Consider the following 55426-nt stretch of genomic DNA (forward strand, 5'->3'; position numbering starts at 1 on the left):
AGCACCTCCAGCGCCTGGCGCACGGTCTCCCGGCTGACACCGTAGTACGCGGCCAAGTACCGTTCGCTGGGCAGCCGTTCGCCCGGCGGGACGGTCCCGCCGGTCAGTTCGGACACCAGAAGTGCCGCGACGCGCTGGTACAGAGGCTCGTCCGCGTCGGCGGTGTGCGGGTGGTCGAGCGGGGTGGTGCGGGCCATGCCGCGCCCTCCTGTGGGTGACGTACGTGTCGTTCGCGCTCAGTCACCACAGGATTACCATTGGTCTACACCAGCAGGGAAGCGGGGGCCGCCGGTTCGGCCGAAACGAGACCACCCGCACCCGTTGGTCACAGCGTGTCGTACAGGGCGCCCACCAGCGCCCTCTTACGGGGATCGTCGGCGATGTGCGGGCCCATGCGGTTCATCACGTAGCCCAGCGAGACGCCCGCGTCCGGGTCCGCGAGGCCGCACGAGCCGCCGAAGCCGTCGTGTCCGAAAGCCTTCGGATCCGGACCGTAGGAGCCGTTCGGACCGCTGAGCCACAGCCCGAGCCCGACCTCCGTCTCGTGCGCGAAACCCGCACCGAGCACCAGGTCGCGGCAGGCGCCCTGGCCCTCGCGCACCCGCTCGGCCGCCTCGGCCGACAGTAGCCGGCGGCCGCCGAACGCGCCCCGCCCGGCGAAGACGCCGTACAGCGAGGCGACCGCCCGCGCGGTGCCGTGTCCGTTCGCGGCCGGGATCTCGGCGGCCCGCCAGCGCGCCGAGTTGGCCTGTGCCGCGCCCACCGCCGGGTTGGTCAGTGCGGCCAGCGCCGCCGGGTCCAACTGGGCGAAGACCGCGGCCCGTTCGCCGCTCGCCGGGGCCGGTGCATGCACCAGTTCGGCCGCCCTGTGCGCCTCGGCTTCCGGCAGGCCGATGGTGAAGTCGATCCCCAGCGGGCCGGTCACCTCCTGCCGCAGGAACGCCCCCGGCAGCAGTCCCGTCACCCGGCGCACGACCTCGCCGACCAGGAAGCCGTACGTCAGCGCGTGGTACCCGGACACCGTCCCCGGCTCCCACCAGGGCTCGGTCGCGGCGAGCCGGCGGGTCGTCAGCTCCCAGTCGCACAGCTCCTCGAAGGAGTGCGGCTCGCGCAGCCCCGCGAGCCCCGCCCGGTGCGACAGCAGGTGCCGCACCAGCACCTTCTCCTTGCCGGCCGCCGCGAACTCGGGCCAGTACGCGGCCACCGGCGCGTCCAGGTCCAACAGCCCCCGATCGGCGAGGATGTGGGCGGCGAGCGCCACCGGGCCCTTCGTCGTCGACCACACGTTCACCACGGTGTCGCGCTCCCAGGCCCGGGTGCGCGCCGCGTCCGCCCAGCCGCCCCACAGGTCCACCACCGTTCGGCCGTCGACGGTGACGGCCACCGCGGCGCCGAGTTCCCCGCGCTGCCGGAAGTTCTCCTCGAAGGCCTCCCGCACCGCCGTGAACCGGGGGTCGCAGTGGCCGTGCACCTGTGGCTCGTCGTGGGACATGGGCCCTCCTCAGTCAGGTACGCCGGGAGCCCGGGCCGCACTGTGCGGCGCCGGGCCCCCCGAACGTACCGACTGGTCGGACCGGAAGGAAGGGGGTCAGGCGTAGGAGCGCATCCAGCGCATGCGGGCCGCGTCCTGATAGGGACCGCCGCCCTCATGGTCGTTGAACTCGTAGACCTCGATGGCCTTGTCGTCGTGGGCCCAGGCGTTGAAGGCGGCGAACACCGTGGACGGCGGGCAGGTCTCGTCCTCCAGCGCCGCCGAGAACAGGGCGGGCGCCCGGCCGCGCGCGGCGAAGTGCACGCCGTCGAAGTACGACAGGGTGCGCAGCGTGTCCTCGGTGCGGCCGCGGTGCGTCTTGAGGTAGAGGCCGATCTCCCGGTAGGGGTGGCGGTCGGTGAGGGTCGTCGCGCGCGGGAAGTCGCACAGGAACGGCACGTCCGGGGCGACGGCCACCAGGTCGGTCACCAGACCGCCCACCGCGATCGCGATGCCGCCGCCCTGGCTGGCGCCGAGCGCCACGGTGCGCGAGGCGTCGGTGCGCGGGTGCGAGCGGGCCGCCTCGACGGCCCGTACGGCGTCGGTGAACACACGCCGGTAGTAGTAGTTCTCCGGAGCGTCGATGCCGCGGGTCATGAACCCCGGGTAGGCCGGGGCACCGCCCACCGGGTCCGCGGTGCCGCCCCCGCCGCCCCAGGCGCTGCCTTGCCCGCGGGTGTCCATCACGAAGTGCGCCCGGCCGCTGGAGGCCCACAGCAGGTGCTCGTGCGGCAGCCCGCGCCCGCCGCCGTAGCCGACGAACTCCACGATCAGGGGGAGCGGCTCGCCGGCCCCGGCGGGGAGCATCAGCCAGCCCTTGACCGGGTGGCCGCCGTACCCGGCGAAGGTCACGTCGTACACCTCGACGGTGGACAGGCCCGTCTCGACCGGCTCGAAGCGGGCGTCGAGGTCGTGCTCGCGGGCCTGCTGCAGGGTCTTCGACCAGAAGGCGTCGAAGTCCTCGGGTTCGATGGACGCGCTGCGGTGGTCGCGCAGATCGTCGAGGGGCAGGTCGAACAGGGCCATACGGGACCGCCTCAGGGTGTGTGGGCCATGCGGAACGATCACACCGTACGGGGCGGTGACAGCGCTTGCTAGGGGTGCTCTCGCCGCGGACGGCCGCTAAGGGCCAGGTGCTGCGGACGGGCGTCACGCCGGCCGGCGCCGGGTCCACAGGGGTTCCGTGAGGGCCCAGTCCCGGTCCCACTCGTCGAGCCGGTGGCGCAAGGCCACCCGGCGCACCACGCCGTGCGCGAGGAGCACCACGGCGACCGTGCCGCCCGTGGCGGCGACCCCCATGGACAGGGTGTGCTGCCAGACGGCGGACTCCGTCGGCGGTGCGGCCAGGTTGTGGCCGTGGGCGTCGAACCAGACGTCGACGCTGTCGCCGGTGTGCGTGCCCGCGGGCACCCGGGCCATCGCCGTGTGCGTGGCGCCGCCCGGATCGCTCCAGCGCACAGCCACCGGGGTGGTGTGCCGGCTGCCGCCCTCCACGCTCGGCGGTGTGTCCGGCGTCCTGCCCACGACCTTGGCGTGCACCTCGTGCCGGTCCGCGCGCTGCCGCGTCGCGATCGCCCGTGCCTCGCCGTGCGCCCACCAGCCGGTCAGTATCCCGGCCAGAGGCGCGCCGACGAGCAGGAGCGCCGCGACGACCAGCGCCGTCCACGCCTCCACCACGTCGCACCGGCGCCGCAGCGGATTGCGCCGCCAGCGCCAATTGCGCACCCGGGTTCGCATGTCGATCTCCTCGCCGTCACGCGTGCGAGTGCCCACATGGATCTCCTACCCCGTCCAGCAGACATCCTTCACCGGTTCCGCGCAAACGGGAAGTCCCGGACGCCCCGGACATCCGGCCTCCGGTCAGCCGAAGCGTTCGATCCGGATCCGGTCCACCGGCTGGCCGGCCGCCACCAGCAGCCGCGAGGCGTGCTCGGCGAAGGCGTTCGAACCGCACACATACGCCTCCCAGCCGCCCGGCGGCGCCGTGTCCACCAGCGGCGCCACCTGTCCGGCGTGCAGCCGTCCCACGGGCATCCCCGCGGGGGCGCGCCGGGTGAACACCGGGGTGGTCTCGGGGCCGTACTCACGCGCGTAGATCAGGTCCTCGGGGCTGCGCGCCGACACCAGCAGCCGCACCGGCGGGGTCAGTCCGCGCGCCCGCCGGTACCTCACCATCGACATCAGCGGTACGACCCCGGAGCCCGCGCCGATCAGCAGCGCCGGCCGGTCGCCGGGCCAGGCGAAGAAGCCGCTGACCGGGCCGCGCACCTCGACCGTGTCACCGGGCCGGGCCACGGTGTGGAACCAGCCGGACACCTCGCCGCCCTCGACGTGGTCCAGGGTCAGCTCGACGTGCCCGCTGTCGTCCGGCGCGGACGCGATCGAGTAGTGCCGCTGGGCGACATAGCCGTCGGGTGCGGTGAGCCGCAGCAGCAGGTGCTGGCCGGGCAGATGGCCGGGCCAGCCGGGTACCGCCAGCCGGAACGTGGCGGCGCGCGCGGTCTCGCGGCGGATCGCGGCGATCGTGGCGGTCTGCCACACGGAGGCCGCCTGCTCGCTCACGGCGATCCGGCCGGGCACCGCGAAGCGGGTCGGGGGAGTGAAGGTCTCAGTCACCGGAGTACCGCTGCTCCTGCCAGGGGTTGCCGCGCGGGTGGTAGCCGTTGCGTTCCCAGAAGCCCGGCTCGTCGTGGTCGAGCAGACGCAGACCCGCGATCCACTTGGCGCTCTTCCAGAAGTACAGATGCGGCACCAGCAACCGCGCCGGTCCGCCGTGCTCGGCGGGCAGCGGGCGGCCGTCGTGGGTGAACGCGATCCAGGCCCGGCCGCCGGTCAGGTCCGCCAGCGGCAGGTTCGTGGTGTACCCGGTGTGCGCGTAGGCGACGGCGTGCGTGGCGGAGGCGTGCGGTCGTACCGCGTCGAGGAAGACGTCCAGGGACACACCCGAGAACCGCGTCCCGAACCGCGACCAGCCGGTGACGCAGTGGATGGCGCCCTCGTAGGTGGAGGCGGGCAGTTCCTGGGCCTGCGCCCAGTCCCAGCCGCGGGGCCGCTCGACCAGCCCGTCGATCCGGAAGGTCCACTGCTCCGGAGCGATGTCCGGGGTGACCTCGGCGGACAGTACGGGCCAGTCGTCGCCCGCGTCGTACTGACCCGGCGGCAGGCCCGGGTCCTGGACGCGGGGGCGTCCGGTGAAGCCTCGGGTGACGTTCATGATTCAACCGTAAGGGGTCGCGCCGCGTGCCTCGTCCCCGCCGATCGTTGCGGCCGTATGAACATCCCGCAGGTCGGGGAATACGCCCCCCGATCCCTCGCTTGCCGCCGGTGAACAGCGAAGGAGAGTGAGGAAGCCCATGCCCAAGGCGTACGTCTTCACCCGGTACGGCGGCCCCGAGACCGAGGCGCTCGTCGACGTGGACCGCCCCCGGCCGGGGCCCGGCCAGGTGCTGATCGCGGTGCGGGCGGCCGGGGTGAACCCGGTGGACTTCAAGCTGCGCACCGGCTACCGGCGCCCCGGCGAGAGCGGCGAGCGGGAGTTCCCCGCGTACTTCGGCAGCGAGGTGGCCGGTGTCGTGGAGGAGACCGGGCCGGGCGTCGACGGCTTCGCGGCCGGCGACGAGGTCTTCGGGCGTCCGGTCGTCGGCGGCTGGTCGCAGTACGCGCTGCTGTCGGTGGACCTGATCGCCCGCAAGCCGGCCGGGGTGACCTTCGCCGACGCGGCCACGCTGCCCGTGGCCGCGTCGACCGCCTACGCCGGGGTACGGCAGCTCGGCCTGGCGCCCGGTGCGACCGTGCTGGTCACCGGGGCGGGCGGCGGGGTCGGCGTGGCCGCGGTGCAGATCGCACGGGCCCTCGGGCTGCGGACCGTGGGTGTGGCGAGCGACGGCAAGAAGGACCTCGTCGAGTCGCTCGGCGCCGTCCATGTGCCCTCCGGCCCGGGCTGGACCGAGCGGGCGCGGATCGCGGCGCCCGACGGCATCGACGGGATCTACGACCTGGTCGGCGGCGACGTGCTCGCCGAGGCGGCGACCCTGCGCGCCGCAAGCGCCGGGCTCGTCACGGCCGCGGCACCCCCGGAGGACGCCGCACGGCTGGGCAGCTCCCGCGTGGCCCGGGTGCGCGACAACGCCGTCCTCGAGGCGGTGGCCGAGCTGGTGGCGGACGGCGATCTGGACCCGCTCGTCACCCGGACGTTCCCGCTGGAGCGGGCCGGTGAGGCGCTGCGCGTCGTCGAGGCGGGCCACGCCCGCGGCAAGACGGTGATCGAGGTGGCCGCATGAGCGCCGCGCACGTCCTCGACAACCCCGCCCTCGCTTCGCTCACCGGCCCGCACGCCCCCTTCGCCGAGCGGCGCGGCCGCGTGCTGCGCTACCCGCTCGGCGTGTCGCCCTGGCTGGCCCTGCCCGACGAGCCGGACGCCCAGGACTGGGCCGACCTCGCGGCGCTCGCGGGTCCCGGCGCCGAGGTCCCGCTGCCGGGCTTTCGGGGACAGGTCCCGGACGGCTGGGAGATCACCTTCCACATCGAGGGCGTCCAGCTGGTGGACCACGGCCTGGCCGCCGCACCCGACCCGGAGGCGGTCCGGCTCACCCCCGCCGACGTGCCCGAGATGCTCGACCTGGTCGCGCGCACCCGCCCCGGCCCCTTCCTGCCCCGGACCATCGAGCTCGGTACCTATCTGGGCATCCGGCGTGGCGGCACGCTCGTCGCCATGGCGGGGGAGCGGCTGCACCCGCCGGGCTGGACCGAGATCAGCGCGGTCTGCACCGATCCGGCCTTCCGCGGCCAGGGCCTGGCCACCCGGTTGATCCGCGCCGTCGCGCACGGCATCCGGGCGCGCGGGGAGACGCCGTTCCTGCACACCGGCGCGCACAACGCGGGCGCCATCCGGCTGTACGAGTCCCTGGGCTTCCGGCTGCGCCGCCGTACGGCGTTCCTCGAGGTGCGGGTGCCGGAGACGCTGGGGGAGGGGCGGGCCGTGCCGGTGGCGTGACCGAGAGGCCCGTCAGGCTCCCTTCTCCTGCGCCGGCGTCCAGGCGTTGTAGCGCACGAGATAGTCGGCGAAGCGGGCCAGGTCCTCCTCGGGCCAGTCCGCGAGACGCTCGCGGAAGGCGGCCCGGCGGCTGACGGTGACCTGGGCGAGGATGCTGCGGCCGGCCTCGGTCAGGTGCAGGACCTGGACGCGGTGGTCCTCCGGGTCCTGCCGCCGCTCGATGAGGCCGGCCCGCTCCAGCGCCGCGACCTGGCGGCTGACCGTGGACTTGTCCAGGGCGTAATGCGCCGCCAGGTCGGTGGCGCGGCAGCCGCCCCGCTCCTCCAGGTGCCCGAGCAGCGTGTAGGAGACCAGCGACAGCTCCGGATGCATGCGCCCGGCCGACGCACGGGCACGGCGCGCGAAGATCGTCATCTCGCGCTGGATGGCCTCGACGGCCTCGGCTGCGTTCACTTGCCCTCCTTCGGGGTTCTGGTTGTATAGTACAACTGTAGAAAGAGTTGTATAAGCCAACCATAGGAGGAGTGAGCGATGAGGTCGCCCGCCGTGCGCCATGTGCTCACGCACCTGATCACCCCGTTGCTGATGTGCCTGGGCATGGGGCTCGCGTACATGGGGGCGTTCGTCACCCCGGAGCCGAACCACCTCCCGGTCGCCGTCGTCGGCTCCGGACCCGAGGCCAAGGTGCTCGCCCAGTCGGTCAAGGACGCCGCCGGCGACAAGCTCGACGTCCGCACGGTCGCCACCCGCGACGCCGCCGTCGACCTGCTGAAGCACCGCGACATCACCGGCGCCTACGTGCCGGGCGCGGGCGGCCCCGAACTGGTCGTCGCCACCGCCTCGTCCGACATGGGCGCCACCGCCGTGGAGAAGGTCTTCACCCCGGTCGCCGAGAAGCAGGGCGCCCCGCTGAAGGTCACCGACGTGGCCCGGCCCGTCTCCGACGACCCCACGGGACAGGGCCTGTTCTTCCTGCTCATCGCCGTCTCCATCGGCTCCTACGCCTCCGTCGCCGCGATCGGCGCCGCCGGCGGCGCGCTGGCGATGCGGGTACGCGCCCTGCTGGCGCTCGGCGTCTCGGCCGTCGTCGGCGGCATCGGCACGCTGCTCGCCGGACCGGTCTTCCACCTCGCCCACCACGACCTCGCCGGGATCTTCGGCATGGCGTGGCTGTACTCCGCGGGCATCCTGTTCATCGGCGTCGGTCTGCACACCTTCCTCAAGCGGTGGACCACGCTCGCGATGATGGTGCTGTTCGTGATGCTCAACTTCACCAGCTCCGGCGGCCTGTTCCGGCCCGAGCTGCAGAACGGCTTCTTCGGTTCCCTGCACGCCTTCTGGAACGGCGCAGGCTTCGTGGAGGGCACCCGCAGCCTGCTGTACTTCGGCGATGAGGGCCTCGGCCGCACGCTGTGGACGCTGGCGGCCTGGCTGCTGGCCGGCCTCGCGGTGGCCGGCCTGGCCGCCCTGTACGAGCGCTCCAGGACGCCCGTCCCCGCCCCCGCCCCGCAGGCGGAGGAACTGGCGGCGGAGGAAGAGGCCGAGGAGACCGTCGGAGTGTGATCACCAGGCGGCGGCGCTGGGGTAGGGTGGCGGTCCGGCTGCGGACCGCCCCAGCCGTGCGTCACCGAGGGAGGTGGGACCCATCACCGCAAGGACAGGTCGGGTGCTCTCCCCTCGCCGCGCGCGGACCGCCGGCGGCAGGTGACCCAAGGGAGCGCCCTTCGGCTACCGAAAGGCCCTCGGCTTCCATGCCCACACCTTCCCCGTCCGTTCCCTTCTCTTCCGTCGTCGCCCGACTGCGCGCCGCCGGCTGTGTCTTCGCCGAGGACGAGGCGCGGCTGATCCTGGACACCGCGCGCGGCGACGACGAGGCCGCCGCCATGGTGGAGCGCCGCGTCGCCGGGCTCCCGCTCGAACTGGTCCTCGGCTGGGCCGAGTTCCACGGCCTGCGCGTCACCGTCGAGCCGGGCGTGTTCGTCCCGCGCCGGCGCACCGAGTTCCTCGTCGACCAGGCCCTCGCCCAACTCCCGCACGCCTCGGTCGTGGTGGACCTGTGCTGCGGCTCCGGCGCGGTCGGCGCGGCCCTGGCCGCCGCGCTGCCCGGCGTCGAACTGCACGCCGCCGACATCGACCCGGCCGCCGTGCGCTGCGCCGGAGGCAACGTCGCCGCGTACGGCGGCCAGGTCCACCGCGGCGACCTGTTCGCGGCGCTGCCGGACCGACTGCGCGGCCGTGTCGACATCCTCGCCGCCAACGTGCCGTACGTCCCCACCGCCGAGGTCGGCCTGCTGCCGGCGGAGGCACGTGACCACGAGCCGCTGACCGCGCTGGACGGCGGCACGGACGGCCTGGACGTGCTGCGGCGGGTGGCCGCGCAGGCGCCGCACTGGCTGGCCCCCGGCGGCTGCCTGCTGGTGGAGACGAGCGAGCACCAGGCACCCGCGGCCGTCGAGGCGTTCACCCGGGCCGGGCTCGTCCCGCGACGGGCGGTGGCGGAGGAGGGCTACGCCCACGTGGTCATCGGGACGCGGGCGCAGGCCTGAGAGCGCGTCAGGGCGGGGGCCGCGCACGGAACGTGGCGGCCCTGCGATCCAGCGCGAGCGGCTTCTTCCGGGGCGCCGGCGTCAGGTCGTGGCCCCGCCCCCGGACGCGCCCGGCGACGGCTCGCCGTCCCACCGGTGGTCGCGGAAGCCGTCGCGGCGGTGGCCCTGGCCCCGGCCGAAGAAGTCGCCGCCGAGGGAGAGGACGGCCGTGCGCTTGCCGTCGTCGCCCCGGGTGCCGACCAGGACGACCGAGTCGCCCTTCTTCGGCGTACCGATGCGGACGGTGGCGTCCGGGCCCACGGTCCACGTCCACGACGCACCGTCGGCGCTCTTGACGGTGACCTGGTCGCCGGAGACCGACTCGACGGTGCCGCGCTGCCAGATCCGTTCCACCCACTTGCCGGTGTCGGTGTCCTTCACGGTGGCCTCGCCGTGCACGGCCTCATCGAAGCCGAACCAGGGGCCGCCGCGTTCGTGACTCCCGTCCGGCCCGCCCGGAGACGGTGACGACGACGTGGAGGCCCCGCGCGGCGTCGGAGAGCTGTCCGAGGTGGCCGCGTAGGCGACCGTTCCACCCAGGGCGAGCACCGCGACGGCCGTGGCCGCGATCACCGTACGGCCCCGGGCCGGCCGGCGCCGCCACCGCTCCGTCACTGACGCGCGCTTCCCCGAGTGCTCCTGGTCCGGCTCGTGCATGTGGATCACTCTCCTCGGCCGCCTTCATGGCACCCCTGCCTGTGATTGTCCGAGGGGGCCGGTAAGGACGGGGTAACGGTTTCCTGTGAATCATTCGTCCTGCCGGACCCGGGCGATGAGCAGGGCGACGTCGTCGTGGTTGTCGGGTTGGTGCAGCGTGCGCAGCAGCAGGTCGCAGACCTCCTCCAGCGGGCGTTCCGGGTCGTCCAGGAGGGTGAGCAGCATGTCGAGGCGCTCGTCGAGGGAGTGCCGGCGCGTCTCCACCAGGCCGTCGGTGTAGAAGACCAGCTGGTCGCCGGGGCACACCTCGACGGTCGTGGTGGAGAAGGCGACCCCGCCCACGCCGAGCGGTGCGCCGGTCGGCAGGTCGAGCAGCTCAGGCGGCCGCCCGGCGCGTACCCGGACCGGCGGCAGGTGCCCGGCGTTGGCGATCCGGCACTGGCCGAACCGCGGGTCGTGCACGGCGTACACACAGGTCGCGATGGCCTCGTCGAGGCCGGAGGTGATCTTGTCGAGGTGTTCCAGGAGCAGCGCGGGATCGAGGTCCAGCGAGGCGAGGGTGTTGGTGGCGGTGCGCAGCCGGCCCATCGTCGCGGCGGCGCTGATGCCGCTGCCCATCACATCGCCCACGACCAGCGCCGTCTTGCCGTCCTCCAGCGGGATCACGTCGAACCAGTCGCCGCCGACCTCGCTCGTGGCGCCCGCCGGCTGGTAGCGCGAGGCCACCTCGAGACCGCCGGTGAGCCGTGGATGGCTCGGCAGCAGGCTGCGCTGCAGGGTCAGGGCGGTGTTGCGGGCGTTCTGGTACCAGCGGGCGTTGTCGATCTGCACGGCGGCCCGGGCCGCCAGCTCCCGGGCCAGCAGCAGGTCGTCCCGGCTGAAGGGCAGCGGGTTGTTGGTGCGCTTGAGGTCGAGGGCGCCGAGCACCTCGCCGCGCGCGATCAGCGGGACGGCCAGATAGGAGTGCACGCCGGCCGCCTCCAGCAGTTCAGCGGCCTCGGCGGAGCGGGCGATGCGCGGCAGGTTCTCCGGCCGCACATGCGCCATCATCACCGGCCGGCCGGTGCGCACGCACTCGGTGACCAGCCGGTCCGGGCCGTACCGGGCGATCTGTCCCGGCGGGTCGGCCGCCCGCAGCGCCTCCGGGGCGTCACGCGCCTGTACGGCGAGCGCGCGGATCACCGCCGCCTCGGCCGGGCCCAGGCTGCTGCGCCGGCCCTCCACGACCGCCTCCAACAGGTCGACGGCGGCGATGTCGGCGAGTTCCGGCACGGCCACGTCGGCCAGTTCGTGCGCGGTGCGGTCCAGCTCCAGCGTCGTACCGATCCGGGCGGAGGCGTCGGCGATCACGGCCAGCCTGCGGCGGGCGGCCTCCGCCTCCACGCTCGCCTGGTACTGGTCGGTGATGTCCACGACGGAGGCGGCCACACCGAGCACGTTGCCGACGGTGTCCTCCAGCCGGTACAGGGAGATCGTCCAGGCGTGCTCCTCGTCGAGGTCGGCCGGCGTGCGGCCCACGATGGCCTGGTCGACCACCGGTTGCCCCGTCGCCAGCACCCGGCGCGCCGCCGACTCCATCGCGTCCGCGTCCAGGTCCGGCAGCACCTCGCGCAGCCGGCGGCCCAGGTGCTCGTCGGCGGGCAGGCCGTTGATGCGCTCCAGGGCCGGGTTGACCGACACGAACCGCAGGTCGATGTCCAGCACGGCCAGGCCGATCGGCGACTGGGTGACCATCCGCGTCGACAGCGCCACGTCCCGCTCCAGGCGGCGCACGGTCGACCGGTCGGCGCACAGCCCGAGCGCGTACACGTCGCCCCGGTCGTCCAGCAGGCGCATGTTGCGGAACTCCACCAGCCGCGCGGTGCCGTCCTTACGCCGGACGGGGAAGGCGCCGGCCCAGCTCTGCCCGGTCTGCATGACGTCCGCGAACAGCTTCACGACGAGGTCGACGTGCTGCTCGTGCACCATGATGTGCGCCGCGTACCGGCCGAGCGCCTCCTGCGCGGAGTACCCGAACAGCTCCTCGGCCTGCGGGCTCCACAGCACCACCCGCCCCTGCGCGTCCAGCACCACGGAGGCGACGTTCAGCACGTCGAGGAGCCCGCTGGGCTGCACCGGTCCGCCCGGCGGCTGGTCGCCGTCGGTCACGGGAGATCTGGCTGACGTCATCCAGGTACCGCCTCCGCCCGTCCGTGCGGCACGCGTTCCCCCGTGCCGACTCCCCATGTTGTACCGCGCACAATCCTTTCTCCTACGCCTTGCGCCCTCACTTCCACCATCCCCCAACACGGCCGGAAACGTCCGGCCGACGCAGCGGGGCGCGGCGCGTTCCCGCGCGGGCGCGGCGCCGCCGGGCCGACGGAACGCGTTCACGTTGTTGGTCTGTACATGACCAACGTGCCCCGCCAGACTGTGCGCGACCACCCCCTGACCGAGGAGTCGGCCCATGCCCCCACGCACCGTCCGGCAACGCTGTCGCACCGTCCTGACCGCCCTGGTGGCCCTCACCTTCGTGCTGTGCGGCGCCCCGCACGCCACGGCCGCGGACACCTGGAACGAGGTCGGCTCCGACCGCGCCGACCCGCTCACGGAGAGCCAGGGCCTGGCCTCGATCGAGGTCCCGGCCGGCAGTCCCCATCGCTACACCGGCATCGGCACGGTCCCGCTGAGCGTCTCCAGCCGGGGCTGGAACCATGTGGGCGACCCCGACGCCACCTACGACGGCCACTACGTCGAGCCGTACCAGCGGGACTCGGGCGACGCGAAGATGTTCCGGGTGCAGGCGCCGGGCGGCGGCTGGTCGGAGTACGTCCACACGCTGAGCCCGGGGGAGGCCCTGAACAACTCCTGGGTGGCGATCAGCCCGGACGGCCAGTGGATGCTCACCGGGGAGTGGGGCACGATGACCCGGCTGCTGGTCCTCCCCACGCCCGGCGTCAACCCGGCCACCTCGCCCTCGGCGAACCTGCCGCAGGCCGCGACCGTCCGCCTCGACCACGCCGTCCGTGACGTCCAGGGCTGCGACTTCGTCACCTCCACCCGGCTGCTGTGCGCCTCCGACGACCCCGAGGGAACGCTGTTCGGCGTGACCAAGCCGCTGCTGCAGATCGACCTGTCCGCCGCGCCGAACGGCACCGCCGACGTGAACGGCCAGGTCAGCGCCCTGCGCCAGCTGCCCCTGCGCAGCGCCTGCTCCGGTGGCTTCGAGGCCGAGGGCGTCGACTACGACCGGCGCACCGGCACCCTGCGCGTCATCGTCGTCTCGCCCGGCTTCTGCGTGCTGACCGACAGCAAGACCTACCGCCTGGTGCGCGGCTGAGTCCGCGGGCCCGTTCCGGCCGCCGGTGGCCCTTTGGTGGCCCGCACCGGCGGCCGGTGCTTTTCTTGGGTGTGGGGGAGCGGCACCGCGGGGACCCGTCCTGCCGCAGCGCGGTCATGGAAGGAGCAACGCATGCACCAGCACATGGACAACGAGCAACCGCACCCGCACTCGGTCACGGTGGAGATCAGTGACTGCCCCAAGGAGGACGCCCGGATCGTCTTCGATGCGCTGTGCGGGTACTTCGAGTCCGACCGGTGCAGTGAGGACGTACCGGAGCAGTTCTCGCAGGTCCGTCCCATGGTGTGGCTCGGCACGTTCGACGTCCACGACGCCCACGAGGGGGCCGGCGGGGTCCGCCCCGGACGGCTGAACGGCGCCGTCACCGCCGACGTCCAGGGCGGCTACTGGGCGATCGACCGCTTCCGCAAGACGCTGGACGACCTGTTCACCGTCAACGACCTGAGTCACGCCTCGGGCGACCAGGAGCGGGAGCTGCACGTCCGGCTGGAGAACAGGTGATACCGGCCACCTCGTTGTGCAACTAGTTGCATAAAGGCTCGCGGGTCCTCTAGAACAGTGCGCAAGACACCGCGCACGGAGGGCCCGATGAGCCGTTACCCGCACCTGCTGAGCCCGCTCGACCTGGGATTCACCACACTGCCCAACCGCGTCCTGATGGGCTCGATGCACGTAGGCCTGGAGGAGGCCGAGCGGGGCTTCGAACGCATGGCGGCCTTCTACGCCGAGCGTGCCCGCGGCGGCGTGGGCCTGATCGTCACCGGCGGCATCGCCCCCAACGACGAGGGGCGGCCGTACGAGGGCGGCGCCAAGCTGACCACCGACGCCGAGGCCGACCAGCACCGCCAGGTCACTGAGGCCGTGCACCGCGAGGGCGGCAGGATCGCCCTGCAGATCCTGCACTTCGGCCGCTACGCCTACCACCGCGACCTGGTCGCCCCGAGCCCGGTCCAGGCCCCCATCAGCCCGTTCCCGCCGCGCGAGCTGACCGACGCCGACATCGAGCGCACCATCGACGACTACGCCCGCACGGCTCGTCTGGCGCAGCAGGCCGGCTACGACGGCGTCGAGATCATGGGCTCCGAGGGCTACCTCATCAACGAGTTCATCGCCGCGCAGACCAACCAGCGCACCGACCGCTGGGGCGGCTCCTACGAGAACCGCATGCGCTTCCCGGTCGAGATCGTGCGCCGGGTGCGCGAGGCCGTCGGCGAGGACTTCATCGTCATCTACCGGCTCTCCATGCTCGACCTCGTCCCCGGCGGCTCCACCCTCGACGAGGTGATCACCCTCGCCAAGGCCGTCGAGGCGGCCGGCGCCACGATCATCAACACCGGCATCGGCTGGCACGAGGCCCGCATCCCCACCATCGCCACCTCCGTGCCCCGCGGCGCCTACACCTTCGTCACCAAGAAGCTCATGGGCGAGGTGTCGATCCCGCTCGTCACCACCAACCGCATCAACACCCCCGAACTGGCCGAGCAGCTGCTCGCCGACGGCGTCGCCGACATGGTCTCCATGGCCCGCCCGATGCTCGCCGACCCGGAGTTCGTCAAGAAGGCCGCCGAGGACCGCGCCGATGCCATCAACACCTGCATCGGCTGCAACCAGGCCTGCCTCGACCACACCTTCGGCGGGCTGATCACCTCCTGCCTGGTCAACCCGCGCGCCTGCCACGAGACCGAGCTGGTGCTGTCCCCGACCCGGCTGGCCAAGCGCGTCGCGGTCGTCGGCGCCGGCCCCGCGGGCCTGGCCTGCGCCGTCTCCGCCGCCGAACGCGGCCACACCGTCACCCTCTTCGACGCCGCCGAGGAGATCGGCGGCCAGCTCAACGTGGCCCGCAAGGTCCCCGGCAAGCAGGAGTTCGACGAGACCCTGCGCTACTTCCGCCACCAGCTCGACGCCCGCGGCGTGGACGTACGCCTCGCCACCTGGGTGGACGCGGAGGACCTCGCGGACTACGACGAGGTCGTCGTCGCCACCGGTGTCACCCCGCGCACCCCGGACATCCCCGGCGTGGACCACCCCCGCGTCGTCGGCTACCTCGACGTGCTGCACGGCGGCGCCCCCGTCGGCGACCGCGTCGCGATCCTCGGTGCGGGCGGCATCGGCTTCGACGTCGCCGAGTACCTCACCGACAGCGGCGACCGGGCCAGCGAGGACCCGGCGACGTACTTCCGGCATTGGGGCGTCGACCTGGACTACCGGGCCCCCGGAGGCCTCGCCGCACCGCAGCGGCCCGCCCCGCCGCGCAGTGTGCACCTGCTCCAGCGCAAGACCAGCAAGGTCGGCGCCGGCCTCGGCAAGACCACCGGCTGGATCCACCGCACCGAGCTCAAGCACCGCGGCGTCACCATGGTCCCGGGCGTGGCGTACGACCGGATCGACGACGCCGGGCTGCACCTGACCGTCGACGGCGAGAGCACGGTCCTCGAGGTCGACACCATCGTCCTGTGCACCGGCCAGGACCCGCGCCGGGACCTGTACGACGCGCTGGTGGCGGCGGGCCGCAAGGCGCACCTGATCGGGGGCGCCGACGTGGCCGCCGAACTGGACGCCAAGCGGGCCATCAAGCAGGGCACGGAGGTCGCCGCCGCCCTGTAGGCGCGCGGCGCGTCCCTAGGATGGCCCCATGTCCCTGCCGCACGCGATCCTCACCGCCCTGCTGGAGAAGCCGTCCTCCGGGCTGGAGCTGACCCGCCGCTTCGACAGGTCGATCGGCTACTTCTGGTCCGCGACGCACCAGCAGATCTACCGCGAGCTGGGACGCCTGGAGTCCGAGGGGTACATCCGCGCGCTGCCGAGCGAACAGCCGGCCCGCGGGCAGAAGAAGGCCTACGAGGTCCTGCCCGCGGGCCGCGCCGAGCTTCAGCGCTGGACGGCCGCGGCACAGGACCCGAGGCCGCTGCGCGACGTCATGCTGCTGCGGCTGCGCGCCGCCGCCGTGGTCGGCACCGCCGGCCTGGAGGACGACCTGCGGCGCCATCTCCAGCTGCACGAGCGTCAGTTGGCGGAGTATCTGGAGATCGAGCAGCGCGACTTCCCGCCCGGCAAGGACGGGCCTGAGGACCGGCTGCGCCACCTCGTGCTGCGGGCCGGGATCGATCTGGAGACCTTCTGGACGCGATGGCTCGCGCACGCGCTGGCGGAGTTCGACGCCCTGGACAAGGCCGGTGAGCCGATCACGGACGACACGTCGGTCACGGACGGTACGTCGACGACCGACGGCGGCGCGTCGGTCACAGACGATGCGGCCTCGAGCGACGGCGCAGGAACCACGCCGCCCCGATGACACCGCCGCCCACCAGGGCCGCGCCCACGCCCATCGTGACCGGGCCGTAGTCCCGGACCGCGCCGCCGAGGCCGCCCATCACCCCGCGGGACGGCGAGGACGACGGCGTGGGGCGGAGGGTGGGCGCGACGGGCGTGGAGACGATCACCGACTGGGTGCCGGCGGTGGTGTTGTTCGCGCACATCACGATGACCGTGTAGGTGCCTGGAGAAACGTTGGACCAGGCGGCGGACTGGCTGACGCCGGTCCCCGAGAGCGCCACCTGGCGGCCCTGGGCGAAGTTCGCCTGGCTGCTGTTGAGCAGCGCCGCCGTGCCCCAGCTGCCGTTGATCTGGGTGCAGGCGCTGGTCAGCACGGACACGGTGGACCCGGTCGTGCTGACGGAGATCCCCGTGCCCCGGGCGGTGGCCGGTCCCGCGGCGGTCAGGGCGAGCGGCAGGGCGGCGGCGGCCGCCACGGTCAGGCCGTGGCGTCTGAAGAAGTGAGAATTGCGCATAGGGGTGTCCTCCGGCGGCGGCACGGTTGGCGGTACATCCCTTGCGCCGCCGAGGATCGGGAACGCCCGTGCTGCCTCAACGGGCAGCCAACGTTCCGCGGCGCGCACGCGCATGCGGACGGCACCCGGTCAGGTGACGGATTCCCACCGACGGCCCAGGTCCGCCCGCCGGTCACCGGCCGGCGCCGGTCGTAACCACCCGCTCCGCCGACCAGCCGCCCCAGGTGCCGTCGGGCAGCCGGGCCCGCAGCCGCAGCCGGTGGCGCACCCCGGGCTCGGCGCCGGCGTAGAAGCTGTAGTCCGCCCTCTCCCGCGGCGCGTCGGCGCCCCACACCAGGGAGGTCGCCGTCCGCCCGTCGAGCTGCAGCTGGTACTCGCCGACCGTCCCGTCCGTCCGCGGCGGAACCCAGGACAGGTCCAGGTAGTACGCGCCGCCCGCCTGATGGCTCGCCACGCGGAAGGCGGCGGGCGCGGTGTCCCGGCCGTCGTCCGTGCCGGGGGCCGTGGTGAGCCGGAGCGGGCCGGCGGCGGGGGAGAGGTTGTCGGCCGCGTCCCGCGCCCGCACGGTGAAGGCGTACCGGGTACCCGGCCGCAGCCCGGTCACGACCGTCGCCGTCTGCGCCCCGCCCACGCTGTGGATCTTCACACCGCCCTGGTAGACGTCGTACGACACCACCATCCGGTCGTCGCGGGCGGCCGTCCAGGACAGCTGGACCGCCGTGCTCCCGGCGCTCCGGCCGGTCAGCCGGCCCGGCCGGGCCGGCGCCGAGCGGTCCGCCGCCGCGGCGGCCGGGGTCGTCGCCGCGACCTCCCGGCTGGGCGGCCCGAGCCGGCCGGCGCGGTCGCGGGCGCGTACCGAGAAGACGTACGTCGTGGCCGGCCGCAGACGGACGACGTCCACCATGTGCTCCCCGGCCGGCACGTCCGCCACCTTGGCGCGGTCGCGGTACACCTCGTAGACGCGGACGCCGTCGGCCGCGACGACGGCGTTCCACATGACATGCACGCTGGTCGCGCTGCCCGCGGTCGCCGTGACGGCGGCCGGCGCCCCCGGCAGCGCCCCGCTCTCGCCGTCGTCCGTGCCCGCCCACCCGCAGGAGGTGACCAGCAGCAGGATCACCGTGTATAGCACCACACGTCGCACGACGTGCCTCCCGTGTCGGCCGCAGAGCAGGACAGCAAAGGTCCGGACCAATACGCTCACCATGGCATCGGTGACGCGTACTCATCAAGGGTGCGGTGCACCCCCGGCGTATGCGGTAGCCGCACGGCCAGGCGCCGGCGTCCTCGCGGCCGTTGCATATGCTGGGCCTCCGCGCGGCCGAACTCTCCTCGAAGGCTCGGGAGTTCATGCCGCGGGCGCGGATCGCTGTCGTCGCTTTCCCGCGCCGGACGGGGGCGGCCGGGAGGCCGGAGCCGACGCAGGCCCGGTCTCCCGGCGCCTGGCGGACCGTCAGAGGCCGTGCACCGTACGGCCGCGTCCGGTGGCCGCCGTCCGGCACCCGCCCCAGATTGGCTGAGTGACCGTCACCGTCTCCCACGAGAGGGTCCCTCCATGGTGCGTGTCCCGTCGATGACGCTGGCCGCGGCCGGGCTCGTCCTGCTGGCCCCGGCGCTGCCGTCCGCCGCTGCACCGCGGCCGCCGGCGCTGCCGTCCGCCGCCGCACCGCTGCCGTCCGCCCCCGCACCGCTGCCGTCCGCCGCCGCACCGCGGCCGCCCGCCGCGGGTCCCCACGCCCCCGTGTCCATGCGGCCGCCGGGCGCCGTACGCGCCGCCGAGCTGCTCGCCCGGGCCCGCTCGTGCGCGCCTGTCTCCCGCGGCCGCTACCGCACCGACGACGACACGCCTCCCACCGTCCCCGTGTGCGGCACCCGCGACGCCGTGATCTGGACCGCGGACCTGGACATCGACTGCGACGGGCGGCCCACCCCGCGCTGCAACGGCGACACCGACCCCCTCTTCGCCGAAGCCACCGCCTTCGCCCAGGCCGACGGGCGCTACCCGAGCGCCGAGACGCTGCCCTACATCGTCGTACCCGCGCCGAGCGCCCGCTGGGACCACCGCAGGGACGGGGTGCGCGGCGGCTCGGTCGCCGCCGTCGTCCACCGGGGCCGCGTCCAGTACGCCGTCGTCGGTGACATCGGCCCGAGCGACATCATCGGCGAGGCCTCCTACGCCACCGCGCGGGCGCTGGGCATCCGCGCCGACCCGCACGGCGGCGGCGCACCCTCCGGGGTCACCTACATCGTGTTCAAGGACTCCGAGGTCAAACCCATCGAGGACCGCGCAGCCGTGACGGCCGTGGGGGAGCGGCTGGCGCGGCAGTTCGTCCGGGGTGGACGCGGGGCCGGCTGAGGGGCGTGCCGAGGCTCCCGGGAGCCCGCTTGGCGGCCGCGGGCCGAGAGCGGACCCCGGCGACTCGGAGCCCGCGTATGCCCGCGTCGGGGGCGGGCAGGCCCTGCTCAGCCGTCCCACCGAGGAGACCGCCGAGCCGTGACCGCCCCCGGGGCTCACACCTTCCGGTAGTCGTACGCCTCCTTCGCCGCCGCCTCCACCGCGTCCAGGTCGGCGCCCGTCGCCGCCGTGACGACCGCGGCGACCGCGCCCTCGACGAACGGCGCGTCCACCAGGCGGGAACCCTCGGGGAGTTCGTCGCCCTCCGCGAGGAGCGCCTTCACGGTCAGCACGGCGCTGCCGAGGTCGGTGAGGAGGGCGACCCCGGCGCCGCGGTCCACGGAGGCGGCCGCGGCGGCGATCAGCTCGGCGCTGGTCCCCAGCCCACCGCCCTCGGTGCCGCCGGCCGGGGCGACCGGCACCGCCGCGCCACCCCCCGACAGCGACTTCGCCAGCTTGGTCACCGACTCCGCCACGTCGGCGCTGTGGGACACGAGGACGATCCCGACCAGCTTGTCGTCACTCACCGTGCGCCTCCGCGAGGGCCGCGATCAGCAGGGCCGCCGAGGTCGCCCCCGGATCCTGGTGTCCGATGCTGCGTTCGCCGAGATAGCTGGCCCGGCCCTTGCGGGCCTGCAACGGCGTGGTGGCCTCCGCGCCCTGCTCGGCGGCGGCCCGTGCCGCGGCGAAGCCGTCACCGAGCGCGTCGAGCGCCGGGACCAGGGCGTCGATCATGGTCTTGTCGCCGGGCGCCGCACCGCCCAGCGCCATGACGGCGTCCACCCCGGCGCGCAGCGCCTGCGCGAACTGCTCCTCGCTGACCTCGGTGGCGTCACCGAGCGTCTTGCCGGTACGGCGCAGCAGGGTGCCGTACAGCGGGCCCGACGCGCCGCCGACCTTCGAGATCAGCTGCTTCGCCGCCAGCATGAGCACCGCACCGGGTGTGTCGGGCGACTCCTCCTGCAGCGCGGCGGTCACGGCGGTGAGGCCGCGCTGCATGTTGGTGCCGTGGTCGGCGTCCCCGATGGCCGAGTCGAGTGCGGTGAGATGTTCGGCCTCGCGGTTCACGGACGCGGCGGCCGCCGTCAGCCAGCGGCGGAAGAAGTCGGCGTCGAGCACGTGATCTCCTTGCGTGGTAGGGGTGTGGCCAGGGGTCTCGCTCACCTGCTGATCACCGTGTCACATGCCCCAGCGCAGTCCCGGCGTGCTCACCGGCGCGTCCCACAGCCGCAGCAGTTCCTCGTCGACCTGGCACAGGCTCACCGAGGCGCCCGCCATGTCGAGCGAGGTCACGTAGTTGCCGACCAGGGTGCGGGCCACGGCGACGCCCCGCGCGGCGAGCACCCGCTGCACCTCGGCGTTGAAGCCGTACAGCTCCAGCAGCGGCGTCGCGCCCATGCCGTTGACCAGGACGAGGAGGGGGTTGCGCGGGCTCATGTCCTCGAGGATGGCGTTGACCGCGAAGTCCGCGATCTCCCCGGAGGTCATCATCGCCCGCCGCTCCCGCCCCGGCTCGCCGTGGATGCCGATGCCCAACTCGAGTTCGCCCGGCGGAAGGTCGAAGGTGGGGCTGCCCTTGGCGGGGGTCGTCACGGCGCTCAGGGCCACGCCGAAACTGCGGGAGTTCTCGTTGACCTGCCGTGCGATCGCCTCCACGCGCTCCAGCGGCTGCTCCTCGTCGGCGGCGGCGCCGGCGATCTTCTCCACGAACAGCGTCGCGCCGGTGCCGCGGCGCCCGGCCGTGTAGAGGCTGTCGGTGACCGCCACGTCGTCGTTGACCAGCACCTTCGCGACCTGGATGCCCTCGTCCTCGGCCATTTCGGCCGCCATGTCGAAGTTGAGGACGTCGCCGGTGTAGTTCTTGACGATGAACAGCACCCCGGCGCCGCTGTCCACGGCCGCTGCGGCGCGCAGCATCTGGTCGGGAACCGGCGAGGTGAACACCTCACCCGGACAGGCCGCCGACAGCATGCCGGGGCCGACGAATCCGCCGTGCAGCGGCTCGTGCCCCGAGCCGCCACCGGAGATCAGGGCGACCTTGCCCGGCACGGGGGCATCCCGCCGTACGATCACCCGGTTCTCGACATCGACGGTCAGCTCCGGATGGGCGGCCGCGATCCCCCGCAGCGCATCGGCGACGACGGTCTCGGGGACGTTGATCAGCATCCTCATGGGTGCCTCCTTGAGGGACTAGCGGGTGGGCCCCTGACCTACATTTTTCCGGGTCAGGTGGGCGATGGCCAGTTATTGATCTCGGCGGTCCACGGCGGCCCCGGTCGGGTCTCGGCGGCACGGTTGCTGACTCCCTGCTGCCTTTGGTGACAGGCCGTCAACGCCTCCCTTCGGCGGTGCGCATCGTGCTGCATGTCCTGATGTCCGCAGTATCGACCTTGTGCGCGTGAAGGTCACGTGCAACGCCTGACCTCTTGTGCTCTCGGACCGTGACCGTCTCTGCGTCCGGGCGGTCCGATGCAGAAAATCTACAATGCCGAGGTTCCCGGTCGAGCGCTCTGAAATGATCGCAGCGTGAGACCGAACTCGCCGGGGGAGCCCGCTGTCGTGCTTCCCCGGGCAGTCAGCATTCCCGCTCCCGGCGGTGGCCGGCTCTGGTGCGAACGCAGCGGCACCGGCAGCCCGGTGGTGCTGCTGCACGGTGCCGGAATGGACTCCCGCCTGTGGGACGCGATCGTTCCCGGGCTGGCCCGCCACCACGACGTGATCCGTTACGACGCCCGCGGGCTGGGACGCTCCACACCACCGGACAAGCCGTTCAGCGATGTCGAGGATCTGCGGGCCGTCCTTGACCACTTCGGTCTCCGTCGAGCCGCGTTGGCCGGCTTGAGCATGGGCGGGGAGACCGCGCTGGACTTCACTCTCACCCATCCGGAGCGCGTCACCGCACTGGCCCTGATCGGTGCCTCGGTCAGCGGCCATGCCTGGCCGCGAAGCCCGGAGCTGTCCGCCTATGCCGCGGCCCGGCGCGAGCGCAGGACGGCCGCCCTGGCCGCACTGGAACTGACGATCTGGGCAGCCATGGGCCGCACGGCCCCTGGAGGAGAGCTCATCGAGGCGATGGTCACCTCGAACGCCGAGCGACGAGTGGTGAGCGAACAGCACTGCGTCGTGTCCGCGGGCCGCGACGCCGAACCGCACCTCGGAGAGATCGCCGCGCCGACGCTGGTCGTCCACGGCGACCGCGACCATCCGGAGATCCCGGTGATCGCCGCACGGCTTGTCAGCGACATCCCGGGCGCCCGCGGCGAGACCATCCCGGACGCCGACCACTACCTGCCGCTCCGTACACCCGGACGCCTGGCGGAGCTGCTCCTGACGCACCTTCCCTGAACGCTCACAGGAGGTGTTCGTCGTCGTCGGTGGTCTTGCGGTTCCGGTTGGCCATATCCTCCCAGTAGGCATCCAACTCCCTGACGGGGATGCTCACCCATGGCGCCGTGTGCCGGCTGACGGCCGGCAGGTGCCAGCGGAAGCGGCTGTGCAGGAGCGCCTGTTGCTGCCGGCAGAACAGTTCCGCCATCTCCGTCTGCGCCCGTCCGGCCTGCGGGGGATAGGGGCACAGACGGAACTCGCAGGGCGACAGGCAGGTGGTGCGGGATTCGTCCCTGTCAGCCCTGCCGACACTGCATTCGGGGTGGAGCCGAGTACGGTCGTGGGTGAGGCAGTGCGGGAGGTCGTCCCGGTCCGAGAGCTTCAGGCGTTCCTCGATGTCGTCCGGGCTCCCGGTGCCCTGGGTGAGGTTGAGCATGACCAGTACGTCGGCGAGAAGGCGTTGCGCCCGTGGGTGCAGGACGCTCCAGCCGACGGACGGGGCGATCCACAGATTGTGCTTGCGGTAGCGCTCCGGATCAGCAGGGGTGGAACCGACGTTGTTCGTGGCCTCGTGCTCGTCGATCCAGATGAACCGCTCGGGGTGTCCGGTCTCCAGGGCCAGGGTCACCAGGTCGCCGGCTTCGGCGACGAACGGGTGGAGGACCTTTTCCGCATGGCGTTCGTGGGGGGCGCCGTTGTGGGCGGCCGGGGTCTCGTGTGCGCTGCCCGCCATGGTGAGCCACCGGGTGACCGACCTCATGGGTTCCATGGGGCTGCTGGATGCCGCGTCGCCGTCCGCCGTGAGGCCGGTCGCACGTGGTGCGGGATGGTTGCGATGCCCCTTCACCGCGCCGGAGTTGGTGGTACGTCCGACGGTGTCGGGAAGCTCCCACAGGCACAGCGCATGGAGCAGACTCAGCTGGGCGTACCAGTAGCGGCTGCAAGTGAGCATCTGTTCCGCCTGCTTCACCAGGTAGGCCCGGGTCTCTTCGTAGGCGTCCGGATGCCGTCTCCTGCGGTTCGCCGCGTTCTTGAAGCCCTGGGCCAGAGCGTTCTCCAAAGAGAGCGGCATGGGCGGGCCCTGCCGGCCGGTCGTGGTGGTCAGGTTGCGCAGCCAGAGACTCAGCCGTTCCTTGGCCTCGTCGCGGTACTTCTCGGAGACGGACCCGACGATCATGGGAACGAGCCAGGCCCGGAGGGAAAAGTGGCGCCACCATGTGGTGCGGCTCTGCTCGTACTCCTGCACGATGCAGTCATGTTTCCGCCGGCTCTTCTCCGCCGCCTCGGGGTCGGCGGCAGGATGCGCGTTCTCTTCCTCGAGCCAAGCGGTGTAGCTGCGGTCGAGCCGCTGCTTGGCTTCACGGATCTTTCTCAGGTACTGGGATATGGGATCGGTTCCGAGGGGGAATTCCGTGCGCAGGTCCTGGAAGGCCGCATCGCCGCCGGCCGCTATCTGATGTGCGATCGCGATCCGGACGGGATACGAGGGCTCCTGCGTGCCGATCTGGAAGAGGTGCTTGTAGGGAAGAGGTGGTTGCAATGGCTCCTGGCCCGCGAGCGGATGACTTCCCTTTCTGCGGCGGTCCCGTTCACGCAGAGCAGCTCCGAAGCGCCGCACCAGCCTCAGCTTCGCATCCTCGATGGTCCGCTGATCGCCTCTGATGTCGAGGTCCGCCCATTGAGCGTCGAGGTCCTTGGCCAGCTCGTCCTGTATCGGAACCGGATCGACACAGTCTATTTCCAGGGCTGCAGCGTACAGATCGAAGTACTTTGCGTCATGCCGGTCCGCCGCGGCCCTGCTGAGCAGCTCGGCCAGGCTCGGCGGCGTTCCACGACCGCTCCGGGCGCGACGAGTTCTCTGCGGCACGGTGGACGTCCGCGTGACGGGATCCGCCTGGTGACGTGAGAGCAGCACCAGAGCGATGAGCAGTTCCCGGGACGGACCCGGGCTGTGCAATGCGGGTTCGACGACCGCGTCGATCTCGTCGTCTTCCAGCTCCCTCAGGAGGCGATAACCCAGATACGCCTGCAGGATGCTGTGCGGGAACCGAACCCTGTTCTGGCAGCCGTACACCAGTCCGAGGAGCTGTCCGTTGGCGGTGTATCTCGCCAACTCGGTACGGCACTCGGCCGGGTAGTCCAGCGTGTTGAGCCAGGGCGTCGACTTGCTGATCTTTCGAGCCAGTACACCCCATATCGCGTCGCGTTGTGCCGGGGAAACGACAAGACGGGCTCCGTACTGGTGGGCACTGCCCGGTGATTCCTCGTGATCGCCCCGAGACTGCTTGCGAAGGTCGTCCACGTGAGCGCTGACGAAGTCGTCGAACGTCACCTCGATGCTGTCCTGCAGCAGACCGAGGCAGGCCAGTGCCGACACGACCCACATGGTCTCCCGGCGTTCCGTGCGGTCCATCACCAGCCTGTCGAATATGCGGCCGTCTTCGATGGCCTGACGGTAGGTGTTCAAAAGCCCGAGCCTGAGAGTGGAGCAGTCGTTGCTGCGGGTGTCCAGGCGACCGCCTTCCTCACGGAGAGTCAGGTGCTCCACCAAGCCGCGCTGCTGCAGCAGACGGGCGATCCGGAGGTAGATCGGCGAATCCGTGACCTGGGCGGTCTCCACCACCCAGTCGAGGCGGCGCTCGTCCAGCTCACCGGGTTCCCGGATCAGATATTCCAGGGCCGCTTCCTCGCTCAACGGCTCCAGGTTGGCGATCGCCGCCCGGGTACCCTCCAGCGGCGCGTGCGGGCGCGAGGCGATGACCAAGGGCAGCTTCTGGCGATCCGCCCGGTCTATCGCCCGCCGGATGATGTTGTCGCGGTCCTCCTGGTACTTGTCGTCGAGGAGGGCCTCTTCCAGGCCGTCGGCGATGACGACGGCCTTGTCGTCGAGTCGGAGCTGCCGCCACGTCTTGTCGATGTTGCTGCCGGCGAGCACTCCTTGGTCCGCTTCTTCCGCGAAGCGGCGCCGTGCCATTTCCTCGAAGTCGAGTTCACCGTCGCCCTTCGTGTCGCGCAGACTTATCGGCACGGGAACGGCGGACTGCTGTGCCAGCATCCGGGTGAGCTCGACCAGAACGGCCGTCTTGCCGACGCCCACGCCGCCGACCAGCAGATAGGGCTTTCGGGTCTTCCGGTTGCGGAGTGTCTGGGCCATCACCTGGGACAGCTGGCGGCGCCCGACGATCCGGTTGACGAGGGTTCCGGCCGTGGGGACCAGATCATGCGGGCGCGTGCGTGCCTTTTCGACGAGCGGCTTCTTGGTCGTGTGATACCAATACAGAAGGAAGAACGACAGGAGCAGGGAGCCTGCCAGAACAGGTCCCAAGATGTGGTTCACGGCGTCGAACCACAGGGAGTCGAGCACTTTATGGAGCGCTGAATTCTTGTTCTCGTGCAAGGCGTAGAAATCGTAAAGGGTCAGTCCCACCCAAGCGAAAAGCAGCACGGTCCCGACGAAGGCGTACGCGCGCAACAGAGGGCCGAGGGAAAACCTCGACGGGCGCCAGTTGCGATTGGGGACGATACTCCTGTGCGCCTCCCTTTCAGTCCTGAACCTACGCCATCTTCTGCCCACTGCCCCTGAGAACCGGGACCACCACCGCCTCGGATACAACGTGTACCAGGGGGCGCTGTGCGGCCGCTCCTTGCCTTCCGGGTGGCGGATGACCTTGGTGGGCATGAGGTTCCCTCCGCGCTGCGCACTAATTGGCGGGACGTCGTACGGTCACCTGCACGTTCCGTGATCAACGCTGCTGCAGCGCGATATCGCCGCCCCCGCGACGAGAGCATCTGCCTCGCGATATCCGCTCGCACGTATGCCCTCATTTCCATCAAAGCACTGGCAGGGGAGACCGCAACACGGCCGCCGGTCGCGCGGCGGCGGCCTCCCGCCTGGCCTGGGCACATAGGCGGAGATCTCGCCCAGGCACAGGGCTTGAGGCACCTTCCTGGTGAATTACCGTCGGGGCTGGGCCTCCTGACGAATATTCACGTCGCAACAACGCGAGATCTGCCGCACCCCCGCGGCGGTCAGGATGCGGCGACGGGCAGGCCGTACCGACTCGGCCGAGTCGACCCGCTGCTCGTTCGGCGATCTTGACGATCCCCGCGTATCGTTGTTCGAGCGGGGTTGGTCCGCGCGCCAGGCGTCACCGGCGGCGATACCGACTCGCAGTTTGACTCGATTTCCCTTTGAACAATCCGCGCTCTCCAGCGCCGGCCGTCCGGCTTGCTCGCGCCGGAATCCCACATATCCATGGCGACAGCCCATGGACGCACTCGGCCCCCACCCTTTCCTTCCGCGTGATCAGGGCGCCGACCGCGAGCGGATCCGATGGTTCCATTCGAAAGCCAACGGAGTTCACCCATGCCCGAGCCCACCACGCCGGACAGGCGCGCTCGCACCGACAGGGCGGCGCACGCTTGCCGAGCGCGGGCGAGCTTCCGGACCTCCCTCGCCCCGGGAGCGGTCGATGTGCCGTCGTTCGTGGCGATCACGCATGCCTTCATGTTCCGGAACATCGCGAGCGACGGCTCCGTCCACAGCGACCCTCAGTCACCGGGCGAGGTTTCCCGTGACTCGTAGCCCGGTCGCATGATCGCTGCCCGAATCCAGGCCGCCACGCCGGTCCCGGCCGCGCCTGGCAGAGGAGGAGTGACTGCCTCATGTACGCAAAGTTCCCCGAGGGAGCGGCGCAGCGCACCGACCCCATGGCTGCGGCCGAGGTCGTCTACGACGCCGTCGTCGTCGGCGGCGGTATTTCCGGCGCCCTGATCGCCTCCCGGCTCAGCGACGCGGGCAAGAGAGTGCTGATACTCGAAGCCGGCCCGGCCGAAGACCTCACCCTGAGGGGCTACGAGCGCTACCTCGACCGGTTCTACTCGGCCATAGGCAAGGACAACCAGGCCCCCTACCCGGCCATCGCCAACGCCCCGATGCCCCGCGGCACCGACGCGCGGCGCATCACGCCGGGTGCGCCCGACGCCTCGTCCTACATCGTCCAGAGCGGGCCCTTCGCCACCGACACCACCTACACGCGGGTCCTCGGCGGCACCACCATGCACTGGGAGGGCAAGACCCTGCGGATGCTGCCCGAGGACTTCCGGATGCGGACGCTCTACGGCGAGGGGGCGGACTGGCCGCTCACCTACGAGGACCTCGCCCCGTACTACAGCGAGGCCGAACGAGAGATCGGCGTCTCCGCCGACGTGGAGGACCAGGCCTACCTCGGGATCACCTTCGACGAGGGCTACGTCTTCCCCATGAAGGGGCTGCCCCTGTCCTACCTGGACCAGATGGTCGCCAAGGACGTCGACGGGATGCCGGTCGAACTCGACGGGGAGCAGCTACGGCTGCGGGTCCGGCCGTTCCCCCAGGGCCGCAACGGGATACCGAACCCGGCCTACGACGGCGGTAAGGGCTATGTGCCCCAAGGTGCCGTGAGCGCGTACCAGGTCGAGGTCGGCGAGCGGTGCCAGGGCAACAACAACTGCGTGCCCATCTGCCCGGTGCAGGCCAAGTACAACGCCGGCAAGACCCTCGCCGTCGCCCTCCAGAGCGGCCGGGTCGACCTGGTGGCCCAGGCGGTGGCCCACAAGGTGCACATCGACGAGCAAACGGGCCGGGTGACCGAGATCGAGTACCGCCGCTACGACCGGCCCGACAGCCCCGGCTTCACCACGATGAGAGCCCGCGGCCGGCTGTTCGTCCTGGCGACCAACGCGGTGGAGAACCCCCGGCTGATGCTGGCCTCCGGCCTGCGCAGTTCGAGCGACCTGATGGGGCGGAACTTCATGGACCATGCCTACCTGCTGGCGTGGGGCCTGCTGCCGCAGGTGGCCGGCACCTTCCGTGGCACGAACTGCACGGGCGGCATCACCGACTTGCGCGGGGGCCGCTTCCGCAGCCGTCAGGCGGCGTTCACCGTCGACATCCACAACGACGGCTGGGGCTGGGCCCGGGGCGCGCCGATGACCGATCTGATCGACCTGGTGGACGCCGCCGGCCGCTACGGCGAGTCCCTCCGCCAGGGCCTGGTGGACCGGGTGTCCCGCCAGCTTCAGCTGGCGTTCATGGTCGAGGTCCCCGCCAACCCGAGCAACCGGGTCACCGTGAGCCCGGACTTCACCGACCAGCTGGGGAACATGCGGCCCGTCCTCACTTACGACGTCCCCGAGTACACGATGCGGGGAGTGGCGTACGCCCGGCAGCTGTCGAGACGGATCTTCGCCCGCCTGGGAGCCGAGGACCATACCGCGTACAACCCGAACTTCTGGGGCTACGCCGTCCATGACGGCGAGGGGTACGAGATCCGCGGGGGCAACCATCTCGCCGGCACCCATGTGATGGGCCACGACCCGTCGGCCTCGGTGGTCGACGCGGATCAGCGGTGCTGGGACCACGAGAACCTCTACATGGTCGGCGGGGGAAGCATGCCCACCGTGGGCACGTCGAACGTGACGCTCACCGTCGCCGCCCTGTGCCTGCGCAGCGCCCGGGCCATGCTGGCCCAGCTCGACTCCGACGCCGCACCGATCAACGTTTCCTTCAACCGGCGCCACGCGGCGCCGACCTCAGCGGAGGTGGCCCGGTGACCGCGTCGACCATCGAGAACCGAGACGACCTGATCCGCTACCTGAACGCGGCGATGGCGCTCGAGCACGCGACCATCCCCCCGTACCTGACCGCCTACTACTCCATACGCTCCACCACCAACTCCGACGCCGCCCACATCATCCGGGTGGCCGCGGTGGAGGAGATGCTGCACCTGACCCTCGTCGCCAACGTCCTGAACGCCATCGGCGGGGAGCCCGACCTGACCCGCCCCGGCTTCGTGCCGTCCTATCCGGCGTACCTGCCGGACGGGGAGACCGACTTCACCGTCGACCTGCGGCCCTTTTCCCCCGAGGCGGTGGAGACGTTCTGCAAGATCGAGCGTCCGGGCAAGGCACCCAGTGCCGACGCACGGCTGCTGCAGACATCGGACGACGCGACTCCGCTCCTGGTCTCCAGCCCTACGGCCGAGGGGATGCGTTTCTACAGCATCGGCGAGTTCTACGAGGAGATCATCGAGGGGCTCGAAAAGGTGGCGGCCGGCGACCCCACGCTGTTCCGTGGGGATCCGGCCCGGCAGATGGGGGCCGAGTACTTCTACTCCGGCGGCGGGGAGGTGATCGTCGTCACCGACCTGGACTCGGCCCAGCGGGCGCTGCGTTTCATCGCCGCCCAGGGCGAGGGTCTCGACTCGGGCATGTACGACGCCGACGGCGAACTGGCCCACTACTACCGGTTCCGGCAGCTCCAGCTCGGGCGCTACTACCAGGTGGGCGACCACCCCGGCGCACCTTCGGGGCCCGAGCTGAGCATCTGCTGGGACGCCGTGTACAAGGTGAAGGTCAGTGCCCGGCTGGCCGATTACCCGGCGGGATCGGAACTCGCACAGGTCGCCCGGGACTTCAACGCCGACTACGGAGCCTTCCTCGCCCTGCTCACCAAGGCGTTCAACGGGCAGCCGTACCTCTTGCAGGAGGCCGTCTGCGAGATGTTCCGCCTGCGCGACGGATTCAACCGGCTGATCTGCAACCCCCTGCCGGGCGGTGACGGCCTGCACGCCGCCCCCACCTTCGAGATCCCGGACGCGGTCGGGTCGGATCCCCAGGCCTCACCGGGCGCCGGTGAGACAGCCCAGGCGGTGACACCATGACCGCCCCGTCGTTCGAGAGGTTCCTCTTGCTGTCGGTCGACCTCACCGCCTTCGCGGAGACCGATCTGCTCGGCACCGGCATGGCCCACAAATATCTGGCGAAAGTGCGGGACGCCTGCGGCGACGAGGTCGTCACCGCCCTCCTGGACGCCCACCGGGCAGCCCGGGCCGAGGCAGCCGCCGAGGCCGGAAGCCATACCCAAGGCCCGCTGGACCGCGACCTGTTCGACCGGGCCCTGCGCCACCGGATCTTCAGCGACGACCGGCTCGGACCGGTGGCCCGCAACGTGATCAAGCTCTGGTACGCCGGGATGTGGTACGCCCTGCCGCCCGAGTGGATGGACCGCTACGGGGTCGATACGGCGTCAGGAACCTCCACCGTTACCGCCGCCTCCTACCAGGAGGGGCTGCTGTGGCGGGCCATCGCGGCCAATCCTCCAGGTGCCAAGGCGCCCGGATACGGCTCCTGGGCTCGGCCACCCCGCATCGCGCAACGCTACCTGAAAGGGGCGACAAGATGACGGCCTTGGCCGAACGCCTCAGCCCGGACAAGGTGAAGCTCGGCGTCTGCTGCACCTTGTGGTGGAACGACGACTTCCCCACCATCGACGCCGGTATCTCCTTCGGCGAGGCCGTGAGCGAGATGGCTCTGGCCGGCTTCCAGGGCTGCAGTATCGGGCACAAGTACCCCGCGGACGCGGCCGAGCTCAAGGCCGCCCTCGATCTGCGCGGCCTGCGGATCTCCGAGCCCTGGACGAGCACGTACTTCACAATCGGCAATATGCGGCAGAAGACGATGGCCGCTTTCAAGGAGACGCTGGCCCACGTCAGGGCGCTGGGCGGGACCGAGCTGGTCGTGGCCGAGTTCGGGGCCTCGTCGCACCTGCTCCCCGTGGACGTGTTCGCCAACCGCCCGGTCTTCACCGACGCCCAGTGGGACGCCTTGACGTCGGGCCTGAACGAGCTCGGAGAGATCGCCGGCTCGGCGGGGATGAAGCTCAGCTATCACCACCACATGGGCACGGGCGTCATGACCCGGGCCGACGTCGACCGGCTGATGGAGTCGACCGACCCGGACCTGGTCCATCTGCTGCTCGACACCGGCCACATGGCCTTCGCCGGCGACGATCCGCTGGAACTGGCCCGGGCCCACGCCGCCCGCATCGGCCACGTCCACTTGAAGAGCATCCGGCCCGAGGTCGTGAAGCGGGTGCGTGAGGAAGGCCTGTCGTTCCAGGACGGCATCGAACTCGGCGTCTTCACCGTGCCCGGAGACGGCGCGATCGACTTCCGGCCCATCCTCGAAGCACTGGCCGACGCCCATTACCAGGGGTGGCTGGTCGTGGAGGCGGAGCAGGACCCGAACAAGGCCGTCCCGCTCGAATACGCCAAAAAGGCCCGCGCCTACCTCGCCGACGTCTTGGGCTGGTGACGATGAACGCGACGCTCGGACGAGACGTATTCTTCAGCTTCTTCATGTTCACGGCCGATCTGCGGCCACAGGACGCACGGTACACCCGGACCCTGATCGATCACCTGAACGCCCTGACCGAGATGGGCTACGACGGCTTCGACGTGCATATCGCCGCCCAGCCCACGACCGTCGACCACAAACTCGAGGTCGACCGCTACATCGGCCTCAAGAAGGCGTTCGACCAGGCAGGGCTGGGGGAGGTGAAGTTCACCACCAACGTCGGGACCACGCGGACCTTCGACCCCACGTCGCCCTACGAGGAGCAGCGCGCGCAGGCCCTGTCCTACCTCAAGTCGCGCGTCGACATCACGCAGGTCCTGGGCGGCGACTCGATCATGTCCGGGCCGTTCATCTACCCCTACGGGGTCTTTCCGGTCACGGACACCGATGAGCCGATCTGGAGCGACGCCCTGCAGGACTGGATGAAGCCGCGCTACGACGCGGCGCGTTCCGTCTTCGAGGAGTTGCTGGAGTACTCCGCGGCGCGAGAGGTGAGGCTCGCCGTCGAGCCCGTCAAGAGCTGGGAGACGCCGCCACCCAACATGGTCTCGGAGGTACTGGACTTCCTCGAAGGCCTCGAACACCCGCAGGGCGGCGTAACGATCGACACCGCCCAGGTCGTGATGGAGAGTCAGGGCCCTTCGGTCCTGAAGGAGAACGTCGCGCGAGCGACACGGCAGGACCGGCTCTACTACGTCCACATATCCGCACCCGACCGGGGCGCGGTGAAGGACAGCTGGATCCCGTGGCACATCATCTCCAAAGAGATCGAGCCGGTGTATCGCGGCCCGTACCTGGTCGAAGTGTTCAACGCGATCCCGCCGTTCGACAGCTCCATGCGCATGGCGCGCCGGCGCTTCTGGCGCCCCGGCGAGGACGACCCGGTGCCCGGCAGGGACAGCGCCTACGACGTCGCGAGGGCTGCGCTGGAGGAACTGCGCGAGCAGACCACATAACCCCGAGAGAGGCCTCGACATGCCGGCTCAGCCGTCGGATCCCATCATCATGGTCGTGAAGCAGACGGGCGATGTCCGTGTGCACACCTTCGTCGCGTCCTTCGCGTACGGCAACATAGCGAACGCCACGCACATCATCGAAAGCAGGAACCAGCTGGTTCTCGTCGACGGGCAGTTTCTCGCCCCCTATGCGAGAGCGTTCAGGGACTACGCGGACAGCCTGGGCAAGCCGATCGAAAGGCTGTACCTCTCTCATCGGCACCCCGACCACTGGTTCGGTCTCGGGACCGCGTTCACCGACATCCCGGTCTACGCGCTGTCCGAAACCATGACCTTCGTCCGCGAGCACGGGGAAGACTCCATAAGCGACCACGGAAAACTCGGTGACCTCGCCCCGGACCGCATAGTCGTTCCCAAGCAGGTCGCCAGTCCCGGTGAAGAGACGATCGACGGGGTCAGATATGTCTTCGACCGGGTGACCGATACCGAGATCGATTACACCCTCACCATCAGGCTTCCCGAGACAGGTGTGTACTTCGCCCAGGACCTGATCTACAGCGGCACTCATCTGTACCTGACGACACACATGGACCACTGGACTCGGGTCCTGCAAGAAATGCTGGTGTCGGACTACGAGTTGTTCATGCCGGGCCACGGCTTGCCCGCCGACAAGAACGAAGTCGCTCGCAACATCGAGTACCTTGCCGCCGCCCGGCAGGCAATCGGCAACGGGCTGACAGGCGACGCCTTCAAGAACTTCATGCTGCAGCGGTATCCGGAACGCAAGTGCCCGGGGATCTTCGACATCTACCTGCCCCGGCTGTTCGGCGGCGCGAGCGACTACTGACCACGGAGGTGCGTCGACCATGAACGAGACCTGCACTGTAGGACAGTATCTGGTGGACCGGCTCCGCCAACTCGGGTTGGAGCACCTGTTCGCCATCGCGGGCGACTACTCGATACAGTGGTTGAACCGGTACGTCACACCGAACGGCATCCAGATCGTCGAGGAAGTCAATGAGGTGAACGCCGGTTACGCGGCGGACGGATACGCGAGGCTGAAGGGAATCGGCGCCCTCTGCGTCACCTATTCCGCAGGCGCACTGTGTGCCGTGAACGCTGTCGCCGGCGCCTATGTCGAGAAGGTGCCGCTCGTGCTGATCAACGGCACGCCGAGCGTCAAGAAGACCATCACCTTCGAGCAGACCGGCTTCAGCGCGCACCACTTCATCAGCGGACGCGAGACGGACCTTCAGTCCTTCGAGCACCTGACCGTCGCCGCCATACGGATCGACAATCCGGACCTCGCGCCCACGCTGATCGATTATGCGCTCACCCGGTGCATCAGTGAACGGCGCCCGATCTACATCGAGTTGCTCCAGGACATGGTCGACCTGGAGTGCGAGCCGCCGAGGGGTGTTCTCCAGCGAGCCCGCAGCCTGTCGGATCCGACCAGCCTGGAACAGTCGGTCGCACGGATCTGCGCACGGCTCGAAAGCGCCGAGAAACCGCTCATCTGGCTCGGTGTGGAGATCGACCGGCTCGGGCTCCAGGACAAGGCCATGAGCCTGATCCAGCAACTGAACGTCCCGTTCGTCACGGAACTCCTCAGCAAGGCCGTCCTTTCCGAGGACGACGAGCTGTTCGTCGGGGTGCTCGACGGCCAGGCATCCTCGACGGCCGTGACGGACCTGGCCGACTCGGCCGACTTCATACTGGCCCTCGGCGTGTGGCTGACCGACATCAACTCGCTGGGCTGGGACCCGGACTACGACAAGACCGCATTCGCGTCGTTCGACGCGGTCAAGTTCGGAACGTACTTCGGCGGGCAGGTCGCGTTGGAGCACCTGGTGGACGGCATCCTGGCGGAGAAGATCGCGCCCAAGGAGCGGAAACTGCCGGAAATGCCGGCGCACAGCGTGCCGACCGTGGGCGAGGCCGATGCCATCACGTACCAGGGGTTCTACAACTACATCCAGCAGTACATCGACAGGGACACCGTCGTCAGCGCCGATGCGAGCATGAACTACTTCGGGAGCCTGCTCCTCGATGTCCCGAGCCCGGGCGGGTTCATCGTTCAGTCGTCCTACTCGGCGATAGGTTACAGCGGGGCGGCTGCGACGGGTATCTGCCTGGCGAAGGATCCCGGCCAGAAGGTATTGGTCTTCTCGGGCGACGGCGGCTTCCAGATGACCGCCCAATGCCTCGCCACACAGACCCGGTTCGGGCTCGATCCGGTCATCTTCGTCATCGACAACGGCGTCTACGCCGTGGAGCAGTGGCTCGCCGATGCCGGGGTTTTCCACTCCGACGAGCCGTTCTACAAGCCGTGCGAGCTGCACCGGTGGAATTACAGCATGCTGGCGGAGGTCTTCGGTTGCCGGGGGTGGGAAGTCGGCACGTACCAAGAGCTGAGGGACGCCGTGACGGGTGCACTGGAGAACTCGGGCGGCCCGTCCCTCATCCAGGTACGTGTGCCTGACAAAACGATCCCGGACAATGCGAACTGGAAGACCGATTAACAGGCACGAACAAGGAAAGAACAATTCCGGTCAGTTGAGTGTTGTCCCGGGCGTCCGGGCGAATCTCACACACCGAAAGCACCGAAAGGGGCGCCCCGATGGACGGCTACCCACTGATCGAGAACCACGGTCTCGTCGGCGATCTGCAGACCGCGGCGCTGGTGACCACCGAGGGCGCGGTCGACTGGTTCTGCTCCCCGCGGTTCGACTCGCCGAGTGTCTTCGGGGCGCTCCTGGACAAGGAGAAGGGCGGGCACTGCACGGTCCGGCCGGCGCACCGGACCGATGCGACCAAGCAGTTGTACCTGCCCGACACGGCGGTCCTGGTGACCCGGTTCATGACCGAGGCGGGCGCCGGTGAGGTGGTCGACTTCATGCCCGTGACCGGGACGACGGTCACCTCCCGCCACCGGCTGGTGCGTCTGGTCCGCTGTGTGCGCGGCAGCATGACGTTCCAGGTGGAGATCGCCCCGCGGTTCGACTACGGGCGCAGCAAGCACGAGTTGCACATCACCGAGCACGGAGCGGTCTTCGCCGCGGAGGACGGCACGGAACTCACCGTGCACCCCATCCGTGAACCGGAGGACGAGCGGCTCATCGACGTTCTCACGGACCAGGGTGCCGACCTGCACCTGTCGCTGACGCTGCAGGCCGGTCAGCAGCGCGGGCTGGTTCTGGAGATGGGCGCCGGGGGGCCACCCGCCGAGGTCCGCCTGGACGCATACGAACAGCTCTTCGACGAGACCGCTGCGTTCTGGCGTTCCTGGCTGGCGCAGTCGCGCTACACCGGACGCTGGCGCGAGATGGTGGAGCGTTCCGCGATCACGCTGAAGCTGATGACCTTCGCCCCCAGCGGCGCCGTGGTGGCCGCCCCGACGACGGCTCTGCCGGAGCAACTGGGCGGCGAGCGCAACTGGGACTACCGCTTCACCTGGATCCGCGACGCCTCCTTCTCCGTGTACGCCCTGCTGGGTTTGGGCTTCACGGAGGAGGCCCGGGCCTTCATCGCCTGGCTGACCGACCGGGTCAAGGAGCGGGCCGGCAGCGGCGGGACAACCGGCCCGCTCAACATCATGTACAGGGTCGACGGCTCGTCCGACCTGGACGAGCAGATCCTCGGCCACTGGGAGGGCTATGCGGGCTCCAGGCCGGTACGGATCGGCAACGGCGCCGCGACGCAGCTGCAGCTGGACATCTACGGCGAGGCGCTGGACAGCATGTACTTCGCGCACCAGCACGGATTCCAGGTCGGGTACGAGGGATGGACCTCGATGCGGGAGAACCTGGACTGGCTGGCCGACCACTGGGACCAGAATGAGGAGGGGATCTGGGAGACCCGCAGCGGGCCCCAGGCCTTCACCTACGGCCGGGTCATGTCGTGGGTGGCGTTCGACCGGGCTCTGCGCCTGGCCGAGTCGAAGGGCTGGCCGTCGGCGGCCGGGCGATGGCAGACCGAGCGGGACGCCGTCTACGAACAGGTCATGGCCAAGGGGTGGAGCGAAGAGCGGCAGGCCTTCGTGCAGCACTACGGCAGTGACGTACTGGACTCCTCGCTGCTGCGCATGGCGACGGTCGGGTTCGTCAGCCCCGAGGATCCGAGATGGGCATCGACCCTGGACGCCATCGAGCGGGAACTGGTCAGCGACAGCCTCGTCTACCGCTACAACCCTGAGGCCTCGCCCGACGGCCTGCGCGGCGCTGAGGGCACCTTCTCGCTGTGCACGTTCATGTACGTCGACGCCCTCGCCCGTGCGGGACGGACGGACAAGGCACGGCTGGTGTTCGAGAAGATGATGGGATACGCCAACCATCTGGGCCTGTACTCGGAGGAGATCGACCCGACGGGCCGTCAACTGGGCAATTTCCCACAGGCGTTCACGCATCTCGCCCTCATCGACGCGACCCTCACCCTCGACAAGGCGCTCGACGGACGATAGCCCGGGTGGTTCCACCCGTCCGACGGCGGTGACCGCCCGGTCCTCCCACCCCGCGACCCCTGAGGCGCCGGCGCCCCGCGTCCGGCTCGGCCGCCCGACCTCAGCCGGTGCCCGATCCTCCGCGGTGTCCGCGGTCCCGGGGTGCGGGGTGCTGCCTCGGTTGTTCCGCCGGAGCGGTCGGGCCGGTCAGGAACGACGCGGGCAGCAGACGGGCGGCCGCGCACAGGCACAGCCCCAGCCAGCCGGCGGCGAACAGCCAGCCGCCGAGGACGTCCGTGAACCAGTGCACGCCGAGGTAGACCCGGGTCAGCCCGACGAGCAGCGCCCAGCCGCACACGGCGACCCGCAGCGCGGTGCCCCCGCGCGGGGCGCGCAGGGTGAGCGCCACCGTGAGCACCCCGGCGGTCAGGGCGGCCGTCGTGGTGTGCCCGGAGGGGAACGCCCAGCCGGTCGCGTGTGCCGCCCAGTCCGCCACGGGTGGGCGGGAGCGATGAACCAGCTCCATCACCCCGTGGCGCGCCAGCTGACCCGCGCCGAGGCAGGCCAGGCCGATGGCGGCGGCGAGCAGCCGGGTGCGCGGCGTGCGTCCCGCCACCACGCCGGCCAGCGCGGTGAGGAAGTACGGAACGACTCCGGTGCCGGTGGCGGTCACACCCCGGGCGAGCGCCACGGCCTCCTCCGGGCGGTGACCGACGGACCATATGTGGAACCTGCCGTCGAGCCAGAGCGGCGCACCGGCCCGGCCGGCGACGACCAGCGCCAGGACGGTGAACGCCGCCCACGCGCCGAGGCCCGCGCTCCCGGCGAGATCGGCGACGTCCCGGCGCCGCCCGCTGCGCTCTCCGGCCTTCGGGCGGCCGTCCTCGCCGATCATGAGGCCGACAGGAGCAGACGCAGCGGGGCAGCCGCCGTCAGCCGTCGGGCCAGCGCCTCCGACCGGCGTCGCAGCAGCAGGATCGACGCGAGCGCGACGAGCCCGCCGACGACCAGCCCGGCCAGCACGTCGTGCGGATAATGCACGCCGACCCACACGCGCGACGCGGCCATCGCGAGCGCCGCCAGGCAGGCGAGCGCTCCCAGTCGCCGTGAGACGAGCCACAGCGCCACGGCGGCCGCGGCGGCGATCGCCGCGTGGTTGCTGGGGAAGGACCAGTCCCCGTGCGCCGGGCACGCCTCCAGGGTGCGCACCTGAAGGGTCTGGCAGGGCCGGTCCTCGTGCACGAACGTCTTGAGCACGTCGTTCACCCCGTACGCCAGAACCACGACCACCGGCACGGCCAGCGCCGTCACCGCCGTCGCGGCCCCCGCGCGCCGGGCCCGCCACCAGACGAGCACCATGAGCACGGCGAACACCGCCAGACCGTACGCCGACCACACCCTGATCGTGGTGTCCAGCCAGCCCGGTGAGCGCTGCGCGAGGTCCACCACCTCCCGGTACGCGGAGCCGTCGATCGAGGCTCCACCGAACGCGAGGTTCATCCACGGACCTCCTCGGCCTTGGCGCGCCTGCGGCCGCGGTACAGCTCGAGGGCGAGCGGGATCAGCGACACCGCCACGATCAGTGCGACCAGCGGCAGCAGATAACGGTCCACGTCCGGGACGGAGGAGCCCAGCGCGTACCCCGCCAGGGTCAGGCCGACGCTCCACACCAGGCCACCCACCATCTGCCAGAGGGTGAACACCCGGGCGGGCACCCCGAGCGCACCCGCGAGCGGATTGAGCACCGTGCGCACCACCGGGACGAATCTCGCCAGCACGATCGCCTTCGCGTGCCCGTAGCGAGTGAGCAACTCCTCGGCTCTGCGCGCGCCCTCGTGCAGCCGCGCCGAGCGGCTGCGGGCGAGCAGGGTGCCACCCGCGCGGCGCCCGATCAGATAGCCGCACTGGGCACCGGCCAGTGCGCCCAGCGCCGCGGCGGCCAGCAGTGGCCCGAGGGACAGCCGGATGCCGTGCTGCTCCGTGCCGGTGCACAGCAGGCCCGCCGTGAACAGCAGGGAGTCGCCCGGCAGGAAGAAGCCGATCAGCAGTCCCGTCTCGGCGAACATCACGACGCCGACGCCGAGGACACCGAAAGCGGCCAGCAGTGACCGGGCGTCGAGTGGATTCACCGCGAGCTGCGACGATAGAGCCACGGCTGTGGTCATCGCATGAGTCCTTTCTGAGCGGGCCACCGGATGCACGGCACCCGATCGTCTACAATCACGTAGACGGTCTACGACACTGTAGACGATCGCGGGGTGAGGATCGTTCCATGAGCGCCGAAAAGGACGAACGCCGGCCGGCGGGAGAGCTGGAGGCCGCCGTGATGGCCGCACTGTGGGCGGCGGGCACACCGCTGACCCCGGCCGAGGTGCAGGCCGAACTCGCCTCAGGCCTGGCCCGGACGACCGTGACGACGATCCTTTCCCGGCTGCACGAGAAGGGGACCTTGGTACGGGAGCGGCAGGGCCGTGGCTACGCCTACCGCCCTGTGCAGGACCCGCACGGCCTGACCGCCCTGCGCATGCACAGCGAACTCGACCGCGGCAGCGACCGGGAGACGGTCCTGGCCCGCTTCGTCGCCCAACTCAGCCCGGACGACGAGCAGCTCCTGCGTCGGCTGCTGGAGGACAGTCCATGAGGATCGCCCTGCTGCTGATCCCCCTGTTCCTGCCCTGGGCGGCGCCCGCCCCGGCCCGCAGGATCCTCGACCGCTGCGCGCCCGTGGCCGCGCTGTGGACCCTGACCGTCTCGGCGCTGCTGCTCGCGGCCGGCACCGTCGCGGCGCTCGGCACCCTCGCGCTGACCGGCCTGCTCGCCATCCCGGCCTTCGCCGCCCTGGGCGAGCTGGTGCACCCGCTGCACACGCCCTCGGCGCGCCTCGTCCTGCCCCTGGCCGCGCTCGCCACCGGCCTGCTCACCCTCGCCGCGCTCGCCCTGGTCCGCACGGTGCTGCGGCAGGCCGCCGGTCTGCGCACCGCGCGGTGCGAAGCCGGACGCCGGCCCCCGGCGGGCGACCTGTGCGTCGTCGACTCCCCGCGCCCCGACGCGTACGCCCTGCCCGGCCGCCCGCACCGCATCGTCGTCACCACCGCGATGCTGCGCAGTCTCGACGCGCGCGAACGCGAGGCGCTCTTTGCGCACGAGCGCGCCCACAACGCCGGTGGCCACCACTACTTCCTTGCGGCGGCCGAGCTGGCCGCGCACTGCCACCCCGCGCTGCGTCCGGTCCGCGAGGCCATCCGGCTGGCCGCCGAGCGGGCCGCCGACGAGGCCGCAGCCACCGCCGTCGGCGACCGCCGCCTCATCGCGCGCGCCATCGCCCGCGCCGCCCTCGCCACGCACACGGCGGACCCCTCCCGGCCCGCGATGACCCCCGCGGCCACCTCCGGGCCCGTACCCCGCCGTGTGGCCGCCCTCCTGTCGCCCGCCGCGCGGGCGCCGCGCGGTGCCTCCTGCGTGGCCGCCCTGCTGGCCGCCTGCGCGCTGCTGTCCTGCACCACGGCGGCGACCGGCGCGATCAGCGTCCACCAGGACATCGAGATCGCCCAGGGCGACGCGGCCGGCCACTGAATCCCGCCTCGCCGGCGAGCCGGGCAGCGCGCGCCCCGGCCGCTGTAGGCTCCGATTCATGCGGATCTCCGTTTCCTCGGACATGGACGAACCCGTGGCCCGCGCCCTGGTCGCCGAGCTGGGCCGGCGCGGCCACGAGGTGGTGGCGTACGGGGCGCTGCGGCCCGGCGACGACCCGCAGTGGGCGGCGTGCTCCGAGGCGGCCGCCCGGGAGGTCGCCGAGGGACGGGCCGAGCAGGCCGTCGTCTGCTGCTGGACCGGCACCGGCGCCTCGATCGCCGCCAACAAGGTGTCCGGCGTGCGGGCAGCCCTGTGCACCGACGCCTACACCGCGGACGGCGCCCGCCGCTGGAACGACGCCAACGTGCTCGCCCTCAGCCTGCGCCTGACGTCCGAGCCGCTGCTGAAGGAGATCCTCGACGCCTGGTTCGCGGCCGAGGCCGCCGATGACCCCGAGGACCGCGAGAACGTGGCACGCGTCGGCCGCCTGGACGCCGCGCGGGACGTGTGACGGACGGCAGCGGCACCGCGCGGGACGTGTGACGGACGACCGCAGGGGCGCCGTGACGCGTATGACCTCAGGCGGTCGTGGCCAGGGCCGTCAGGCCCAGGGCGACCAGGGCGATCACCTTCAGCAGTTCGAGGGCGATGTAGGTGAAGTGGGCGCGCGAGCGGGGCGCCTCCTCACCGGCGAGGATCCGGTCGCTGCGCCGGTTGAGCACCGGGCGGACCGCCGTGAGCTGCACCACCAGCAGCGCCACCGCGACGGCGGTGAGCGTGACGATCGCCGCGCTCGGCGACCCCACGGCGACGGCCACCACGACGGCGACGGCCAGGACGGCCTCGGCGAGGTTCAGCGCGCGGAAGACCAGCCGGCCGATGCCGAGGCCCAGCGCCACCGTCACGCCCGGCGCGCGGAACTTCAGCGGAGCCTCCAGGAACGAGATGGCCAGCACCATGCCCAGCCAGGTGAAGACAGCGGCGCCCGCCACCGCGGCAGGTACTGCGTTCATATGAGGTCTCCGAAGGGTCGCAGCGCACAGGCGCACGCACCTCTCGGCACCCCGGTGGTGCGTACACGCATCTCGGCCTACGAGTGTGACCGATGCGCCCGACGCCCCGTACAGCGGGTCTCGTCAGGCGGGGTCTCGCGAGACGGGACCAGGGCGAAGGTCGCAGCCGGACGCCGGACCAGGGACCGGTGACGGGAGCGGGGGTGATCCTTAGGGTGAGGGCATGCCTGAGACCGCCCGGTTCGACCTCGACAGCTACCTCCAGCACATCGGATGGCAAGGGGAGCGCCGCCCCGACGCCGTGACCCTGCGGGGCGTACACCTCGCCCACCTGCGGTCCATCCCGTTCGAGAACCTGGACGCCCTCAGCGGCACCGCGCCCTCACTCGGCATCGCCGACCTCACCGCCAAGCTGCTGCACAGCCGGCGCGGCGGCTACTGCTACGAGCACAACACCCTGTTCGCCCACGCCCTGGACGCGCTCGGTTTCCGGGTGACCCGGCTGGCCGCCCGGGTCGTGGTGGGCGCCGACCGGCTGCACTCCCGCCCCCGCACGCACATGGCGCTGCTGGCCGAGACCCCGGACGATCCGCAGCCGTACCTCGCCGACGTCGGGTTCGGCGCGCTCGGGGCGCTGCTGGAGGCCGTGCCGCTCACGGCCGGCACCGAGTTCCGCGACGCGGGACGCTGGCACCGACTGGTCCAGGCATCGCATCGCGGGCCGCTGCCGATGTGGGTGCTCGAAGCACACCGGCCGGGAAAGGCCGACGTCACCGAGCAGGCCGCGGGTCGGCAGCACACCGAGATCCCGGAGCGCACCGAGGCCCCGGACGGCGCCGAGAACGGCTGGGAGGCGCAGTACGCCTTCACCGTCGAGCCCTTCGAACATCCCGACTTCGAGGTCATCAACTGGCACATCGCCACCAACCCGCGCTCGCCGTTCAGCCGCAGGCTCCACGCGCAGCGGCTCACCGCCGACGGAGGCCATCTGTCCCTCGACGACCGGCTGCTGACCACCACCAGCGCGGACGGCACGGTCACCGAGCGCGAGCTGACGGACGAGCGCGAGGTCCGCCGCGTCCTGGACGAGGACTTCGGCATCGCGGTCCCCGGCGGCCTGACCCTGCTCACCCGATCATGATCACGCCGCCCCGGCGGGCCGTTGTCAGTGCCCGGAGCTAGTCTGCGGACAACTGACCATTCGCCCGATTCGGGGAGGTTCTCATGACCTCGCGTCTCAACCCCTACCTCAGCTTCGACGGCGACGCCCGCCAAGCGCTGGAGTTCTACAAGGACGTCTTCGGCGGCACCCTCACGGTGAACACCTTCGGTGAGTTCGGGCACCCGGACGCCGCACAGGCGGACAAGATCATGCACGGCATGCTGGAGACGCCCGCCGGCTTCACGCTGATGGGCGCGGACACCCCGCCCGAGATGCAGCGCACGGCGGGCAACAACTACTCCGTGAGCATCAGCGGCGACGACGACAGCGAGCTGCGTGGCTACTGGGAGAAGCTGTCCGCCGACGCGTCGGTGTCGGTGCCCCTGGAGAAGCAGATGTGGGGCGATGTGTTCGGCATGTGCACCGACCGGTTCGGCGTGCCCTGGATGATGAACATCACCCAGCCGCAGGGCTGAGCCGCCGAGCGCACGCCCGTCAGTCCACGACCAACTGCCCGGCCAGATGGTCGTGGGCCACATGGGCGTGCAGCCGGACCCCCGGTGACGAGGGTGTCGTCGTCGGCGTAGAAGCGCGGATGGTGGTTCGGCACCGGACCCCGGCCGCCCGGGGTCGGCACGGGGCGCCCGTCCTCGTCGAGTTCGGCGTCCGGGACGGCCAGCATGACGTACAGGCCGCCGAAGCGGTTGACCAGCTCGGAGACGTCGTCGTAGGCCAGGGTGGCGGAGGTCTGCATCATCCGGCCGCACCTTCTCGAGGTCGCCGGCGACGGCGCAGCGGATCGTGCCCCCCACGCCGGAGGCCGGCGCCCCGGGACAGGGTACCGGCCTCGTCCCTGCCGTCAGGGCGGGGATCAGACCGCCGGAGCCGGATACGTCGGGTACTCGACGCCGGAGACGTGCTGCACGACCCGGATGACCTGGCAGGAGTAGCCGAACTCGTTGTCGTACCACAGGTAGAGGATCGCGTTGTCGCCCTCGACCTTGGTGGCGCCGGCGTCCACGATCGACGCGTGCCGCGAGCCGATGAAGTCGCTGGAGACCGCGTCGGGCGCGCTGATGAAGTCGATCTGGCGGCGCAGCGGCGAGGTCAGCGACACGTCCCGCAGGTAGTCGAGGACCTCCTCGCGGGTGGTCTCGCGGGCCAGCTGGAGGTTGAGGATCGCGATCGAGACGTCCGGCACGGGCACCCGGATCGAGCTGCCGGTGATCCGCGCCTTGAGGTCCGGCAGCGCCTTGGCGACGGCCGAGGCGGCACCGGTCTCGGTGATGACCATGTTCAGCGGCGCGGAACGGCCACGGCGCTCGGACTTGTGGTAGTTGTCCAGCAGGTTCTGGTCGTTGGTGAACGAGTGCACGGTCTCCACGTGGCCGCGCTGCACGCCGTACTCGTCGTCCATCGCCTTCAGCGGCGGCACGATGGCGTTGGTGGTGCAGGAGGCGCAGGACAGGATCTGCTCGTCGGGCTTGATCGTGTCGTGGTTCACGCCGTGCACGATGTTCGGCACGTCGCCCTTGCCGGGGGCGGTCAGCACGACCTTGTCGATGCCCGGACGCAGGTGCTGCGAGAGGCCCTCGCGATCCCGCCACTTGCCGGTGTTGTCGATGAGGATCGCGTTCTTGATGCCGTACGCCGTGTAGTCGAGCTCGCTCGGGTCGTTGGCGTAGATGACCTTGATCTCGTTGCCGTTGGCGAGGATCGTGCTGTTCTCCTCGTCCACGGTGATGGTGCCCTGGAACTGGCCGTGGATGGAGTCGCGGCGCAGCAGCGAGGCGCGCTTGACGATGTCCTGGGCGCCCCCGCCGCGCACCACGATCGCGCGCAGCCGCAGGCCGTTGCCGGAGCCGGCCTTCTCGATCAGCAGGCGGGCGACGAGGCGGCCGATGCGGCCGAAGCCGTAGAGGACGACGTCGCGACCCTCGCGGCGCTCGATCTTGTTCGCACCGGTGGCACCGGCCACGGCGTCGGCGGTGAACTGCTCGATGCTCAGGCCCCGGTCGTCGCTCTTGTACGTCGCGGCGAGCATGCCGATGTCGATCTGGGACGGGCCGAGGTCGAGGGTGGTGAGTGCCTGCAGGAAGGGCATCGTCTCGGTGACCGAGAGCTCCTCACCGGCGATCTGACGGGCGAATCGGTGGGTCTTGAGGATGCTGACCACCGACTTGTTCACCAAGGAACGGCTGTGCAGCAGGACCGTCACGTCCCGCTCGCGGTGCAGCTTCCCGATGATCGGGATCATCGACTCCGCGATCTCCTCGCGGTGGTTCCAGTTGGTGAACGAGTCGTCGTTGACAGTCACGGGTCCAACTTTCGAGCTAGGTGGCGCTCATATGCTAACCGCACCGTCCGATGGCTCCGCCAGGTGGTCCCCTGCACCGTCACGTGACCGCGCTCACCGTGCCACCACTCCCGCCCGCAGCAGCAGGACGGTGACGTCGTCGCTGTAGCGGCCCTTGGGCCACGCACGGTCCACGAGGCCGTCGAGCAGCCCCTGCAGATCACCGTGGTCCGCGTCGGCGAGGTGTGCCACGAGGTCCGCCGTGACCTGCGAGGCGTCCGCGCCGGGGACCTCCACGAGACCGTCGGTGTACAGGGCCAGGACCGCGCCCGGCGGCAGCGGCAGCGAGGTGGTCGGATAGCGGGCCCGGGTGTCCACGCCGAGCAGGGGACCGGGCTCCACCTCGACCGGACCAGCCCGCCCCGGCCCGGCGCACAGCAGTGGGGCGACATGACCGGCGCTGGCCAGGGTGATCAGATGCCGGTCCAGGTCGAGATGGACGTAGAGGCAGGAGACGAGCAGCTCGGAGTCCAGGTCCCTGAGCAGCCGGTTGGTGCTGGCCAGTACCTGGTCCGGGGCCGCCCCGGAGGTCGCGTGCGTGTGGATGGCGGTGCGGACCTGGCCCATCAGGGCGGCCGCGGCGACACTGTGGCCCTCGACATCCCCGATCACCGCTGCCGCCGTACGCGAGTCCAGCCGCAGCACGTCGTAGAAGTCGCCGCCGATCTCCACGCCGTGCCCGGCCGGCAGATACCGGGCGGCCACCGCCAGGCCCGGCAGGGTCGGCAGGGTGCGCGGCAGCAGGGAACGCTGGAGCTCCTGCACGAGGAGCTGCTTGGCGTCGTAGAGGCGGGCGCGCTCCAGGGCTTGGGCGATCAGACCCGCCAGCGAGGTCAGCACGGCCCGCTCGTCGGCGGTGAAGGAGTGCGGCTTGTCGTACGACAGGATGCAGCAGCCGACCGGCCGTCCGGCGACGGTCAGCGGCAGGAAGGCCCACGCCTGCTTCCCGCTGATGCGCGGCGCGCGCGGATAGCCGGCCGCCAGCTCGGCGGGGGAGGAGAGGAACGCGGGCGCGCCGCTGGCGAGGACCTGGCCGGCCGGGGTGAGTTCGGTGTCCACCGGCAGGGCGTCGAGCCGCTCGACGACGTCCGGCGGGTAGCCCTGGTGACCCGTGATCCGCAGCCGGCCCGCGTCGGCCGCCGACAGCACCAGCCCCTGGGCGCCGAAGGCGGGCAGGATCTGCCCGGCGATCAGTGCGACCAGATCCCGCACGCCCACCGTCTCGCCGAGCGCGGCCGCCAGATGGACCAGCTGGTAGAGGCGGCCCGTGGGGGCGATGCCCGGACGGCGGGCCGGTGCCGCGGGTGCCCCGTCCGGCAGCGGCCCGCTCTGCGGGGTGACGCGCACGCTGATGCCGCTGGCGTCCGGGTACAGCTCGAAGGCCAGCGCCTCGCCGGGCGGGCGGACCGCGGTGAAGTACACCGGGGCGCGGCTGACGACGGCGGTGCGGTAGTGGTCCTCGTAGACCGGAGCGTCCAGCCAGGGCAGCGACTCCCAGGGCCGGGTGCCCAGCAGCCGGTCGGCACCGCGGCCGATCAGCCGGGCTGCCGTGCGGGAGAGGAAGGTGATCCGGCCCTCCAGGTCGAGTGACAGGGCTCCCCACGGCAGCCGCTCCACGTAGTCCGCTGCGGCCAGGCCCGTCTGCAGCGGGTGGTGTGCCGCGTCGACGGGGACGCTGCGCGGCCGCTCGGGCAGCGACGGCGCGGTGGGCGCGTCGTCGAGCAGCTGCGCCAGGCGGCGGGCGCCGGAGATGATCCGGGCGCGTTCACGGGTGGTGGTGCGGCGGGGGTGGTCCGCCGGCCACATCAGCACGATGCCGCCCCAGCAGCGGTCCGCGCCGCGCACGGGCAGCGCGGCGAGCGCGAAGGGGTACGGCAGCACGGCGGCGGCCCGCGGGTAGCGGCGGACCATGTCGTCCTGGCTGCCGACCCACACCAGCCGGTCGCCGTGGATCGCGTCCACGACCGGGACGGGAGCGTCAAGCGGCAGGCGCTGCCAGGGGGTGGTGAACTCCTCGGGCAGCCCGCACAGGGCCACCAGGCGCAACATCGGCGGCCGGTTCTCCGGGCGGGTCGCCGCGCGGTTCTCCGCACGACCCTCTGCACCGCCGCCCTCCGCACCGCCCTGCGCACCGCTCTCCACGCGGCCTTCCGCCGCCTCGGGCATGGCGTCCGTCTGCTCGCGCCGGGCGATCAGATAGAGCCCGCCGATGGAGGCGCCGGTGCGGCGCACCGTGTCGGCCAGGGCCGCGTCCAAGGCGTGCTCCGGCGTGCCGGTGCCCGCGGGCAGGCTGCCGCCCGCCGGGGGACGCGGCCGCTCGCTGCGGCGTACGGAGTGCTTGCCGCCCATAGTCGGACGGTACGCCGGATGAGCCCGCCCGGCCCAGCGCTCGCCGGCGCCGCCGGTCACGCCGTCTCCGGCGAGGGCACCCCCGCCGTCTCCGGCGCCGACGGTCACATCGTCGCCTGCACGGCCTCCTGGAAGGTCTTCATGCAGTGGAAGCAGTGCCTGTCGGTGTCGTCGGGGTCCTGGAGTCTCTCCTCCCGTTTCTTCATTCCGCACAGCGTGGAGGTCTTGTCGGTCGTCAGGACGTGCCACACCGGTTCACCCCGGGTGTCTGCGCCGCACCACATCTCGTGCATCTCAGCTACCTCGGTTCGGAATGGGGAGGGACGTCTCCATCCGAGCACGACGGCACAGGGCTGGCTCCCTGTGGCGGCCAGTCGGGTGAGCCGGTCTCGGGGCGCAGCTGAAAATCGGACGACAGTCAGGGCCCAGGCGCCCTAATGTCCGCAGGCATGGCACCTTCACTTGAACGTCCCCCCTTGCAGGCCGACGAGCGCACCGCGCTCATCGGCTGGCTGGATCTCCAACGGCAGATCCTCAGATGGAAGTGCACTGGCCTGAGCGAGGCGGACGCGCACCGCTCCGTCATCCCGACCTCGCCGGCGATGACGATGGCCGGGCTCATCAGCCATATGCGGTGGGTCGAGCACACCTGGCTGGAGGTGCTGTTCCTCGGCGGCGACAAGACGCAGAACCCGTCCCTGGACGACACGGACGAGGACGCCGACTGGCGCACCGACGGCGTCCCGCTGAAGCAACTGCTCGCGCAGTACGAGGCTCAGTGCGCCCGAAGCAACGAGATCGTGGCCACGGCCTCCCTGGACGACGTCGGCCGCCACCCCGACTTCCGCTCCGGCAACGCCAACCTCCGCTGGATGCTCATCCACCTCGTCGAGGAGACCGGACGGCACGCGGGACACGCGGACATCGTGCGGGAGCTGCTCGACGGGGCGAAGGGGTACTACTAGATCTCTCCGGCCGGCGGGACGGGCGCGACCGGCTTGACCCTCACGCGGCGTGAGGCCGGAGGGTGGCGGGCATGAGCGACTACTTCAACGCCTTCGAGATGAGCCCAGTGCCCGCTCCCGGCCCGGATGCGGTGCCGCCGGAGCCGTTCCGCGGCATCTACGGCATGCCGGCGTTCGTGACGATCCCGACGAGCGATCTGGCGGCCTCCGTGGACTTCTGGACCCGCGGGCTCAGTTTCTTCGAGCTGTTCGGTATCCCCGGCACGCTGGTGCATTTGCGCCGGTGGGCGTTCCAGGACGTGCTTCTGGTCACGGCGGAGAGCGTGCCGGAGCGGACGCCGACGATCAGCGTCAGCTTCGCGTGCGTGCTCGGTCAGGTCGATGAGCTGGCCGAGGACTGCCGGGCGCTGCGGCCGGAGTCGGTCGAAGGGCCGAGAGATACGCCCTGGAACACCCGCGACGTGGCGGTGATCACCCCCGAGAACGCGCGGATCGTGTTCACCGCGGCAAAGCCCTTCGACCCGGAGAGCCGGCAGGCGCGGAACCTCGCGGCCGTCGGGATCGCCCCGCCCGGCGGGGCGGGAGGCAATGGCGACAATGAGGAACATGCTTGACGCCGCCCGAATCGACGCCGCTGACGGCCTCACCGTCGGCCAGGCGTCGAAGCGCCTGGGCGTGACCGTCCGCGCGCTGCACCATTGGGACGAGATCGGCCTCGCTCGCCCGTCGCTGCGCAGCCTCGCCGGCTACCGCCTCTACACCGCCGCCGACCTGGAGCGCCTGCAGCGCATCGTCGTCTACCGGGAGCTCGGCCTCGGCCTGGACCGGATCCGGGCCGTCCTGGACGATCCGGCCACGTCCGCTGCCGCCGCGCTGCGCGCGCAGCGCGGCCAGGTCGCCGAGCGCATCGACCGCCTTCAGCGGCTTGGTGCCGGTCTCGACCGGATGATCGAGGCCCACGAGCGCGGGCTGCTGCTGACCGTCGATCAGCAGGCTGTGATCTTCGGCCCCGAGTGGGACCCCGAGTGGGCGGGCCAGGCCCGTAAGGAATACGGGGATACGGCGCAATGGAAGCAGTTCGCCGAACGGTCGGTGTCCCGCGGGCCGGAGGAGTGGCAGGCCGTCGCCGACGAGGTCGCCGGCTTCGAGTGCGCGCTCGCAGAGGCGATGGCCGCGGGCGTCGCGCCCGGCAGCCCGGAGGCGGATGCGCTCGTGGAGCGGCATCGCAAGGTCTTCGCCGTGTACTTCCCCCTGAGCAGGCAAATGCAGGTCTGCCTTGCCCGCAAATTCGAGGGCGACCCCGGCTTCGCGGCGTATTACGACGGCATCCGGGCCGGCCTCGCCGGGTGGTTCCGGCGCATCGTCGACGCGAGTGCGCGCGCCCACGGCATCGACCCGGATACCGCGACCTGGGAGTAGCGGGTGGCGCGGGATTCGGCAAGGTCCGCCGGACAGAAACGACAGGGCCCAGGTGCATTGACCTGAAGAGAACCACAGGACCTAGCGGCGCTGGGCCGGGACGCCGGGGTGGGCCGTGCAGCGCGGTGGTGGTGTGTCGTGCTGGACCGGGCCCCGCTGATGGGCGCGCAGGGCCAGGCTGACCAGGGTCATCAGCAGGTCGATGTCCGTGTCGACCTCCAGGCGCACCGTCACCCACTGCGCCCCCGGGACCAGCCGCACCGCGGTCGCGCTGCCGAGGTCCTGTTCGAAGCGCCGTATGGCCCAGGTGGTCAGATGCAGGTCCACATCACGGGCGGTGTGGAAGTGGGCGATCTCGGCCTGGGCGGAACGCAGAGCGCGTCCGTTGCCGCAGCTCGGGGCGGTCTCGTCGAGATCCGCCCAGTTCGCCAGCCGGTCCATGGCTCGCAGGGCCAACGTCATGCGCTCATCATGGTGTGCTTACGGCCCGGCCACCAAGGGGTGAGCAATACGTAACCGAACCGCATCCTGAGGAGTGCAACCGTACGGCCGACTGGAATGTCCTTGTTGATGACACTTCCGTCCCCTCACCCAGAAGAAAGCGGGGGGCGTCATGCTTCATCATCCTCGCCGTGCCGCAGCTGTCGTGGCCGCACTGATCGGTCTCTCCGTGGCCGGTGCCACGGCCTCCGCCGCTCCGCAGGCCGGGTCGGTGCCCAGCACGGCGCTGGTCACCAACGCCCGCTGGGCCGGTCACTGCACCTACGACCGCCTCGTGATCGACGTCCGGGGCGCCGTACCCAAGGTCGCCGTGACGCCGGTCAAGCAACTGCGCTACGACGCGTCGGGCAAGCGGGTACCGCTTGCGGGGCGCCACTTCCTCTCCATCAGGTTGTCGCCCGCAGCCGCGCACAACGCGGCCGGGCAGTCCGTGTACCGGGGGCCGCGTCTGACCACGATCCGTCTGTCCCAGCTCCGGGGGCTGGCCCTGACCGGTGACTTCGAAGGAGTGGTCTCCTTCGGCGCCGCCTTCCACAGTGACCCCCACTACCGCACCTACACGCTCCACTCCCCGGGGCGCGTCGTCCTGGACGTCCGGCACGGCAACGTCTGCCGCTGATCAGTCCTGCCGGCACTCCTGAAGCCTGCGCCTGGCGTGGGCCAGGAACGCCTCCAGGGCCAGTTCGAAGGCGCGGTCGGCCCGGTGCGGGCCGGCCGCGTCCAGGGCCTCGGCCAGCCGCGGGGCGACCGAGGCGTCGCCGAGTTCCCACATCGCCTCTGGCGCGGCGAGGTCCAGCGCGGAGCCCAGGACCACGTTCTCCAGCGCGACCAGCACGGGCATCACCTCCGGCGCCGGGAAGCCCGCGTCGAGCAGCAAGGTGACGGCCCGCTCGTACTGCTCCAGCACCCGCGGTGCCCGCACCGGATTCGTCATCAGCAGCGGGATCGCCCTCGGGTGCGCCGCGAACGCGGCCCGGTAGGAGCGGGCCCAGGCCGCCAGCGCCGCGTCCCACGGGCGGACCTCGAGCGTGGCGATCTCGATGACCTGGGCCACCCGCTCGCGCAGCAGCTCCACGATGCCGTCGCGGCCGTCCACATGGTGATAGACCGAGCCGGTCTGCACCCCGAGCCGCCGCGCGATCTGCGGGACGCTGAACTCGCCTTGCTCGTCCACGAGTTCCAGCGCCGTGGTGGTGATGCGCTCCCGGTCCAGCAGGGGTGTGCGCGGCCGTCCCATGTCTTGATCTTCCCCCTCAGGGTCTTCCCAGTCGTCTGAAGGGGAGGCTACATTGCGGAAACCGAAAGCCTTTCGGTTTACGGCGCCGGAGATCCCGTATGCCCGTGTCCCGTCCCCTGCCCGCAGCTCAGAAGGGCTTCGCCGTGCCCGACACCCACGCCTCACCCCCGTCCGCCGCAGCGCTCAGAAGCGGCTCCCTCGGCACCGCCGACATCGCGTTCTTCGTCGTCTCCGCCGCCGCCCCGCTCACCGTCATGGCCGGCGTCGCCCCGCTGGCGATCCTGCTCGGCGGGATCGGCGCACCCGTCGGCTATCTGCTGGCCGGTGTCACCCTCGCCGTCTTCGCGATCGGCTTCACCACCATGAGCCGCCATGTCCACGGCGGCGGAGCCTTCTACGCGTACATCACCCGCGGCCTCGGCCGCAGCGTCGGCGTCGGGGCCGCCCTGCTCGCCCTGATCGGCTACAACGGCATGGAGATCGGCGTCTACGGCCTCCTCGGGACCGCCACCCGCGACACCGTCCACGCGCTGTCCGGCTCGCATGTGCCCTGGCTCCCCGTCTCCCTGGTCGGCCTGCTGGTCATCGGATACGGCGGATTCCGCTCTATCGACTTCGGCGCCAAGCTGCTCGGTGTGCTGCTGGTCGCCGAGACCGGCATCCTCGTCCTGCTCGCGGGCGGCGTCCTGCTCAAGGGCGGCGCGCACGGCCTGTCCCTCGCGTCCTTCACACCCGGCAACGTCCTCGTGCCCGGCACGGCCGCCGTCCTCGCGTTCGCGTTCGCCGCGTTCACCGGCTTCGAGTCGACCGTCATCTACCGCCGCGAGGCCCGCGACCCCGACCGCACGGTGCCGCGCGCCACCTACATCGCCGTCGCGTTCCTCGGTCTCTTCTACGCGTTCGTGGTGTGGATCGCCGTCCAGGCCTTCGGCGACAGCCACGTGGTTCAGGCGGCCGGGAAGGACCCCGCCGGGCTGTTCTTCTCCGCGATCACCACCTATGTGGGCGGCTGGGCGGCCGACGTCATGCACGTCCTGATCGTCACCAGCGTCCTCGCGTCCCTGCTCTCCTTCCACAACGCCATCAACCGCTACGGCCTCGCCCTGGCCGAGGAGGGCGTCCTGCCCAAGGCGCTGGCCCGCGTCCACTCCCGCCACGGCTCCCCGTACGTCGCCGGGATCGGGCAGACCGTGCTCGGCGCCGCCGTCGTGCTCGCCTTCGCCGCGGCCGGCGCCGACCCGTACGACCAGCTGCTGCTGTGGGTCAACACCCCCGGCATGCTGGGCCTGCTGGCGCTGCAACTGCTGGCCGCGCTCGCCATCCCCTGCTACTTCCGGCGCATCCGGCACGGCGAGGGCGCCCTGCGCACCGTCGTCGCGCCCGTGGTCGCCGCGGTGCTGCTGGCCACCGCCATCGCCCTGGTGGTCACCCACCTCGACCTGTTCACCGGCGCCTCCGCGACCGTGAACACCGTCCTCGTCGCCGTCGTCCCGGCCGTGTTCCTCATCGGGCTCGCCCTCGCCGGCTGGCTGCGCCGTCACCGGCCCGAGGTGTACGCCCACTTCGCCGCCGAACCCGGCAGTGAGACCGCGGCTTGCCCGGCCGAACCGGCCGTCCTCGCCCGCGACTGACCCGCCACCCCGCCGAGCCCCACCGACCCGGCCACCCCGCCGAGCTCCAAGGAGACCCATGCCCACCGCCGACCTCGTCCTCACCGGTGCCCGAGTCCGCACCCTCGACCCGGACCGGCCCGAGGCCCGCGCGGTCGCCGTCCGCGACGGACTGATCGCGTACGTCGGCGACGAGACCGGCGTACGCGACTGGTGCGGGGCCGGAACCGAGGTGGTGGACCTGGCCGGCGCAAGCCTCGTGCCCGGCCTGGTCGACGGGCACAGCCACCCGGTGTGGGGCCTGGAGATGACCTCCGGCACCGACCTCTCCCACGTCCGCGACCTCGAAGGGCTGCGCGCCGCGCTCGCCACGGCGCCCCGCACCGACGGCTGGGTCCTCGGCTGGGGCCTGGACCACAACGTCTTCGGCGGCCGACCCGTCGACCGCGCCCTCGTCGAGGACGTCCTGGACGGCGCGCCCGCCTTCCTGCGCCTGTACGACGGCCACTCCGCCCTCGTCACCGGCGCCGCCCTGAAGGCCGCCGGCATCACCGGCCCGCGCACCTTCGCCCAGCGCGCCACCATCGCCACCGACGCCGACGGCCGGCTCACCGGACACCTCGTCGAGCACGCCGCGATGGACCTCGTCCACGAGGTCGCGCCCCGGCTGCCGTACGCCGAACGACGGGCGCGGCTGGTCGAGTTGCTGACCGGCATGGCCGCCACCGGGCTCACCGGCGCCCACGTCATGGACGGCGGTGACCCCGACCTGGTCGGCGCCGTCGCCGAGGAGACCGTCCTGCCGGTGCGGCTGCGCTTCGCCCCCTGGTGCATGCCCGGCGCCGACCGGGCCGCGCTGGAGGAACTGGTCGCCCTGCAGCGGCGGGGCGGCCGGCACTGGCGGGTGGGCGGGGTCAAGTTCTTCATGGACGGCACCGTCGAGGGCGGCACCGCCTGGCTGGAGCACCCCGACTGCCACGGCCAGGGCACCGAAGCGTTCTGGCCCGACCCCGAGGCCTACAGCGACGCGGTGCGCTTCCTGCACCGCGCCGGAGTGCGCACCGCCACGCACGCCATCGGCGACGCGGCCGTGCGGCACGTCCTGGACACCGTGGAGGCACTGGGGGAGGCCGCCCGCTTCGCGCACCGGATCGAGCACATCGAGTCCGTACCCGACGACACCGTCCCGCGCTTCGCGAAGCTCGGCGTGATCGCCTCCATGCAGCCCCCGCACACCGCCTACACCCGGCCCGACCGCACCGACGAGTGGTCCACGCGCCTCGGTACGACCCGCGCCGGGCGGGCCTGGCGGCTGCGTGACCTGCGCGACGGCGGCGCGGTCCTCGCCCTCGGCTCGGACTGGCCCATCGCCCACTACGACGCCCGCGCCGTCCTCGCCACGGCCCGCGAGCCCCGCGGCGCCGCCTCCGACCGGGCCGGGCTGACGGCCCTCCAGGCACTGGAGGGCTGCACCACCCACGCCGCCCTCGCGGCCGGGGAACAGACCGTCGCCGGCCGTATCGCGGTCGGGCAGCGCGCCGATCTGACCGCGCTCGGCGTCGACCCCGTCACCGCCCCCGCCGACGAGGTCGCCGGCGCCCCGGTGCCGCTGACCGTGACCGGCGGCCACATCGCGCACCGAACGGTGGGCTGAGCACGCAGAGTTGGCCGACGCGCGCCTACTGCCGCCGCGCCGCCCCACCCACACTGCCGTTACGGACGGCAGGGGAGGCGGCGTGGCGGCTGGGCGTGGACGGGGCGGATCCGCTCGCGGGCGCGGGGTGACGGCGTACGGCACGGGCCTGGCCGCCGCCCTGCTGGTGGCCGGTGCGGCGGCCGGCTGGGCGTACGCCCTGGCCGTGGTGCTCGCCGGAGGTCTCACGGCGGCCGGCTGCCGGCTGTGGCGCACCGACCGAGGCCTGCGCCGGCACGACCGCCGGTGGCGGCACGAACAGGCCGTCGAAGCCGGCCGGCGCAGCCTCGCCACCGTCGACGCCATGACCGGCGGCGAGTTCGAGGAACTGGTCGCCGCACTGTGCCGGCGTGACGGATGC

53 protein-coding genes and 1 pseudogene (2 of these 54 cut by a window edge) are annotated in these 55426 nt (G+C 71.5%); 30 read left to right on the top strand and 24 right to left on the bottom strand.

Annotated elements, in window-relative coordinates; all coding sequences use genetic code 11:
• From AB0J12_RS22060 to AB0J12_RS22085, 6 genes are all read right to left on the bottom strand, one after another.
• On the bottom strand, positions 1–197 hold the start of the coding sequence (locus AB0J12_RS22060) for a GntR family transcriptional regulator (protein WP_363266033.1). The gene continues 553 nt to the left of window position 1, outside the view; the window shows 197 of its 750 coding nt (coding positions 1–197); it begins with the start codon at positions 195–197; the stop codon falls past the left edge of the window.
• 128 nt (positions 198–325) lie between these two features.
• Positions 326–1492, bottom strand: coding sequence for a serine hydrolase domain-containing protein (locus AB0J12_RS22065; protein WP_363266034.1), 1167 nt, complete (start codon positions 1490–1492; stop codon positions 326–328).
• A gap of 96 nt (positions 1493–1588) precedes the next feature.
• Positions 1589–2557 (bottom strand): acetylxylan esterase, encoded by a 969-nt coding sequence (locus AB0J12_RS22070; protein WP_363266035.1) that lies wholly within the window; start codon positions 2555–2557, stop codon positions 1589–1591.
• A gap of 123 nt (positions 2558–2680) precedes the next feature.
• Complete coding sequence (locus AB0J12_RS22075) at positions 2681–3268, bottom strand: hypothetical protein (RefSeq protein WP_363266149.1); 588 nt, start codon at positions 3266–3268, stop codon at positions 2681–2683.
• Positions 3269–3391: 123 nt separating this feature from the next.
• The gene (locus tag AB0J12_RS22080) at positions 3392–4147 is read right to left on the bottom strand and encodes a ferredoxin reductase (RefSeq protein WP_363266036.1); all 756 of its coding nucleotides are present in this window, start codon (positions 4145–4147) and stop codon (positions 3392–3394) included.
• Positions 4140–4745: a sulfite oxidase-like oxidoreductase gene (locus AB0J12_RS22085; RefSeq protein WP_363266037.1), complete on the bottom strand. Its 606-nt coding sequence runs from the start codon at positions 4743–4745 to the stop codon at positions 4140–4142. Before AB0J12_RS22085 ends, AB0J12_RS22080 begins: the two co-directional genes overlap by 8 nt.
• Before the next feature lie 139 nt (positions 4746–4884).
• Here AB0J12_RS22085 and AB0J12_RS22090 point away from each other — a divergent pair, with 139 nt between their 5' ends.
• Complete coding sequence (locus AB0J12_RS22090) at positions 4885–5811, top strand: NADP-dependent oxidoreductase (protein ID WP_363266038.1); 927 nt, start codon at positions 4885–4887, stop codon at positions 5809–5811.
• Positions 5808–6524, top strand: a complete 717-nt coding sequence (locus AB0J12_RS22095; protein ID WP_363266039.1) for a GNAT family N-acetyltransferase — start codon at positions 5808–5810, stop codon at positions 6522–6524. Before AB0J12_RS22090 ends, AB0J12_RS22095 begins: the two co-directional genes overlap by 4 nt.
• 12 nt (positions 6525–6536) lie before the next feature.
• Here AB0J12_RS22095 and AB0J12_RS22100 read toward each other — a convergent pair whose 3' ends face one another.
• On the bottom strand, positions 6537–6977 hold the full coding sequence (locus AB0J12_RS22100; protein ID WP_363266040.1) for a MarR family winged helix-turn-helix transcriptional regulator: 441 nt from the start codon (positions 6975–6977) through the stop codon (positions 6537–6539).
• Positions 6978–7055: 78 nt separating this feature from the next.
• Here AB0J12_RS22100 and AB0J12_RS22105 point away from each other — a divergent pair, with 78 nt between their 5' ends.
• Together AB0J12_RS22105 and AB0J12_RS22110 are read left to right on the top strand one after the other, a co-directional pair.
• Entirely contained in the window at positions 7056–8087 is a 1032-nt protein-coding gene (locus tag AB0J12_RS22105; RefSeq protein ID WP_363266041.1) for a hypothetical protein, read from the top strand.
• A gap of 188 nt (positions 8088–8275) precedes the next feature.
• Positions 8276–9070, top strand: a complete 795-nt coding sequence (locus AB0J12_RS22110; protein ID WP_363266042.1) for a putative protein N(5)-glutamine methyltransferase — start codon at positions 8276–8278, stop codon at positions 9068–9070.
• A gap of 81 nt (positions 9071–9151) precedes the next feature.
• Here the strand turns inward: AB0J12_RS22110 and AB0J12_RS22115 are convergent, their stop codons facing one another.
• Together AB0J12_RS22115 and AB0J12_RS22120 are read right to left on the bottom strand one after the other, a co-directional pair.
• Positions 9152–9766 (bottom strand): hypothetical protein, encoded by a 615-nt coding sequence (locus AB0J12_RS22115; protein ID WP_363266043.1) that lies wholly within the window; start codon positions 9764–9766, stop codon positions 9152–9154.
• 90 nt (positions 9767–9856) lie between these two features.
• Positions 9857–11935: a SpoIIE family protein phosphatase gene (locus AB0J12_RS22120; protein ID WP_363266044.1), complete on the bottom strand. Its 2079-nt coding sequence runs from the start codon at positions 11933–11935 to the stop codon at positions 9857–9859.
• Positions 11936–12212: 277 nt separating this feature from the next.
• Here AB0J12_RS22120 and AB0J12_RS22125 point away from each other — a divergent pair, with 277 nt between their 5' ends.
• The 4 genes and pseudogenes from AB0J12_RS22125 to AB0J12_RS22140 form a co-directional block, all read left to right on the top strand.
• On the top strand, positions 12213–13085 hold the full coding sequence (locus AB0J12_RS22125; RefSeq protein WP_363266045.1) for a hypothetical protein: 873 nt from the start codon (positions 12213–12215) through the stop codon (positions 13083–13085).
• A gap of 144 nt (positions 13086–13229) precedes the next feature.
• On the top strand, positions 13230–13607 hold the full coding sequence (locus AB0J12_RS22130) for a hypothetical protein (protein ID WP_363266150.1): 378 nt from the start codon (positions 13230–13232) through the stop codon (positions 13605–13607).
• A gap of 87 nt (positions 13608–13694) precedes the next feature.
• Positions 13695–15710: an NADPH-dependent 2,4-dienoyl-CoA reductase gene (locus tag AB0J12_RS22135; protein ID WP_363266046.1), complete on the top strand. Its 2016-nt coding sequence runs from the start codon at positions 13695–13697 to the stop codon at positions 15708–15710.
• A gap of 28 nt (positions 15711–15738) precedes the next feature.
• A pseudogene (locus tag AB0J12_RS22140) lies at positions 15739–16260 on the top strand (PadR family transcriptional regulator); the annotation flags it as partial.
• A gap of 85 nt (positions 16261–16345) precedes the next feature.
• On the opposite strand, the gene AB0J12_RS22145 reads toward AB0J12_RS22140, so the two are convergent.
• Together AB0J12_RS22145 and AB0J12_RS22150 are read right to left on the bottom strand one after the other, a co-directional pair.
• Complete coding sequence (locus AB0J12_RS22145; protein WP_363266047.1) at positions 16346–16894, bottom strand: hypothetical protein; 549 nt, start codon at positions 16892–16894, stop codon at positions 16346–16348.
• A 172-nt stretch (positions 16895–17066) separates the two neighbouring features.
• On the bottom strand, positions 17067–18038 hold the full coding sequence (locus AB0J12_RS22150) for a fibronectin type III domain-containing protein (protein ID WP_363266049.1): 972 nt from the start codon (positions 18036–18038) through the stop codon (positions 17067–17069).
• A gap of 414 nt (positions 18039–18452) precedes the next feature.
• Between AB0J12_RS22150 and AB0J12_RS22155 the strand changes: the two genes are divergently transcribed.
• Entirely contained in the window at positions 18453–19250 is a 798-nt protein-coding gene (locus tag AB0J12_RS22155; protein ID WP_363266151.1) for a glycoside hydrolase family 75 protein, read from the top strand.
• 155 nt (positions 19251–19405) lie between these two features.
• Here the strand turns inward: AB0J12_RS22155 and AB0J12_RS22160 are convergent, their stop codons facing one another.
• The 3 genes from AB0J12_RS22160 to dhaK are packed head-to-tail and all read right to left on the bottom strand — an operon-like array spanning position 19406 to position 21461.
• Positions 19406–19816, bottom strand: a complete 411-nt coding sequence (locus AB0J12_RS22160; protein WP_363266051.1) for a PTS fructose transporter subunit IIA — start codon at positions 19814–19816, stop codon at positions 19406–19408.
• Positions 19809–20408 (bottom strand): dihydroxyacetone kinase subunit DhaL, encoded by a 600-nt coding sequence (gene dhaL / locus AB0J12_RS22165; RefSeq protein ID WP_363266052.1) that lies wholly within the window; start codon positions 20406–20408, stop codon positions 19809–19811. Before dhaL ends, AB0J12_RS22160 begins: the two co-directional genes overlap by 8 nt.
• Before the next feature lie 60 nt (positions 20409–20468).
• On the bottom strand, positions 20469–21461 hold the full coding sequence (gene dhaK / locus AB0J12_RS22170; protein WP_363266053.1) for a dihydroxyacetone kinase subunit DhaK: 993 nt from the start codon (positions 21459–21461) through the stop codon (positions 20469–20471).
• Between the two features lie 387 nt (positions 21462–21848).
• On the opposite strand from dhaK, the gene AB0J12_RS22175 reads away from it, so the two are divergent.
• Positions 21849–22634, top strand: coding sequence for an alpha/beta hydrolase (locus tag AB0J12_RS22175; RefSeq protein WP_363266054.1), 786 nt, complete (start codon positions 21849–21851; stop codon positions 22632–22634).
• A gap of 4 nt (positions 22635–22638) precedes the next feature.
• Here the strand turns inward: AB0J12_RS22175 and AB0J12_RS22180 are convergent, their stop codons facing one another.
• On the bottom strand, positions 22639–26013 hold the full coding sequence (locus tag AB0J12_RS22180; protein ID WP_363266055.1) for an ATP-binding protein: 3375 nt from the start codon (positions 26011–26013) through the stop codon (positions 22639–22641).
• 1268 nt (positions 26014–27281) lie between these two features.
• Between AB0J12_RS22180 and AB0J12_RS22185 the strand changes: the two genes are divergently transcribed.
• From AB0J12_RS22185 to AB0J12_RS22220, 8 genes are all read left to right on the top strand, one after another.
• On the top strand, positions 27282–29210 hold the full coding sequence (locus tag AB0J12_RS22185) for a GMC family oxidoreductase (RefSeq protein ID WP_363266056.1): 1929 nt from the start codon (positions 27282–27284) through the stop codon (positions 29208–29210).
• Positions 29207–30319 carry a ferritin-like protein gene (locus AB0J12_RS22190; protein ID WP_363266057.1) on the top strand — a complete coding sequence of 371 codons (1113 nt, stop codon included), beginning with the start codon at positions 29207–29209 and terminating at the stop codon, positions 30317–30319. The genes AB0J12_RS22185 and AB0J12_RS22190 overlap by 4 nt, the downstream gene beginning before the upstream one ends.
• Entirely contained in the window at positions 30316–30840 is a 525-nt protein-coding gene (locus tag AB0J12_RS22195; protein ID WP_363266058.1) for a hypothetical protein, read from the top strand. Before AB0J12_RS22190 ends, AB0J12_RS22195 begins: the two co-directional genes overlap by 4 nt.
• A complete protein-coding gene (iolE, locus tag AB0J12_RS22200) occupies positions 30837–31751 on the top strand; it encodes a myo-inosose-2 dehydratase (RefSeq protein WP_363266059.1) in 915 nt (304 codons plus the stop codon). The genes AB0J12_RS22195 and iolE overlap by 4 nt, the downstream gene beginning before the upstream one ends.
• Positions 31752–31753: 2 nt before the next feature.
• Positions 31754–32749: a sugar phosphate isomerase/epimerase family protein gene (locus tag AB0J12_RS22205; RefSeq protein ID WP_363266060.1), complete on the top strand. Its 996-nt coding sequence runs from the start codon at positions 31754–31756 to the stop codon at positions 32747–32749.
• 55 nt (positions 32750–32804) lie between these two features.
• Positions 32805–33596, top strand: a complete 792-nt coding sequence (locus tag AB0J12_RS22210; protein WP_363266061.1) for an MBL fold metallo-hydrolase — start codon at positions 32805–32807, stop codon at positions 33594–33596.
• 19 nt (positions 33597–33615) lie between these two features.
• Positions 33616–35271, top strand: a complete 1656-nt coding sequence (locus AB0J12_RS22215) for a thiamine pyrophosphate-dependent enzyme (protein WP_363266062.1) — start codon at positions 33616–33618, stop codon at positions 35269–35271.
• Positions 35272–35369: 98 nt separating this feature from the next.
• Entirely contained in the window at positions 35370–37208 is a 1839-nt protein-coding gene (locus AB0J12_RS22220; protein ID WP_363266063.1) for a glycoside hydrolase family 15 protein, read from the top strand.
• A 100-nt stretch (positions 37209–37308) separates the two neighbouring features.
• On the opposite strand, the gene AB0J12_RS22225 is transcribed toward AB0J12_RS22220, so the two are convergent.
• Genes AB0J12_RS22225 through AB0J12_RS22235 form a run of 3 tightly spaced genes read right to left on the bottom strand, consistent with a single transcriptional unit; the run spans position 37309 to position 39352 of the window.
• Complete coding sequence (locus tag AB0J12_RS22225) at positions 37309–38082, bottom strand: phosphatase PAP2 family protein (RefSeq protein ID WP_363266064.1); 774 nt, start codon at positions 38080–38082, stop codon at positions 37309–37311.
• Complete coding sequence (locus tag AB0J12_RS22230; RefSeq protein WP_363266065.1) at positions 38079–38687, bottom strand: phosphatase PAP2 family protein; 609 nt, start codon at positions 38685–38687, stop codon at positions 38079–38081. The genes AB0J12_RS22225 and AB0J12_RS22230 overlap by 4 nt, the downstream gene beginning before the upstream one ends.
• Positions 38684–39352, bottom strand: coding sequence for a DedA family protein (locus AB0J12_RS22235; protein ID WP_363266066.1), 669 nt, complete (start codon positions 39350–39352; stop codon positions 38684–38686). Before AB0J12_RS22235 ends, AB0J12_RS22230 begins: the two co-directional genes overlap by 4 nt.
• 107 nt (positions 39353–39459) lie before the next feature.
• Between AB0J12_RS22235 and AB0J12_RS22240 the strand changes: the two genes are divergently transcribed.
• The 3 genes from AB0J12_RS22240 to AB0J12_RS22250 are packed head-to-tail and all read left to right on the top strand — an operon-like array spanning position 39460 to position 41271.
• Entirely contained in the window at positions 39460–39828 is a 369-nt protein-coding gene (locus tag AB0J12_RS22240; protein ID WP_363266067.1) for a BlaI/MecI/CopY family transcriptional regulator, read from the top strand.
• Positions 39825–40760, top strand: coding sequence for a M48 family metalloprotease (locus AB0J12_RS22245; RefSeq protein ID WP_363266068.1), 936 nt, complete (start codon positions 39825–39827; stop codon positions 40758–40760). Before AB0J12_RS22240 ends, AB0J12_RS22245 begins: the two co-directional genes overlap by 4 nt.
• Before the next feature lie 58 nt (positions 40761–40818).
• Entirely contained in the window at positions 40819–41271 is a 453-nt protein-coding gene (locus tag AB0J12_RS22250; protein ID WP_363266069.1) for an RpiB/LacA/LacB family sugar-phosphate isomerase, read from the top strand.
• 67 nt (positions 41272–41338) lie between these two features.
• Here the strand turns inward: AB0J12_RS22250 and AB0J12_RS22255 are convergent, their stop codons facing one another.
• Positions 41339–41773, bottom strand: a complete 435-nt coding sequence (locus tag AB0J12_RS22255; protein ID WP_363266070.1) for a hypothetical protein — start codon at positions 41771–41773, stop codon at positions 41339–41341.
• A gap of 223 nt (positions 41774–41996) precedes the next feature.
• On the opposite strand from AB0J12_RS22255, the gene AB0J12_RS22260 reads away from it, so the two are divergent.
• Both AB0J12_RS22260 and AB0J12_RS22265 read left to right on the top strand, forming a co-directional pair.
• Positions 41997–42914, top strand: a complete 918-nt coding sequence (locus tag AB0J12_RS22260) for an arylamine N-acetyltransferase (RefSeq protein ID WP_363266071.1) — start codon at positions 41997–41999, stop codon at positions 42912–42914.
• Between the two features lie 83 nt (positions 42915–42997).
• Positions 42998–43411: a VOC family protein gene (locus AB0J12_RS22265; RefSeq protein ID WP_363266072.1), complete on the top strand. Its 414-nt coding sequence runs from the start codon at positions 42998–43000 to the stop codon at positions 43409–43411.
• Positions 43412–43806: 395 nt separating this feature from the next.
• On the opposite strand, the gene AB0J12_RS22270 is transcribed toward AB0J12_RS22265, so the two are convergent.
• The 3 genes from AB0J12_RS22270 to AB0J12_RS22280 all read right to left on the bottom strand — a co-directional run bounded on the left by AB0J12_RS22270 (position 43807) and on the right by AB0J12_RS22280 (position 47933).
• The gene (locus AB0J12_RS22270; RefSeq protein ID WP_363266073.1) at positions 43807–45252 is read right to left on the bottom strand and encodes a glyceraldehyde-3-phosphate dehydrogenase; all 1446 of its coding nucleotides are present in this window, start codon (positions 45250–45252) and stop codon (positions 43807–43809) included.
• Between the two features lie 93 nt (positions 45253–45345).
• Positions 45346–47340: a SpoIIE family protein phosphatase gene (locus AB0J12_RS22275; RefSeq protein ID WP_363266152.1), complete on the bottom strand. Its 1995-nt coding sequence runs from the start codon at positions 47338–47340 to the stop codon at positions 45346–45348.
• 404 nt (positions 47341–47744) lie between these two features.
• Positions 47745–47933: a hypothetical protein gene (locus AB0J12_RS22280; RefSeq protein WP_363266074.1), complete on the bottom strand. Its 189-nt coding sequence runs from the start codon at positions 47931–47933 to the stop codon at positions 47745–47747.
• Positions 47934–48089: 156 nt separating this feature from the next.
• Here AB0J12_RS22280 and AB0J12_RS22285 point away from each other — a divergent pair, with 156 nt between their 5' ends.
• The 3 genes from AB0J12_RS22285 (at position 48090) to AB0J12_RS22295 (ending at position 50024) form a co-directional block, all read left to right on the top strand.
• Positions 48090–48605, top strand: coding sequence for a DinB family protein (locus tag AB0J12_RS22285; protein ID WP_363266075.1), 516 nt, complete (start codon positions 48090–48092; stop codon positions 48603–48605).
• A gap of 71 nt (positions 48606–48676) precedes the next feature.
• On the top strand, positions 48677–49219 hold the full coding sequence (locus tag AB0J12_RS22290) for a VOC family protein (protein ID WP_363266076.1): 543 nt from the start codon (positions 48677–48679) through the stop codon (positions 49217–49219).
• Positions 49212–50024 (top strand): MerR family transcriptional regulator, encoded by an 813-nt coding sequence (locus AB0J12_RS22295; RefSeq protein WP_363266077.1) that lies wholly within the window; start codon positions 49212–49214, stop codon positions 50022–50024. Before AB0J12_RS22290 ends, AB0J12_RS22295 begins: the two co-directional genes overlap by 8 nt.
• Before the next feature lie 81 nt (positions 50025–50105).
• On the opposite strand, the gene AB0J12_RS22300 is transcribed toward AB0J12_RS22295, so the two are convergent.
• Positions 50106–50486 (bottom strand): luciferase family protein, encoded by a 381-nt coding sequence (locus AB0J12_RS22300; RefSeq protein WP_363266078.1) that lies wholly within the window; start codon positions 50484–50486, stop codon positions 50106–50108.
• A 184-nt stretch (positions 50487–50670) separates the two neighbouring features.
• On the opposite strand from AB0J12_RS22300, the gene AB0J12_RS22305 reads away from it, so the two are divergent.
• On the top strand, positions 50671–51144 hold the full coding sequence (locus AB0J12_RS22305; protein WP_363266079.1) for a hypothetical protein: 474 nt from the start codon (positions 50671–50673) through the stop codon (positions 51142–51144).
• On the opposite strand, the gene AB0J12_RS22310 is transcribed toward AB0J12_RS22305, so the two are convergent.
• Complete coding sequence (locus AB0J12_RS22310; protein WP_363266080.1) at positions 51145–51762, bottom strand: TetR/AcrR family transcriptional regulator C-terminal domain-containing protein; 618 nt, start codon at positions 51760–51762, stop codon at positions 51145–51147.
• 98 nt (positions 51763–51860) lie between these two features.
• Between AB0J12_RS22310 and AB0J12_RS22315 the strand changes: the two genes are divergently transcribed.
• From AB0J12_RS22315 to AB0J12_RS22325, 3 genes are all read left to right on the top strand, one after another.
• Positions 51861–53393, top strand: coding sequence for an APC family permease (locus tag AB0J12_RS22315; RefSeq protein ID WP_363266081.1), 1533 nt, complete (start codon positions 51861–51863; stop codon positions 53391–53393).
• A gap of 58 nt (positions 53394–53451) precedes the next feature.
• On the top strand, positions 53452–55026 hold the full coding sequence (locus AB0J12_RS22320; RefSeq protein ID WP_363266082.1) for an amidohydrolase: 1575 nt from the start codon (positions 53452–53454) through the stop codon (positions 55024–55026).
• An 82-nt stretch (positions 55027–55108) separates the two neighbouring features.
• Positions 55109–55426, top strand: partial view of a restriction endonuclease gene (locus AB0J12_RS22325; protein ID WP_363266083.1) — the 5' portion only. The gene runs 372 nt beyond the window's last position; the window shows 318 of its 690 coding nt (coding positions 1–318); the start codon lies at positions 55109–55111; the stop codon falls past the right edge of the window.

The sequence above is a fragment of the Streptomyces sp. NPDC049915 genome, from assembly GCF_040656475.1.
Classification (GTDB): domain Bacteria; phylum Actinomycetota; class Actinomycetes; order Streptomycetales; family Streptomycetaceae; genus Streptomyces.

Coding starts and splice junctions, on each gene's coding strand:
- AB0J12_RS22065 (WP_363266034.1), bottom strand. CDS start 1,492: ATGTCCCACGACGAGCCACAGGTGCACGGCCACTGCGACCCCCGGTTC.
- AB0J12_RS22070 (WP_363266035.1), bottom strand. CDS start 2,557: ATGGCCCTGTTCGACCTGCCCCTCGACGATCTGCGCGACCACCGCAGC.
- AB0J12_RS22075 (WP_363266149.1), bottom strand. CDS start 3,268: ATGCGAACCCGGGTGCGCAATTGGCGCTGGCGGCGCAATCCGCTGCGG.
- AB0J12_RS22085 (WP_363266037.1), bottom strand. CDS start 4,745: ATGAACGTCACCCGAGGCTTCACCGGACGCCCCCGCGTCCAGGACCCG.
- AB0J12_RS22090 (WP_363266038.1), top strand. CDS start 4,885: ATGCCCAAGGCGTACGTCTTCACCCGGTACGGCGGCCCCGAGACCGAG.
- AB0J12_RS22095 (WP_363266039.1), top strand. CDS start 5,808: ATGAGCGCCGCGCACGTCCTCGACAACCCCGCCCTCGCTTCGCTCACC.
- AB0J12_RS22105 (WP_363266041.1), top strand. CDS start 7,056: ATGAGGTCGCCCGCCGTGCGCCATGTGCTCACGCACCTGATCACCCCG.
- AB0J12_RS22110 (WP_363266042.1), top strand. CDS start 8,276: ATGCCCACACCTTCCCCGTCCGTTCCCTTCTCTTCCGTCGTCGCCCGA.
- AB0J12_RS22115 (WP_363266043.1), bottom strand. CDS start 9,766: ATGCACGAGCCGGACCAGGAGCACTCGGGGAAGCGCGCGTCAGTGACG.
- AB0J12_RS22120 (WP_363266044.1), bottom strand. CDS start 11,935: ATGACGTCAGCCAGATCTCCCGTGACCGACGGCGACCAGCCGCCGGGC.
- AB0J12_RS22125 (WP_363266045.1), top strand. CDS start 12,213: ATGCCCCCACGCACCGTCCGGCAACGCTGTCGCACCGTCCTGACCGCC.
- AB0J12_RS22130 (WP_363266150.1), top strand. CDS start 13,230: ATGGACAACGAGCAACCGCACCCGCACTCGGTCACGGTGGAGATCAGT.
- AB0J12_RS22135 (WP_363266046.1), top strand. CDS start 13,695: ATGAGCCGTTACCCGCACCTGCTGAGCCCGCTCGACCTGGGATTCACC.
- AB0J12_RS22145 (WP_363266047.1), bottom strand. CDS start 16,894: ATGCGCAATTCTCACTTCTTCAGACGCCACGGCCTGACCGTGGCGGCC.
- dhaK (WP_363266053.1), bottom strand. CDS start 21,461: ATGAGGATGCTGATCAACGTCCCCGAGACCGTCGTCGCCGATGCGCTG.
- AB0J12_RS22185 (WP_363266056.1), top strand. CDS start 27,282: ATGTACGCAAAGTTCCCCGAGGGAGCGGCGCAGCGCACCGACCCCATG.
- AB0J12_RS22195 (WP_363266058.1), top strand. CDS start 30,316: ATGACCGCCCCGTCGTTCGAGAGGTTCCTCTTGCTGTCGGTCGACCTC.
- iolE (WP_363266059.1), top strand. CDS start 30,837: ATGACGGCCTTGGCCGAACGCCTCAGCCCGGACAAGGTGAAGCTCGGC.
- AB0J12_RS22205 (WP_363266060.1), top strand. CDS start 31,754: ATGAACGCGACGCTCGGACGAGACGTATTCTTCAGCTTCTTCATGTTC.
- AB0J12_RS22215 (WP_363266062.1), top strand. CDS start 33,616: ATGAACGAGACCTGCACTGTAGGACAGTATCTGGTGGACCGGCTCCGC.
- AB0J12_RS22220 (WP_363266063.1), top strand. CDS start 35,370: ATGGACGGCTACCCACTGATCGAGAACCACGGTCTCGTCGGCGATCTG.
- AB0J12_RS22225 (WP_363266064.1), bottom strand. CDS start 38,082: ATGATCGGCGAGGACGGCCGCCCGAAGGCCGGAGAGCGCAGCGGGCGG.
- AB0J12_RS22230 (WP_363266065.1), bottom strand. CDS start 38,687: ATGAACCTCGCGTTCGGTGGAGCCTCGATCGACGGCTCCGCGTACCGG.
- AB0J12_RS22235 (WP_363266066.1), bottom strand. CDS start 39,352: ATGACCACAGCCGTGGCTCTATCGTCGCAGCTCGCGGTGAATCCACTC.
- AB0J12_RS22240 (WP_363266067.1), top strand. CDS start 39,460: ATGAGCGCCGAAAAGGACGAACGCCGGCCGGCGGGAGAGCTGGAGGCC.
- AB0J12_RS22245 (WP_363266068.1), top strand. CDS start 39,825: ATGAGGATCGCCCTGCTGCTGATCCCCCTGTTCCTGCCCTGGGCGGCG.
- AB0J12_RS22250 (WP_363266069.1), top strand. CDS start 40,819: ATGCGGATCTCCGTTTCCTCGGACATGGACGAACCCGTGGCCCGCGCC.
- AB0J12_RS22255 (WP_363266070.1), bottom strand. CDS start 41,773: ATGAACGCAGTACCTGCCGCGGTGGCGGGCGCCGCTGTCTTCACCTGG.
- AB0J12_RS22260 (WP_363266071.1), top strand. CDS start 41,997: ATGCCTGAGACCGCCCGGTTCGACCTCGACAGCTACCTCCAGCACATC.
- AB0J12_RS22265 (WP_363266072.1), top strand. CDS start 42,998: ATGACCTCGCGTCTCAACCCCTACCTCAGCTTCGACGGCGACGCCCGC.
- AB0J12_RS22275 (WP_363266152.1), bottom strand. CDS start 47,340: ATGTTGCGCCTGGTGGCCCTGTGCGGGCTGCCCGAGGAGTTCACCACC.
- AB0J12_RS22280 (WP_363266074.1), bottom strand. CDS start 47,933: ATGCACGAGATGTGGTGCGGCGCAGACACCCGGGGTGAACCGGTGTGG.
- AB0J12_RS22285 (WP_363266075.1), top strand. CDS start 48,090: ATGGCACCTTCACTTGAACGTCCCCCCTTGCAGGCCGACGAGCGCACC.
- AB0J12_RS22290 (WP_363266076.1), top strand. CDS start 48,677: ATGAGCGACTACTTCAACGCCTTCGAGATGAGCCCAGTGCCCGCTCCC.
- AB0J12_RS22295 (WP_363266077.1), top strand. CDS start 49,212: ATGCTTGACGCCGCCCGAATCGACGCCGCTGACGGCCTCACCGTCGGC.
- AB0J12_RS22300 (WP_363266078.1), bottom strand. CDS start 50,486: ATGACGTTGGCCCTGCGAGCCATGGACCGGCTGGCGAACTGGGCGGAT.
- AB0J12_RS22310 (WP_363266080.1), bottom strand. CDS start 51,762: ATGGGACGGCCGCGCACACCCCTGCTGGACCGGGAGCGCATCACCACC.
- AB0J12_RS22315 (WP_363266081.1), top strand. CDS start 51,861: ATGCCCGTGTCCCGTCCCCTGCCCGCAGCTCAGAAGGGCTTCGCCGTG.
- AB0J12_RS22320 (WP_363266082.1), top strand. CDS start 53,452: ATGCCCACCGCCGACCTCGTCCTCACCGGTGCCCGAGTCCGCACCCTC.